At 61.9% G+C, this 57,671-nt stretch carries 48 protein-coding genes and 2 pseudogenes (2 of these 50 only partly in view); 33 read left to right on the top strand and 17 right to left on the bottom strand.

What is annotated here, in order from left to right:
• Both ACU680_RS12385 and msrA read left to right on the top strand, forming a co-directional pair.
• Positions 1 to 2,434, top strand: partial view of a putative bifunctional diguanylate cyclase/phosphodiesterase gene (locus ACU680_RS12385; RefSeq protein WP_448179568.1) — the 3' portion only. Its footprint begins 263 nt before the window's first position; 2,434 of the gene's 2,697 nt are visible here — the last part of the coding sequence; its start codon lies beyond the left edge, outside the window; it ends in the stop codon at positions 2,432 to 2,434.
• Between the two features lie 171 nt (positions 2,435 to 2,605).
• Entirely contained in the window at positions 2,606 to 3,271 is a 666-nt protein-coding gene (gene msrA, locus ACU680_RS12380; RefSeq protein ID WP_108592094.1) for a peptide-methionine (S)-S-oxide reductase MsrA, read from the top strand.
• Between the two features lie 151 nt (positions 3,272 to 3,422).
• On the opposite strand, the gene ACU680_RS12375 is transcribed toward msrA, so the two are convergent.
• The 5 genes from ACU680_RS12375 to putP form a co-directional block, all read right to left on the bottom strand.
• Positions 3,423 to 4,262: a 23S rRNA (adenine(2030)-N(6))-methyltransferase RlmJ gene (locus ACU680_RS12375; protein WP_204894362.1), complete on the bottom strand. Its 840-nt coding sequence runs from the start codon at positions 4,260 to 4,262 to the stop codon at positions 3,423 to 3,425.
• Between the two features lie 314 nt (positions 4,263 to 4,576).
• Entirely contained in the window at positions 4,577 to 4,897 is a 321-nt protein-coding gene (locus ACU680_RS12370; protein WP_097087106.1) for a hypothetical protein, read from the bottom strand.
• Positions 4,898 to 5,228: 331 nt separating this feature from the next.
• The gene (locus ACU680_RS12365; protein WP_448179567.1) at positions 5,229 to 5,933 is read right to left on the bottom strand and encodes a DUF4123 domain-containing protein; all 705 of its coding nucleotides are present in this window, start codon (positions 5,931 to 5,933) and stop codon (positions 5,229 to 5,231) included.
• A complete protein-coding gene (locus tag ACU680_RS12360) occupies positions 5,923 to 7,938 on the bottom strand; it encodes a type VI secretion system Vgr family protein (protein ID WP_448179566.1) in 2,016 nt (671 codons plus the stop codon). Before ACU680_RS12360 ends, ACU680_RS12365 begins: the two co-directional genes overlap by 11 nt.
• A gap of 349 nt (positions 7,939 to 8,287) precedes the next feature.
• Complete coding sequence (putP, locus tag ACU680_RS12355) at positions 8,288 to 9,772, bottom strand: sodium/proline symporter PutP (RefSeq protein ID WP_086794202.1); 1,485 nt, start codon at positions 9,770 to 9,772, stop codon at positions 8,288 to 8,290.
• A gap of 457 nt (positions 9,773 to 10,229) precedes the next feature.
• Here putP and putA point away from each other — a divergent pair, with 457 nt between their 5' ends.
• Positions 10,230 to 14,183, top strand: coding sequence for a trifunctional transcriptional regulator/proline dehydrogenase/L-glutamate gamma-semialdehyde dehydrogenase (putA, locus tag ACU680_RS12350; RefSeq protein WP_448179565.1), 3,954 nt, complete (start codon positions 10,230 to 10,232; stop codon positions 14,181 to 14,183).
• A 255-nt stretch (positions 14,184 to 14,438) separates the two neighbouring features.
• Positions 14,439 to 16,241, top strand: a complete 1,803-nt coding sequence (locus tag ACU680_RS12345; RefSeq protein ID WP_448179564.1) for an acyl-CoA dehydrogenase — start codon at positions 14,439 to 14,441, stop codon at positions 16,239 to 16,241.
• Between the two features lie 140 nt (positions 16,242 to 16,381).
• Here ACU680_RS12345 and ACU680_RS12340 read toward each other — a convergent pair whose 3' ends face one another.
• The 4 genes and pseudogenes from ACU680_RS12340 to ACU680_RS12325 all read right to left on the bottom strand — a co-directional run bounded on the left by ACU680_RS12340 (position 16,382) and on the right by ACU680_RS12325 (position 18,949).
• On the bottom strand, positions 16,382 to 17,113 hold the full coding sequence (locus ACU680_RS12340) for a methyl-accepting chemotaxis protein (protein ID WP_438826478.1): 732 nt from the start codon (positions 17,111 to 17,113) through the stop codon (positions 16,382 to 16,384).
• 135 nt (positions 17,114 to 17,248) lie between these two features.
• Positions 17,249 to 18,274: pseudogene (locus ACU680_RS12335) on the bottom strand (cache domain-containing protein); the annotation flags it as partial.
• Positions 18,275 to 18,419: 145 nt separating this feature from the next.
• A complete protein-coding gene (locus tag ACU680_RS12330; RefSeq protein WP_027611351.1) occupies positions 18,420 to 18,722 on the bottom strand; it encodes a cell division protein ZapA in 303 nt (100 codons plus the stop codon).
• A complete protein-coding gene (locus tag ACU680_RS12325; protein WP_007967306.1) occupies positions 18,719 to 18,949 on the bottom strand; it encodes a hypothetical protein in 231 nt (76 codons plus the stop codon). The genes ACU680_RS12330 and ACU680_RS12325 overlap by 4 nt, the downstream gene beginning before the upstream one ends.
• A 248-nt stretch (positions 18,950 to 19,197) precedes the next feature.
• Between ACU680_RS12325 and ACU680_RS12320 the strand changes: the two are divergent.
• The 5 genes and pseudogenes from ACU680_RS12320 to selO all read left to right on the top strand — a co-directional run.
• Positions 19,198 to 19,950 (top strand): annotated as a pseudogene (locus ACU680_RS12320) (MCP four helix bundle domain-containing protein); the annotation flags it as partial.
• 30 nt (positions 19,951 to 19,980) lie between these two features.
• Positions 19,981 to 20,853: a methyl-accepting chemotaxis protein gene (locus ACU680_RS12315; protein ID WP_371042268.1), complete on the top strand. Its 873-nt coding sequence runs from the start codon at positions 19,981 to 19,983 to the stop codon at positions 20,851 to 20,853.
• A 317-nt stretch (positions 20,854 to 21,170) separates the two neighbouring features.
• Positions 21,171 to 22,913, top strand: a complete 1,743-nt coding sequence (locus ACU680_RS12310) for a potassium/proton antiporter (RefSeq protein WP_367082727.1) — start codon at positions 21,171 to 21,173, stop codon at positions 22,911 to 22,913.
• A 34-nt stretch (positions 22,914 to 22,947) separates the two neighbouring features.
• Positions 22,948 to 26,301: a mechanosensitive channel MscK gene (mscK, locus tag ACU680_RS12305; protein WP_448179563.1), complete on the top strand. Its 3,354-nt coding sequence runs from the start codon at positions 22,948 to 22,950 to the stop codon at positions 26,299 to 26,301.
• 48 nt (positions 26,302 to 26,349) lie between these two features.
• Positions 26,350 to 27,813, top strand: coding sequence for a protein adenylyltransferase SelO (gene selO, locus ACU680_RS12300; protein WP_448179562.1), 1,464 nt, complete (start codon positions 26,350 to 26,352; stop codon positions 27,811 to 27,813).
• Between the two features lie 6 nt (positions 27,814 to 27,819).
• Here the strand turns inward: selO and ACU680_RS12295 are convergent, their stop codons facing one another.
• The gene (locus ACU680_RS12295; RefSeq protein ID WP_108592757.1) at positions 27,820 to 28,221 is read right to left on the bottom strand and encodes a helix-turn-helix domain-containing protein; all 402 of its coding nucleotides are present in this window, start codon (positions 28,219 to 28,221) and stop codon (positions 27,820 to 27,822) included.
• The gene (locus ACU680_RS12290; protein WP_367082721.1) at positions 28,218 to 28,514 is read right to left on the bottom strand and encodes a type II toxin-antitoxin system HigB family toxin; all 297 of its coding nucleotides are present in this window, start codon (positions 28,512 to 28,514) and stop codon (positions 28,218 to 28,220) included. Before ACU680_RS12290 ends, ACU680_RS12295 begins: the two co-directional genes overlap by 4 nt.
• Before the next feature lie 193 nt (positions 28,515 to 28,707).
• On the opposite strand from ACU680_RS12290, the gene trxC reads away from it, so the two are divergent.
• Complete coding sequence (gene trxC, locus ACU680_RS12285; RefSeq protein WP_400764119.1) at positions 28,708 to 29,142, top strand: thioredoxin TrxC; 435 nt, start codon at positions 28,708 to 28,710, stop codon at positions 29,140 to 29,142.
• Between the two features lie 129 nt (positions 29,143 to 29,271).
• On the opposite strand, the gene ACU680_RS12280 is transcribed toward trxC, so the two are convergent.
• A complete protein-coding gene (locus tag ACU680_RS12280; RefSeq protein ID WP_448179561.1) occupies positions 29,272 to 30,042 on the bottom strand; it encodes a ParA family protein in 771 nt (256 codons plus the stop codon).
• Between the two features lie 361 nt (positions 30,043 to 30,403).
• On the opposite strand from ACU680_RS12280, the gene ACU680_RS12275 reads away from it, so the two are divergent.
• From ACU680_RS12275 to ACU680_RS12175, 21 genes are all read left to right on the top strand, one after another.
• Complete coding sequence (locus tag ACU680_RS12275) at positions 30,404 to 31,123, top strand: beta-ketoacyl synthase chain length factor (RefSeq protein ID WP_367082717.1); 720 nt, start codon at positions 30,404 to 30,406, stop codon at positions 31,121 to 31,123.
• Entirely contained in the window at positions 31,099 to 31,908 is an 810-nt protein-coding gene (locus ACU680_RS12270) for a lysophospholipid acyltransferase family protein (protein WP_367082716.1), read from the top strand. Before ACU680_RS12275 ends, ACU680_RS12270 begins: the two co-directional genes overlap by 25 nt.
• Complete coding sequence (locus tag ACU680_RS12265) at positions 31,889 to 32,149, top strand: phosphopantetheine-binding protein (RefSeq protein WP_007967290.1); 261 nt, start codon at positions 31,889 to 31,891, stop codon at positions 32,147 to 32,149. The genes ACU680_RS12270 and ACU680_RS12265 overlap by 20 nt, the downstream gene beginning before the upstream one ends.
• Positions 32,150 to 32,158: 9 nt before the next feature.
• Positions 32,159 to 32,413 (top strand): acyl carrier protein, encoded by a 255-nt coding sequence (locus ACU680_RS12260; RefSeq protein ID WP_003220947.1) that lies wholly within the window; start codon positions 32,159 to 32,161, stop codon positions 32,411 to 32,413.
• Positions 32,410 to 32,955 (top strand): COG4648 family protein, encoded by a 546-nt coding sequence (locus tag ACU680_RS12255; protein ID WP_367082715.1) that lies wholly within the window; start codon positions 32,410 to 32,412, stop codon positions 32,953 to 32,955. The genes ACU680_RS12260 and ACU680_RS12255 overlap by 4 nt, the downstream gene beginning before the upstream one ends.
• Positions 32,952 to 34,631, top strand: a complete 1,680-nt coding sequence (locus tag ACU680_RS12250; RefSeq protein ID WP_448179560.1) for an ApeI family dehydratase — start codon at positions 32,952 to 32,954, stop codon at positions 34,629 to 34,631. The genes ACU680_RS12255 and ACU680_RS12250 overlap by 4 nt, the downstream gene beginning before the upstream one ends.
• A gap of 128 nt (positions 34,632 to 34,759) precedes the next feature.
• Complete coding sequence (locus ACU680_RS12245) at positions 34,760 to 35,494, top strand: glycosyltransferase family 2 protein (RefSeq protein WP_448179559.1); 735 nt, start codon at positions 34,760 to 34,762, stop codon at positions 35,492 to 35,494.
• On the top strand, positions 35,491 to 36,438 hold the full coding sequence (locus tag ACU680_RS12240) for a lysophospholipid acyltransferase family protein (RefSeq protein ID WP_400764109.1): 948 nt from the start codon (positions 35,491 to 35,493) through the stop codon (positions 36,436 to 36,438). The genes ACU680_RS12245 and ACU680_RS12240 overlap by 4 nt, the downstream gene beginning before the upstream one ends.
• Positions 36,419 to 37,963: an HAL/PAL/TAL family ammonia-lyase gene (locus ACU680_RS12235; RefSeq protein ID WP_448179558.1), complete on the top strand. Its 1,545-nt coding sequence runs from the start codon at positions 36,419 to 36,421 to the stop codon at positions 37,961 to 37,963. The genes ACU680_RS12240 and ACU680_RS12235 overlap by 20 nt, the downstream gene beginning before the upstream one ends.
• Positions 37,956 to 38,381, top strand: a complete 426-nt coding sequence (locus tag ACU680_RS12230; protein ID WP_047290910.1) for an acyl-CoA thioesterase — start codon at positions 37,956 to 37,958, stop codon at positions 38,379 to 38,381. Before ACU680_RS12235 ends, ACU680_RS12230 begins: the two co-directional genes overlap by 8 nt.
• Positions 38,378 to 38,980: an outer membrane lipoprotein carrier protein LolA gene (locus tag ACU680_RS12225; RefSeq protein ID WP_448179557.1), complete on the top strand. Its 603-nt coding sequence runs from the start codon at positions 38,378 to 38,380 to the stop codon at positions 38,978 to 38,980. The genes ACU680_RS12230 and ACU680_RS12225 overlap by 4 nt, the downstream gene beginning before the upstream one ends.
• The gene (locus tag ACU680_RS12220; protein WP_448179556.1) at positions 38,964 to 41,303 is read left to right on the top strand and encodes an MMPL family transporter; all 2,340 of its coding nucleotides are present in this window, start codon (positions 38,964 to 38,966) and stop codon (positions 41,301 to 41,303) included. Before ACU680_RS12225 ends, ACU680_RS12220 begins: the two co-directional genes overlap by 17 nt.
• Positions 41,300 to 42,463 (top strand): sodium:proton antiporter, encoded by a 1,164-nt coding sequence (locus tag ACU680_RS12215; protein ID WP_448179555.1) that lies wholly within the window; start codon positions 41,300 to 41,302, stop codon positions 42,461 to 42,463. The genes ACU680_RS12220 and ACU680_RS12215 overlap by 4 nt, the downstream gene beginning before the upstream one ends.
• Positions 42,450 to 43,697 carry an NAD(P)/FAD-dependent oxidoreductase gene (locus ACU680_RS12210; protein WP_448179554.1) on the top strand — a complete coding sequence of 416 codons (1,248 nt, stop codon included), beginning with the start codon at positions 42,450 to 42,452 and terminating at the stop codon, positions 43,695 to 43,697. The genes ACU680_RS12215 and ACU680_RS12210 overlap by 14 nt, the downstream gene beginning before the upstream one ends.
• Entirely contained in the window at positions 43,694 to 44,419 is a 726-nt protein-coding gene (locus ACU680_RS12205; protein ID WP_448179553.1) for a class I SAM-dependent methyltransferase, read from the top strand. The genes ACU680_RS12210 and ACU680_RS12205 overlap by 4 nt, the downstream gene beginning before the upstream one ends.
• A gap of 125 nt (positions 44,420 to 44,544) precedes the next feature.
• Positions 44,545 to 45,030: a hypothetical protein gene (locus ACU680_RS12200; protein ID WP_448179656.1), complete on the top strand. Its 486-nt coding sequence runs from the start codon at positions 44,545 to 44,547 to the stop codon at positions 45,028 to 45,030.
• Entirely contained in the window at positions 45,027 to 46,223 is a 1,197-nt protein-coding gene (locus tag ACU680_RS12195) for a beta-ketoacyl-[acyl-carrier-protein] synthase family protein (RefSeq protein ID WP_448179552.1), read from the top strand. The genes ACU680_RS12200 and ACU680_RS12195 overlap by 4 nt, the downstream gene beginning before the upstream one ends.
• Positions 46,220 to 46,684: a hotdog family protein gene (locus ACU680_RS12190; protein WP_007967263.1), complete on the top strand. Its 465-nt coding sequence runs from the start codon at positions 46,220 to 46,222 to the stop codon at positions 46,682 to 46,684. Before ACU680_RS12195 ends, ACU680_RS12190 begins: the two co-directional genes overlap by 4 nt.
• Positions 46,677 to 47,405, top strand: coding sequence for a 3-oxoacyl-ACP reductase FabG (gene fabG / locus ACU680_RS12185; protein ID WP_448179551.1), 729 nt, complete (start codon positions 46,677 to 46,679; stop codon positions 47,403 to 47,405). Before ACU680_RS12190 ends, fabG begins: the two co-directional genes overlap by 8 nt.
• A complete protein-coding gene (locus ACU680_RS12180; protein WP_448179550.1) occupies positions 47,405 to 48,631 on the top strand; it encodes a beta-ketoacyl-ACP synthase in 1,227 nt (408 codons plus the stop codon). The genes fabG and ACU680_RS12180 overlap by 1 nt, the downstream gene beginning before the upstream one ends.
• A 25-nt stretch (positions 48,632 to 48,656) precedes the next feature.
• On the top strand, positions 48,657 to 49,460 hold the full coding sequence (locus tag ACU680_RS12175) for a hypothetical protein (protein WP_448179549.1): 804 nt from the start codon (positions 48,657 to 48,659) through the stop codon (positions 49,458 to 49,460).
• 109 nt (positions 49,461 to 49,569) lie between these two features.
• Here the strand turns inward: ACU680_RS12175 and ACU680_RS12170 are convergent, their stop codons facing one another.
• A complete protein-coding gene (locus tag ACU680_RS12170) occupies positions 49,570 to 49,773 on the bottom strand; it encodes a helix-turn-helix domain-containing transcriptional regulator (protein ID WP_367082694.1) in 204 nt (67 codons plus the stop codon).
• Between the two features lie 297 nt (positions 49,774 to 50,070).
• Between ACU680_RS12170 and ACU680_RS12165 the strand changes: the two genes are divergently transcribed.
• Entirely contained in the window at positions 50,071 to 50,508 is a 438-nt protein-coding gene (locus ACU680_RS12165) for an excinuclease (RefSeq protein ID WP_367082692.1), read from the top strand.
• A 105-nt stretch (positions 50,509 to 50,613) separates the two neighbouring features.
• Here ACU680_RS12165 and ACU680_RS12160 read toward each other — a convergent pair whose 3' ends face one another.
• Positions 50,614 to 51,516: a LysR family transcriptional regulator gene (locus ACU680_RS12160; protein ID WP_448179548.1), complete on the bottom strand. Its 903-nt coding sequence runs from the start codon at positions 51,514 to 51,516 to the stop codon at positions 50,614 to 50,616.
• Positions 51,517 to 51,634: 118 nt separating this feature from the next.
• On the opposite strand from ACU680_RS12160, the gene ACU680_RS12155 reads away from it, so the two are divergent.
• Entirely contained in the window at positions 51,635 to 52,909 is a 1,275-nt protein-coding gene (locus ACU680_RS12155; RefSeq protein WP_367082689.1) for an MFS transporter, read from the top strand.
• Between the two features lie 176 nt (positions 52,910 to 53,085).
• On the opposite strand, the gene hemE is transcribed toward ACU680_RS12155, so the two are convergent.
• The 3 genes from hemE to gltB form a co-directional block, all read right to left on the bottom strand.
• Positions 53,086 to 54,153, bottom strand: coding sequence for a uroporphyrinogen decarboxylase (hemE, locus tag ACU680_RS12150; protein WP_007968321.1), 1,068 nt, complete (start codon positions 54,151 to 54,153; stop codon positions 53,086 to 53,088).
• Positions 54,154 to 54,400: 247 nt separating this feature from the next.
• Positions 54,401 to 55,819, bottom strand: coding sequence for an FAD-dependent oxidoreductase (locus ACU680_RS12145; protein WP_007909438.1), 1,419 nt, complete (start codon positions 55,817 to 55,819; stop codon positions 54,401 to 54,403).
• Positions 55,820 to 55,852: 33 nt separating this feature from the next.
• Positions 55,853 to 57,671, bottom strand: partial view of a glutamate synthase large subunit gene (gene gltB, locus ACU680_RS12140; protein WP_448179547.1) — the final stretch only. Its footprint extends 2,627 nt past the window's final position; 1,819 of the gene's 4,446 nt are visible here — the last part of the coding sequence; the start codon falls outside the window, past its right edge; its stop codon occupies positions 55,853 to 55,855.

Below are 57,671 nucleotides of genomic sequence, written 5' to 3'. Positions count from 1 at the left end.
CAGCCCGCATTATCTGGTGCGCTACACCCTGCACACCGCCGCCGGCGTGCTGAGCATCCTCGAACTCGGCGAAGCCTACAAACAGCACAATCGGCACCTGTTGCGCGGTTATCTGCTGGCGGTCGACAACGTGTTCGACGAAGCCCCCCCGCTGCCGTCCGTCGACCTCGAAACCCAGAATTCGCGCCTGCAGATCGCCCTCGAACTGAACCAGCGCGCCCAGCAGGAACAACTGCAGCACCTCGATCGGGTGCGCGCCCAGCAGGATCTGATTCTGCTGCTGGCCCGCCAGCGCTACAGCAGCCACAACTCGCTGCAGGAAGCCGCCGAACTGATCACCCGCTGCGCCTGCGATATCTATGAAATCGACTGCGCCAGCCTGTGGAACCTCGAAGGCAATCTGCTGGTGCCGATTTCCGCGTATCACCGCGCGACGCAGGAATACATCCTGCCCGAGGTGATCGACATCAGCGGCTTCCCCGACTACATGGAAGCGCTGCACGGCAGCCGCGCCATCGACGCGCACAATGCGATGCGCGACCCGCGCACCCGCGAGATGGCCGAAGCCCTGCGCCCGCGCGACGTCAACGCGATGCTCGACGCCAGTATCCGGGTCGACGGCCAGGTGGTCGGCGTGCTGTGCCTGGAGCAGACCGGCGTGACCCGCGCCTGGCAGTCCGACGAAATCGCCTTTGCCGGTGAGCTGGCCGACCAGTTCGCCCAGGTCATCAACAACCACAACCGGCGCACCGCCACCAGCGCCCTGCACCTGTTCCAGCGTGCGGTCGAGCAAAGTGCCAACGCCTTTCTGCTGGTCAATTGCGACGGCGTGGTCGAGTACGTCAACCCAAGCTTCACCGCGATTACCCAGTACTCCACCGAGGAAGTCCACGGCCAGCGTCTGTCGGAACTGCCGGCCCTGGAGAACCTCAGCGAGCTGTTGTTCGACGCGCCCTCGGCGCTGGCCAAGAGCAACAGCTGGCAGGGCGAATTCAAGAGCCGTCGGAAAAACCTCGAACCGTACTGGGGCCAGTTGTCGATCTCCAAGGTGTATGGCGACAACCGCGAGCTGACGCACTACATCGGCATCTACGAAGACATCACCCAGACCAAACTGGCGCAGCAGCGCATCGAACGTCTGGCGTACACCGACAACCTGACCAACCTCGGCAACCGCCCGGCGTTTATCCGCAATCTGGACGAACGCTTCGCCCGCGACAGCGATACGCCGATCAGCCTGCTGCTGGTGGACATCGACAACTTCAAGCGGATCAACGACAGCCTCGGTCACCAGACCGGCGACAAACTGTTGATCAGCCTGGCCCGGCGTCTGCGCAACAGTCTGAGCCCGAGCGGCAGCCTCGCGCGCTTCGCCAGTAATGAATTTGCGGTGCTGCTCGACGACACCGACCTCGCCACCGGCCAACAGATCGCCAACCAACTGCTGGCAACCCTCGACAAACCGATGTTCGTCGACAACCAACTGATCAGCGTCACCGGCTCCGTAGGCCTGGCTTGCGCGCCGCTGCACGGCCGCGATCCGCAGACTCTGATGCGCAACGCCGGGCTGGCCCTGCATAAGGCCAAGGCTAACGGCAAACATCAGGTCCAGGTGTTCACCGAAGCACTCAACGCCGAGGCCAGTTACAAGCTGTTCGTCGAGAACAACCTGCGCCGCGCCCTGACCCAGAACGAGCTGGACGTGTTCTACCAGCCCAAGCTGTGCCTGCGCAGCGGGCGCCTGCTGGGCATGGAAGCGCTGCTGCGCTGGAACCACCCGGAGCGCGGCATGATCCGCCCGGACCAGTTCATCAGCGTCGCCGAAGAAACCGGCCTGATCATCCCGATCGGCAAGTGGATTGCGCGCCAGGCCTGCCGCATGAGCAAGGCCCTGACCGCCGCTGGCCTGGGCAATCTGCAAGTGGCGATCAACCTCTCGCCGAAGCAGTTCTCCGACCCGGATCTGGTCGCGTCCATCGCCAACATCCTCAAGGAAGAAGCGCTGCCGGCCAATCTGCTCGAACTGGAGCTGACCGAAGGACTGCTGCTGGAAGCCACCGAAGACACCCACTTGCAGCTCGACCAGCTCAAGCGCCTGGGCCTGACCCTGGCCATGGACGATTTCGGTACCGGTTATTCGTCGCTCAGCTACCTGAAGAAATTCCCGATCGACATCATCAAGATCGATCGAAGCTTCATCCACGAAATCCCCGACAACCAGGACGACATGGAAATCACCTCCGCGGTGATCGCCATGGCCCACAACCTGAAACTCAAAGTCGTGGCCGAAGGCATCGAGACCGCCGAGCAACTGGCGTTCCTGCGTCGCCACCGCTGCGACGTCGGCCAGGGCTACCTGTTCGACCGGCCGATCCCCGGCGCCGAGCTGATCCAGGCGCTCAAGCGCTACCCGCGCGGCCCGCTTTGCCTCTAGCCCCTGTAGGAGCTGCCGCAGGCTGCGATCTTTTGATCCTGTTTTTTTAAAGACAAGATCAAAAGATCGCAGCCTGCGGCAGCTCCTACATTGAATGGTGCGAAATCCGGCATCATTGGGCACACTGGCGGTCTGACTTTTTACATCCCATCCTGACTGAGAGGAACGATCATGGTTCTGCGCTCGGAAATTCTGGTGAACAAAAACGTGCTACCGACCAAAGATCAAGCTCTGCCCGGCCGCGAAACCGCGATGACCCTGCCTGAAAAGCACTTCGTCTTCGAAGAAACCCCATTGCTCGGCCCGTTCTTCCAGGACGTCGACTTCGCCATTTTCGGTCTGGGTTGCTTCTGGGGCGCTGAACGCCGCTTCTGGCAGCGCGAAGGCGTGGTCAGCACGGTGGTCGGCTACGCCGGCGGCTACACGCCGAACCCGACCTACGAAGAAGTCTGCTCGGGCCTGACCGGCCACGCTGAAGTGGTGCTGGTGGTGTACGACAAGGCCAAGGTCAGCTATGAAGAGCTGCTGGCGATGTTCTGGGAACTGCACAACCCGACACAGGGCATGCGCCAGGGCAATGACATCGGCACCCAGTACCGTTCGGTGATCTACGCCACCTCGCCAGAGCAACTGGACGCGGCGCTCAAGAGCAAGGCGGTGTATCAGGCTGAACTGTCGAAGGCGGGTCTGGGCGACATCAGCACCGAGATCGAGCAGGCGCCGACCGTGTACTTCGCTGAGGCGTATCACCAGCAGTATCTGGCGAAGAACCCTGAGGGTTATTGCGGGATTGGCGGCACCGGTGTGTGCATGCCAGCGAGTCTGGCGGGTAACTGACTTAAAACTGTGGCGAGGGAGCTTGCTCCCGCTGGGGTGCGAAGCGCCCCCAAAACTGGTGAACGCGTTCTTCAGGAAGAACCGGCTCTCCGATTTTACGACTGCTGCGCAGCCGAGCGGGAGCAAGCTCCCTCGCCACAAGTTCTGCGACTCAGCTCTCGGCAATCAACCAATCCATCTGCCACCCACCCTGAGTCTGCCCAAGCTTCTTCGACAACCACGGCAGCAGTTCACGCAATTCTTCCTCCAGCCCCCACGGCGGATTGGCAATCGCCATCCCGGAGCCGTTCAAGCTGTTCGGCGTATCCAGCGGATGCACCAGCAGCTCCACGCGCAACAACTTCGGCGCGCCGGTACCGGCCAGATCCTGATAGAACCGGCGCAACGCACGCTGATCCTTCACCGGGTACCAGATCGCCGCCACGGTTTGACGCATGCGGCCAATCGCTTCTTTCAGCGACGCCGCACACTTTTGCATCTCATCAAGCTGCTCGAACGGCGGATCAATCAGCATCACCGCGCGTTTCTCCTGCACCGGCAACATCGCCCGCGCCACATGCCAGCCCTCGCCCAGATGCACCTTGACCCGACGGTCGCCGGCCATGTTGTCCTTGAGCAGCACGCCGTCTTGCGGGTGCTTCTCGTTGAGCATCACCCGGTCCTGCGGCCGGGTCAGACGCCGCGCCAACTCCGGCGAACCCGGGTAGTAGCGCAACTGGCCATCCGGGTTCATCTCGTGCAGCACCTTCATGTAGTCGGCAGTCAGCGCCGGCAGATCCGGCTGATCCCACAACCGCGCGATGCCCTCCAGGTACTCGCCGGTACGGTTGGCCTGATCGCCCTGCAGGTCATACAGACCGATACCGGCGTGCGTGTCGAGATAGGCAAACGGCTGCTCCTTGCGCGACATCAGGGCGATGAGGCGGGTCAAGGTCAGGTGTTTGAACACATCGGCGTGATTGCCGGCATGGAAGGCGTGACGATAATTCATGGCTGCTCCTGCGAAGGGCGCAAAGTTTACCTTTTACCGGGCGGCAAGTCAGGGGTTGGCGGCCGAGCGGGCCTCAGCAGCAAAGATCGCAGCCTTCGGCAGCTCCTGCACGGGATTGGCGTACACCCTGTAGGAGCTGCCGAAGGCTGCGATCTTTTGCCCTTGCCTTGTGGCGAGGGGATTCATCCCCGATGGGCTGCGCAGCGGCCCCAAGACCTCAATCCCCCATTTCGTCTGACACAGCGACAACCGGGTTGCGGCTGCTACGCAGCCGAGCGGGAGCAAGCTCCCTCGCCACAAAAACGCTCTCAGGCTTAAAGGGACAGGTTGCCGAGGCGTTTGCCAATCACATCCAGCACATCACAGCCGTCACGCAGCGGAATGGCGCAGAGCATGGCGAAGTCGCTGAGGATGATCGAGTCGCATTCGACCGAGCCGCGCATGCACATGTTTTCCAGCACCTGAATCACGGCGCGGATGCGGTGGTTGGCGGCGTCCATGAGGATGTCGAGGGGGACTTGGGTGTCGATGAACAGGGTGGGCATGTCGCTGCAATTGCCGGTCAGGGCCATGAAGCGGTTGTCGGGATGGGGGATGATTTTTTCGTAGGGTGGGTCGGGTTTAAGCATCGTCATATTTGAGCATTCTCGAAGTTCTAAATTGAGACTGCCATCGACCTTCCTACGGGTTTGGGTGGCAGCCATGCGCGGGAGTAGGAACTGAGGAACTTCAAATCAGCCACGTCGAAACGTGTCCCGCACACAGCCGCCATGAAAGGCGTTGTGGACACTAGTCAAGTGTCGCAACCAATCAACGGTACTGATGCACATTTGAAGTTCGGGTTCCTACACCCTGCCACCACTCTCGCAGTGACAACGAAAAGACTATCCCCGCAATCCACCGCCCACCAGTTCATGAAATCCGCCGCAACTCGCAGGAAACGTCCGAAGCCTTCGCCCGGAAATTTCACTCTGCTTCGTCCTGCAAATACGCCAATAACGCCGATTGCGACGATTCTTCCGACGCTGAAACCTGAAAAAATTGCCGAACCTTGCAGCGCAACACAGCCTCGGGAAACGCCTCGTGCAGCGCCGGATGCTCCTCGCTCAGCCACTGCAGCGCATTGCCGATCCGGACTGCATTCCCTGCTGAAGCCAGTACCGACTCAGGCACCTTCCACCAGGGAAACACCCGCCCCGAAACCTGTGCCCTGCCCCCGATCTCCACAGCCTGTCCGTTGATCAAACCGCGCGAAATCACCGGAATCAACTGCGCCGATTGCACTTCGTCGGACTGCAGGATCGGCAACACAAACCGCCCATCCCAAAATCGGAAAAACACCGCTGTGCCGTCCGGCATCAGCACTTGAGTCAGGCTGCGAAAGTGCTCGACCAGCACTTCAAGGCTCGCGGAAGACACCGCCAGCCAACCCCAGTCGCGAGACTCGGTAGAGGCCACCCAATCGAGAAGCTCACTGCCCGCCGCGACAATTCCCACGAAGGGCATCACCGCGTCCCACTCGGCGTAGATCGTGTCCGCCCAGATCGGGCTCGGTGCAACCAACGGAGGCCTGGCGTCGCTGGCATTACTGAAAATCGCGAACAGTTGCTCCGAAGGTTTCAGCGGCTCACGCGCCAGCCACTCTGAGGGCGTGAGGCAATCAGGCTGCACAGACACCGTCCTTGCAGCGCTCGCATTCTTCGCAGAATGGCGCATCACCTTTGAAGCTCATGATTTGTGCGGCGGTGAGCATGGCCGCCGGTGCCGCTGCAAGTTTCGCCGGCAATCCCGGCACACTCGGTGCCGCGCTCATCGCGGCCATCGGCGAACCACCGACCTGAATCGGTACGCTGCTGAAGATCCCGCCGGGGCCGATGTTGATCCACTGCCCGCCGGCCTGAATTGTCGCGCTCGCGCCGCCGTCGATCACCACTTGCTGGCCGGCACTGAGGTGAATTTGCGTGCTGGCGCTGGTCGCCTGATTGCTCACCCGAATATGCCGATCACCAATAACCGTGAGGTGATCGTCCTGTTTCACTTCGGTCTGGCGCTGGCCGTGGGTGATGCGCTGCTCGTCAGCCTTGAGTTCATGGCTGGCAAGGCCAGTGACGACAATGCTGCGCTGGTTGTCGACCTGCACCTGCTGGTCGTGCAGGACATGCTGCGTCCAGTTGCGCTGGGCGCGCAGGTAGATTTCTTCGGCGCCCTTTTTGTCCTCGATGCGCAGCTCGTTGTAACCGCCACCACCGGGGCTGCTCTGGCTGCGGAAGATGCTGCGGGTCTGGTCGGCGGGCAGGTCCAGCGGCAGCGGAGTTGCGGCGTTTGGCAGGCAACCTATCACCAACGGTTTGTCGGCATCGGCATCGATGAAACCGACCAGCACTTCCATGCCGACCCGCGGGATCAGCACGCTGCCGTAATGATCATGCGCCCAACCCGTGGCAACGCGCAGCCAGCAACTGGAATGCTCGTTGAGCTCGCCGTCACGATCCCAGGCCAGTTGCACCTTGACCCGGCCGTACTCGTCGCAATGGATTTCCGTGTCTTGCGGCCCGGTGACCACGGCAGGTTGATAACCGGGCATGCGCGGTTTTTCCGGCCCCAACGCCGGGCGAAAGAACACCTCCCACGGCGTGGCAAGAAAGGTATTACGGTAACCCTGGAATGTTTCCCCATCGCTGGTCACCGATTCCTCCAGCACTTGCGGCTGTCGGCCATGATGCTCGATGGCGGTGAGCAGCCACAGGTCATTCCAGTCCTGGCGCGGATGCTCGCTCAGTTGCAGGAAATGTCCGCAAACCAGTGCGGATACGTCGCTGATGCCCTCAGCCTGACGGTAGTCGGCGACATGCCTTTCCAGCGTACGTTGCGCCAGTTGCCTGCCGGTTTCTCGATCGTTGAATTGGCCGGGAAAGTGATAGTCCTCGAGCACCGGGCGCTGCTCACTGTCGCTGCGGCTTTGCAGTTGCAGTCGCGGCTTTTCGAAGTTGTAGTCGCGCCGGGTGACCACGCTGGTGCGAGTCTCCACCCGGACGTTGAAGCGTTTGATGGCCGGCGCCGTCGACGCCATGCCGCTGCCCGGCAGATACAGCGTCGGCTCGGCCAGGCGAGGAAACACCGTTTGATCGTCGCCGAACACCAACAGATGGCCTTCGGGACTGTGCTGAAAGTGGTAATGAATGCCGACCTCGGCACACAGGCGCTGGATGAACGCCAGATCGCTCTCGGCGTATTGCACGCAATATTCCCGCACCGGGTAATCGCTGCCGAGGCGGAACTCGAAGGCATCGCGCAGGATTGCGTGATCCTTGAGGATCTGCGCGACGATCTGTGGAACCGTCTGATGCTGAAAAATCCGCTGGTTGATGCGATGCCCGAGGTAAGTCAGACGCGGTACCAGGCTCAGGTGATAGCGCGTCAGACGTTTCCCGGAATCGCCCTGCCCAACCTGATAAATCTGACCGTGAATGCCGCTGCCATCTGCATCGAAGCTCAGAAACGCCTGACAATGCAACAGGCTTTCCAGATCCAGATCGGGCCGTTCACTGACCAGTTCCAGCTCGAAACGAAACGGTTGGCTGATGGCTTCCTTGCCCGTGAACTCAAGGACTTTGAGATCAATTTGGGCGCCTTCGAGGGTCAACGTGAAACGCGGTTGATTGGCAGGCGCGAACATCCGATGTCTCTCTGCAGAATGAGGGCGGGCGATTCTGCATGAGGGGCAAGGGATGTTGGGTGGGTGACAGAAAAATCAGATTTGCCCTACCTTTGCTGTCGAAAGCCCCTTCAGAAATCGACGTTTTCGACTACAGACACATCTCTGAAACTCATTGCTGAACCTGTGGGAGCTGGCTTGCCAGCGATGAGGCCGGCACATTCAACTTATTCGCTCACTGACACACCGCCATCGCTGGCGAGCCAGCTCCCACAGGGTTCTCCTTGTTCTTGAGAAATCACAGACATAAAAAACGGCCCGCCTCCTTGTAGGAAACGGGCCGTTTTTCTGTGAGCCGCAGCTCAGTGCATCACTTGTTCAGGTGGAAATCTTTTTCCGCCGCTTCGAAGCGCTGCACCATGCCTTTGGTTGGCTCGCCCATTTTGCTGACGATGTAGATCGCCAGGCTGGCGAAGATGAAGCCCGGGATGATTTCGTACAGACCCATCACCTCGAAGTGCTTCCACACCACCACGGTGATGGCGCCGACCAGGATGCCGGCCAGTGCGCCGTTGCGGGTCATGTCTTTCCAGATCACCGAGATCAGCACCACTGGACCGAACGCGGCACCGAAACCGGCCCAGGCGTAGGACACCAGGCCCAGCACGCGATTTTCCGGGTTGGCGGCCATGGCGATAGCGATCAGTGCCACCAGCAACACCATCGCGCGGCCGACCCAGACCAGTTCAACCTGGGAGGCGGATTTGCGCAGGAAGGTTTTGTAGAAGTCTTCGGTCAGGGCGCTCGAGCACACCAGCAACTGGCAGCTCAGGGTGCTCATCACAGCGGCGAGAATCGCCGACAGCAGGACACCGGCCACCCATGGGTTGAAGAGGATTTTCGCCAGCTCGATGAATACCCGCTCGTGGTTCTCGGTCACCGGACCGGCCACTTCCGGGTGCGCCGAGAAGTAGGCAATACCGAAGAAGCCCACGGCGACGGTGCCGCCCAGACACAGGATCATCCAGGTCATGGAGATGCGACGGGCGTTGGCAATCGACTTCACCGAGTCAGCAGCCATGAAACGCGCGAGGATGTGCGGCTGACCGAAGTAACCCAGACCCCAGCCCATCAGCGAGATGATGCCGATGAAAGTGGTGCCCTTGAGCATGTCGAAGTTGCTTGGATCCTGGGCTTCGATGGCGAGGAACGTGGTGTCGACGCCACCGGTGGCCAGCAGCACGATGATCGGCGTCAGCAGCAGGGCGAAGATCATCAGTGTGGCTTGTACGGTGTCAGTCCAGCTCACCGCGAGGAAACCGCCGACGAAGGTGTAGGCAATCGTCGCCGCAGCACCGGCCCACAGCGCCGTCTCGTAGGACATGCCGAAGGTGCTTTCGAACAGACGGGCGCCGGCCACGATGCCGGAAGCGCAGTAAATGGTGAAGAACACCAGAATCACCACCGCCGAAATGATGCGCAGCAGGCCGCTCTTGTCTTCGAAACGGCTGGAGAAGTAGTCCGGCAGGGTCAGCGCATCACCGTTGTGCTCGGTCTGCACACGCAGACGGCCGGCGACGAACAGCCAGTTCAGGTAGGCGCCGACGATCAGGCCGATGGCGATCCAGCTTTCGGACAGACCGGACATGTAGATGGCACCCGGCAGGCCCATCAGCAACCAGCCGCTCATGTCGGAAGCACCGGCAGACAACGCCGTTACCACGCTGCCGAGGCTGCGGCCGCCAAGAATGTAGTCAGAAAGGTTGTTGGTGGAGCGATAGGCCATGAAGCCGATCAGTACCATTGCTGCGATGTAGATCACGAACGTGATCAGTGTTGGATTGCTTACGCTCATTAAGTTACGCCCTGGCTTTGTTTTTATGTTGCAGCGGTGATTGCTCGCGCTCAAACGACGACGTTTGGCAGACGAATCGGGATCCCGCGCATTTAGGACTGATGTTTCCCCAGGAAAGCCACCAGCCGATGCACCGGGTATTCCCGGTTGCACCTTGGGCGCGAATGCTATGCAACAAAGTAAAAAAGGTGCAACCAGTTTCTGGCGATTAAGTTGCACCTAGTCGGATATACCGATAAATACGCCGTTTTTGCTCCTTTTTAGCGCAGTCACGGCGCTCCGCTAGAAGTAAAAGCACCAAGCAAGAGCGGCACTTTCGTACCAGAAAATATTTCCTGATGAACTGCTTATTTTTCCGACAAAAAAAGGGTTGCACCCGGTTGCACCTCTTTCGGCGCGCGGCTAATCTTGCCGCCAGCTGATGCCACGCAACTGTGGCAACCATGAGGATAAAAATATGGCTACCACCACCCTTGGGGTCAAACTCGATGACCCGACCCGCGAGCGCCTGAAGGCTGCCGCGACCTCGATTGATCGCACGCCGCACTGGTTGATCAAGCAGGCAATTTTCAATTACCTGGAAAAACTCGAGGGTGGTGCAACCCTGACCGAGCTGAATGGTTTGACCGCCAAGGACAGCGATGACGCTGGCGAAGTCCATACCGATCACGCCCACCAGTGCTTCCTCGAATTTGCTGAAAGCATCCTGCCGCAATCGGTACTGCGCGCATCGATCACCGCCGCTTACCGTCGCCCCGAGCCGGAAGTGGTGCCGATGCTGATCGAGCAGGCGCGCCTGCCGGCTCCGATGGCCGAGGCCACTAACAAACTCGCCGCGACCATCGCGGAAAAACTGCGTAACCAGAAAAGTGCCGGCGGCCGTGCTGGCATTGTTCAGGGCCTGCTGCAGGAATTTTCCCTGTCGTCCCAGGAAGGCGTGGCACTGATGTGCCTGGCCGAAGCGCTGCTGCGCATCCCGGACAAAGGCACTCGCGATGCACTGATTCGCGACAAGATCAGCACTGGCAACTGGCAGCCGCACCTGGGCAACAGCCCGTCGCTGTTCGTCAACGCCGCGACCTGGGGTCTGCTGCTGACCGGCAAGCTTGTTTCCACGCACAACGAAGCCGGCCTGACTTCGTCGCTGAGCCGCATCATCGGCAAGAGCGGCGAGCCGATGATCCGCAAGGGCGTCGACATGGCCATGCGTCTGATGGGCGAGCAGTTCGTCACCGGCGAAACCATCGCCGAAGCACTGGCCAACGCGAGCAAGTTCGAAGCCAAGGGCTTCCGCTATTCCTACGACATGCTCGGTGAAGCGGCGCTGACCGAACACGACGCGCAGAAGTACCTGGCGTCGTACGAACAAGCCATCCACTCGATCGGCAAAGCCTCCCACGGCCGTGGGATTTATGAAGGCCCGGGCATATCCATCAAGCTCTCGGCCCTGCACCCGCGTTACAGCCGTGCGCAGTACGAGCGGGTGATGGACGAGCTGTACCCGCGTCTGCTGTCGCTGACCCTGTTGGCCAAGCAATATGACATCGGCCTGAACATCGACGCCGAAGAAGCCGACCGCCTGGAACTGTCGCTGGATCTGCTCGAACGCCTGTGCTTCGAGCCGCAACTGACCGGTTGGAACGGCATCGGCTTCGTGATTCAGGCCTACCAGAAGCGTTGCCCATACGTGATCGACTACGTGATCGATCTGGCCCGCCGCAGCCGTCATCGCCTGATGATCCGTCTGGTGAAAGGCGCGTACTGGGACAGCGAAATCAAGCGCGCCCAGGTCGAAGGTCTGGAAGGCTATCCGGTCTACACCCGCAAGGTGTACACCGACGTTTCCTACATTGCCTGCGCGCGCAAACTGCTGTCGGTGCCGGAAGTCATCTATCCGCAGTTCGCGACGCACAACGCCCACACCTTGTCGGCCATTTATCACATTGCCGGTCAGAACTATTACCCAGGCCAGTACGAATTCCAGTGCCTGCACGGCATGGGCGAACCGCTCTACGAGCAGGTTGTCGGTAAAGTTTCCGAAGGCAAGCTGAACCGTCCGTGCCGCGTGTACGCACCGGTCGGCACCCACGAAACCCTGCTGGCGTACCTGGTACGTCGTCTGCTGGAAAACGGTGCCAACACTTCGTTCGTCAACCGCATCGCCGACCAGTCGATTTCGATTCAGGAACTGGTGGCCGATCCAGTAGCGCAGATCGAGCAGATGGCGACCGTGGAAGGTGGTTTCGGCCTGCCGCACCCGCGTATTCCGCTGCCGCGTGATCTGTACGGCGCCGAGCGCGCCAACTCCGCCGGTATCGACATGGCCAACGAACATCGTCTGGCCTCGCTGTCCTGCGCCCTGCTCGCCACTGCGCACAACAACTGGAAAGCCGCGCCAATGCTCGGTTGCGCTTCCAGCAATGAAGCGCCGGCACCAGTGCTGAACCCGGCGGATCACCGCGATGTGGTCGGCCACGTGCAGGAAGCTACCGTCGAAGACGTCGACAACGCGATCCAGTGCGCGCTGAATGCTGCACCGATCTGGCAGGCCACCCCGCCCGCCGAGCGCGCGGCAATTCTGGAACGCGCTGCTGACCTGATGGAAGGCGAGATCCAACCTTTGATGGGCCTGTTGGCCCGTGAAGCCGGCAAGACCTTCGCCAACGCCATCGCCGAAGTGCGTGAAGCGGTCGATTTCCTGCGTTACTACGCGGTGCAGGCGCGCAACGATTTCAGCAATGATGCCCACCGCCCACTGGGCCCGGTGGTGTGCATCAGCCCGTGGAACTTCCCGCTGGCCATCTTCAGCGGTCAGGTCGCTGCCGCACTGGCCGCCGGTAACCCGGTACTGGCCAAACCGGCCGAGCAGACGCCGCTGGTCGCCGCGCAAGCCGTACGTTTGCTGCTGGAAGCCGGGATTCCCGAAGGCGTGCTGCAACTGCTGCCGGGTCGCGGTGAAACCGTCGGTGCCGGTCTGGTCGGTGACGAGCGCGTCAAAGGCGTGATGTTCACCGGCTCCACCGAAGTCGCGCGTCTGCTGCAGCGCAACATCGCCGGTCGCCTCGACAGCCAGGGCCGTCCGATTCCGCTGATCGCCGAAACCGGCGGCCAGAACGCAATGATCGTCGACTCTTCGGCACTGACCGAACAAGTGGTAATCGACGTGGTGTCCTCGGCCTTCGACAGCGCCGGTCAGCGTTGCTCGGCACTGCGCGTGCTGTGCCTGCAGGAAGATTCCGCCGACCGTGTCATCGAAATGCTCAAAGGCGCGATGGCTGAAAGCCGTCTCGGCAACCCTGAACGTCTGTCCGTGGACATTGGCCCGGTGATCGACGCCGAAGCCAAGGCCGGCATCGACAAGCACATCCAGGCCATGCGCGATAAAGGTCGCAGCGTGTACCAGGTGGCTATCGCCGACAGCGAAGAAGTCAAACGCGGCACCTTCGTCATGCCGACCCTGATCGAGCTGGAAAGCTTCGACGAACTGCAGCGCGAGATCTTCGGCCCGGTGCTGCACGTGGTGCGCTACAAGCGCAAGGACATCGACCAGTTGATCGGCCAGATCAATGCCTCCGGTTATGGCCTGACCCTCGGCGTGCACACCCGCATCGACGAGACCATCGCCAAGGTGATCGACAACGTCAACGCCGGTAACGTCTACGTCAACCGCAACATCGTCGGTGCCGTGGTCGGCGTGCAGCCGTTCGGCGGCGAAGGCCTGTCGGGTACTGGTCCGAAGGCCGGTGGTCCGCTGTACCTGTACCGTTTGCTGTCGACGCGTCCTACTGACGCCATCGAACAATCCTTCGCTCGCGGTGATGCAGTCGTCGCCCCGGACGTGCGTCTGCGTGATGCCATGAGCAAACCGCTGAACGCCTTCAAGGCCTGGGCCGAGAGCAACCAGTACGCCGAACTGAGCGCCCTGTGCGCGCAGTACGCCGCCCAGTCGCAAAGCGGCATCACCCGTGTGCTGGCCGGCCCGACCGGCGAGAAGAACAGCTACGCGATCCTGCCGCGTGAACACGTGCTGTGCCTGGCCGACGTCGAAGGCGATCTGCTGACCCAACTGGCGGCGGTCTTGGCTGTCGGCGGTTCGGCGGTATGGCCGGAGTCCGACATCAGCAAGGCATTGTTCGCACGCCTGCCGAAGGACGTCCAGGCGCGGATCAAACGGGTCGCCGACTGGCACAAGGACGAAGTGGTGTTTGATGCGGTGCTGCATCACGGCCATTCCGACCAGTTGCGTGGCGTGTGCCAGCAGATTGCCAAGCGTGCCGGTGCGATTGTCGGGGTTCAGGGCCTGTCCCAGAGCGAGACCAACATTGCGCTGGAGCGTCTGGTGATCGAGCGGGCATTGAGCGTCAACACGGCGGCGGCGGGTGGTAATGCCAGCCTGATGACTATCGGTTAATACCGATACCCGGGCAGCCGCAATGGCTGCCCGGTACGCCAGACCCTGTGGGAGCTGGCTTGCCAGCGATAGCGATGTGTCAGCCAGCATTAATGCTAACTGATCTGCCGCCATCGCTGGCAAGCCAGCTCCCACAGTGGTTTTGGTGTTTGCAAAGTTCTTGATGGGCCCCAACATCACCGTCATCAATCATCGTATTCAGCCTTTATCAGCACGCCTAGACTCGGCCCAACCCCAAATCTCAGGTAAGCCGCCATGTCCGAGACGCTGCTCAGTTCCCGCAATCTGGCTTTCGAGCTGTACGAAGTCCTCGATGCCGAGGGCCTGACCCGGCGTGAGCGCTTTGCCGAACACAACCGCGAGACTTTCGACGCGGCCATCGGCACCGCCCGCAGCATCGCCGAGAAATACTTCGCACCGCACAACCGCAAGGGCGACGAGAACGAGCCGCGCTACGAGAACGGTCAGGCGATGCTGATTCCCGAGGTAAAACCGGCGGTGGACGCGTTCCTCGAGGCCGGCTTCCTCAATGCCGCGCGCAGCTTCGAAGCGGGCGGCATGCAACTGCCGACGCTGCTGTCGCAAGCGTGCTTTGCGCACTTTCAAGCGGCGAACGCGGCGACCACTTCCTACCCGTTCCTGACCATGGGCGCGGCCAACCTGATCGAAAGCTTTGGCAGCGACGAGCAGAAACAGCGCTTCCTGCAACCGATGATCGACGGGCGCTTCTTCGGCACCATGGCCCTGACCGAACCGCACGCCGGTTCATCGCTGTCGGATATTCGTACCCGGGCTGAACCTGCGTCCGACGGCACGTATCGCCTAAAGGGCAACAAGATCTTCATTTCCGGCGGCGATCACCCGCTGTCGGAAAACATCGTGCACATGGTCCTGGCCAAGCTGCCGGACGCTCCGCCGGGGGTGAAGGGCATTTCGCTGTTCATCGTGCCGAAGTTTCTGGTCAACGCTGACGGCAGCCTCGGCCAGCGCAACGATGTGCTGCTGGCCGGGCTGTTCCACAAGATGGGCTGGCGCGGCACCACCTCCACCGCGCTGAATTTCGGCGATAACGGCGAGTGTGTCGGCTATCTGGTGGGCAAGCCGCATCATGGCTTGAGCTACATGTTCCAGATGATGAACGAGGCGCGGATCGGCGTTGGCATGGGCGCGGTGATGCTCGGTTACGCCGGTTACCTGTACTCGCTGGAATACGCCCGCGAACGCCCGCAGGGTCGAGTGCCGGACAGTAAGGATCCGAGCACCGCGCCGGTGGCGATCATTCAGCACGCCGACGTAAGACGCATGCTGCTGACGCAAAAGTCCTACGTCGAAGGGGCGTTTGACCTCGGCTTGTACGCCGCGCGGCTGTTCGATGACACCACCACGCTGGAGACCGAAGCCGAGCGCAAACAGGCCCATGAGTTGCTGGACCTGCTGACGCCAATCGTCAAATCCTGGCCGTCGGAGTTCTGCCTGAAGGCCAACGAACTGGCGATCCAGATCCTCGGCGGTCACGGTTACACCCGCGAATACCCGGTGGAGCAGTATTACCGCGACAACCGCCTGAACCCGATCCACGAAGGCACCCACGGTATCCAGTCGCTGGACTTGCTTGGGCGCAAACTGGCGCAGAACGGCGGCGCGGGTCTCAAGCAATTGATCCGTCTGATCGCCAACACCGCCGAGCGCGCGACCGCGTACGAATCGTTAACGGCATTGCGTGAGCCACTGGAGCAACTGGTGGCGCGCCTGCAAACGGTGACCATTGGTTTGCTGACCGATCTGGCGCAGGGCAAGATCAACAGCAGCCTGGCGAATTCGGCGCTGTACCTGAAGGTGTTCGGGCACACGGTGATTGGCTGGCGCTGGCTGGAGCAGGCGATTCGCGCCGAGGAAGGTTTGGCCAAGGGCAATGCGGCGGATGCTGACTTCTATAAGGGCAAGTTGCAGGCAGCGCGGTACTTCCTGACGTGGGAAGTGCCGGGTTGCCAGCATGAGCTGGCGTTGCTGGAGGCGCGGGATGATGCGTGTCTGGCGATGCGGGATGCGTGGTTCTGATCCAGTTTTTTTGTCGCTGCTGATGCCGTCTTCGCGGGCAAGCCCGCTCCCACAGGTTTTTCTGGTGTACATGAGTTTTGGTACGACACGGACACTGTGGGAGCGGGCTTGCCCGCGAAGAGGCCCGAACTGCCAACTCATCAGCTCAATTTGAACCCACCCATCTGCCTTGCCAGATCATCCGCCAACCGCTGCAACATCTGACAATCCTCACGACAGGCGCGAACCTCCCCCGCCGTGGCCCGGGCCAGATCGGAAATTCCCTGCACGTTGCGGTTGATCTCTTCAGTCACCGCCGACTGTTCTTCCGTCGCGGTCGCCACCTGATGGTTCATGTCACTGATGCGTTCGACCTGCCCGGTGATCGCGGTCAACGACGCGCCGGTACGCTGGCTCGATTCAACCCCGGTGCCGGTCGCCGCCTGCCCGGTGCGCATCGATGACACGGCATTCTCTGCGCCTTGCTTGAGGCTGCCGATCATCTGCTGGATCTCGTCGGTAGACGCCTGAGTCCTGCGCGCCAAGGTGCGCACTTCATCCGCCACCACGGCAAACCCGCGCCCCATATCTCCGGCGCGCGCCGCTTCAATCGCCGCGTTGAGCGCCAGCAAGTTGGTCTGCTCGGATACCCCGCGAATCACCGCCAGCACCGAATCGATCGACGCCACCTGATGCGCCAGCTCACCCACCGCGCCCGCCGCCACGCCGATCTCATCGGACATGCTTTCTATATGACGGATCGAACCGCCGACCACCTCCCGCGCCTGCAGCGCTTCATCGCGAGCAGTTTGTGAAGCCAGCGCGGCGTTGCCGGCGTTCTGCGCGATTTCCTGCACGGTCAGTCCCATCTCGTGCACCGCCGTGGCGACCATGTCGGTCATCTCCTGCTGGCGCCCGGAGCGTTCAGCGGTGTTTTCCACCACTTTCGCCACTTGGCCGACTGCCGTGCGCAAGCGCTCGCTGGTGGTCAGCACTTCGCCGATCAGCCCGCGCTGGCTGTCGAGAAAACGGTTGAAGCCGCGCGCGAGATCGCCCAGCTCATCGGCGCGGCTGGAATCTAACCGATGGGTCAAATCTCCACCGCCGCTACCGATCGCTACCAGCGCGGCTGTTACCTGACGAATCGGTCGCACCAGCCCTTGGGCCAGCCACACCACCAGCGCCAGGCACACCAGTGCCACCGCCAGACCGATGCCGCCACTCATCCACATCGCCTTGCGGGCTTCGGCGTAGATCTGCGATTGCGGCACTTCGGCCACCAGCGTCCAGCCCAGATCGCGCAGCGGCAGGCTGAAGGCGAGGAAGTCTTCGCCATCGCGCTGGAAGGAACTGCTGGTGGCAACTTTTTGACCCATGACCGCTTGCGCCGCTGACGCACCGATCTGCTCCGTGAGGGTGCGCTTGCCACTGAACTGCGCCTCGGGATGAACCTGGATCAAACCGTCGGAACGCACGAGATAGACCTTGCCGCGCTCGCCAAAGCTGAAATTGTGGATCAGTTCCGACAGCTCCTTCATGCTCAGGCCCAACCCGGCCACGCCGACCACTTTGCCGGCCTGCTCGACCTTCAAGTCGATGAACAGCGCCAATTCTCCGGTGGCGCCATCGTTGTCGATATTCAGGGTGCGCGGCTGATTGCTGTCGAGGAAGGAATAGAACCAGGCGTCCGCCGGTTTGTTCCGACTGAGGGTGCGGTCGAGGCCTTTTTCGGTGATGTAGTGATTGGATACGGTGCCGATGATCAGCGCGGTGAACGCTTTGTGTTCGGCGCGGATGCCTTCCAGATACTGCGCGAAAGCCGCTGTTTTGCTGCTGTCTTCACCCGCTGCCAGCCAGTCTCGCACCATGGAATTGCTGGCGATGTCCTTGGCGGCGGTCAGCGGTTGCACGAGGATGCGTTCGATGTCGTTGCGCGTCGCTTCGATGCTCGACGGCAGCGCTTGTTCGACCAGATAGCTCTGGGCGAGGCGGTTGACCACCAGGGTATAAATGCCAACCACGATCAGGATGCTGACCAGCAGGGCGGTGCCCATGCTGAGAATCAGCTGCCATTGAATACTGCGTCGCCACAACTGCATGGAGCACCCCCAAAGAATAAGTGGCCGAAACAATGCAACAGCCGTGCCGATTGTATACAACCTGTATCGACAATCTATTCTTTGGTTGTGCGCAACCCCATCAGCCCTGATTGATGGTCTTGGCGATGGTGTCGACCGTGGCGCTGACTTGCTCTTGGTAACGGTCGAGTTCTGCCTGATGCTGCTTCTTCATTTCGATCTGCTGCGAGCACAGGTTCATCGCAGCCAGCACCAGCAAGCGGTCACCGATCAGCGTCGGGTATTTGCGTTTGGTGTCGGCCAGGGCGGCCTTGAGCATCAGTGCGGCGTCCAGCAGGGTCTGTTCTTCCCCGGCCGGTGCCTTGATCGAATAGTCCTCCCCGAGAATGGAGATGACTTTTACCCCTGCGGTGCCATGGTTCATGCGCTGACAGGACCTGCGTTGACGCGATCAACCAGAGCCTGGATGCGCGCTGCGGTGGCGCCGTGCTTCTCTTCCTGTTCCATCAGGCTCAGTTGCAGGCTTTCGTTTTCATCCTTGGCCTGGGCCAGTTCCGTGGACAGGGTCTGGTTCGTTTGCGCAAGGGTCTGGTTCTGTTGCACCAGATCGCTGACGAGCTGTTCCAATTGGCTGAGGGATGCTTCCAACATTTTGATCTTCCAGGCGTTTTTCAAAGGGCGCGTACGATAAAGAAAAGTCACTGCGGATGCCAGGGTTATACCGGCGCAAGGCCTTGATTTTCCTGGCGGCCGACCGTTCTCGCGAGTTTTAAAGACTGTGATCTGCCGATCTGGTTCCTGCACTTCGTCGCCCCGGGCCATATGCGACAAATACGCACAGCGCCTCAAGACTTTAGTCGTATGACCGATAAGTCATCCATTCAGCCGTCTCAGCCCGCATGGATGCGGCCCTTTCTGGTATCCGCGCCATGTCCCTTCGCAATATGAATATCGCCCCCCGGGCGTTCACCGGTTTCGCCCTGATCGGCGGCCTGATGCTGATTCTCGGCGTGTTCGCCTTGAACCAGATGAGCAAAATCCGTGCAGCTGGCGAAGACATCGCCACTGCCAGCGTGCCATCGGTCAAGGCCGTTGATGAATTCACTCAACTGACGCTGCGCCTACGGGTGCTGTCGTATCGGTTGCTGATCAACCGCGAACCGGACGTGCAGCAGAAAACCATCGAGCTGTTCGAGTTGCGCAACCGGCAGATCGCCGACGCTCAGCGTGCCTATGAGCCATTGATCGATGGCCCGCAGGAGCGCGCGGCCTACGACCAGTACGTGCAGCTCCTGGCTCAGTACCGTCAACTCGAAGACCGAATGAAAACCCTGTCGCGCAACAATCAGATCGATGAGCTGCGGCAGATGCTCAACTCGGACCTGCTGAGTAACTCGGAAGCGGTGAACACCGCCCTGGCGCGCCTGCTGGAAATCAACACCCAGCAAATCGCCGAGACGAATCAAGGTGCAGCCAACCAGTACTCGATGTCCTTCAATCTGGTCGTGACTCTTCTGCTGATCGCCACCGGCCTGACCTTGCTGTTCGCCTGGCTGCTGACCATCAGCATCACCAAGCCGATCTCCAAAGCACTGGACGCGGCGGAAACCATTGCCGAAGGCAACCTGACCCAGCCGATCCACGTCGACGGCAGCGACGAAGCCGGGCGTCTGCTGGCGGCCATGGCCAAGATGCAATCGAAGCTGCGCGACACCTTGCAGCGCATCTCCGGCTCGGCCACCCAGCTTGCGTCTGCGGCGGAAGAACTGAACAGCGTCACCGACGAAAGCGCCCGTGGCCTGACCCAGCAGAACAACGAAATCGAACAGGCCGCCACCGCCGTCAATGAAATGACCAGCGCCGTGGAAGAAGTCGCCCGCAACGCGGTCAGCACTTCGGAAGCCTCGAAGAACGCCACCACCTCGGCGGGCGATGGCCGCGATCTGGTGCAGGAAACCGTCAGCGCCATCGAACGCATGAGCGCCGATGTGCAGAGCACGGCGAGCCTGATCGGTGATCTGGCCAACGAATCCCGCGACATCGGCAAGGTGCTGGACGTGATTCGTGGCCTGGCCGATCAGACCAACCTGCTGGCCCTGAACGCAGCGATTGAAGCGGCGCGTGCCGGTGAAGCCGGGCGTGGTTTTGCCGTAGTGGCGGACGAAGTCCGTGCCCTGGCGCATCGTACCCAGCAGTCGACCAGCGAAATCGAACGGATGATCGGCAGCATCCAGAGCGGCACCGAACACGCCGTGGATTCGATGCGCAACAGCACCGAGCGCGCCGAATCGACCCTGAACATCGCCCGTGGCGCCGGGATGTCGCTGGACACCATCAACACCGCGATTGTCGAAATCAACGAGCGCAACCTGGTAATCGCCAGCGCCGCCGAAGAGCAGGCGCAAGTGGCCCGCGAAGTGGATCGCAACCTGGTGAACATCCGCGACCTGTCGGTGCAATCGGCCACCGGCGCGAATCAGACCAGTGCGGCGAGCAACGAGCTGTCGCGCCTGGCGCTGGATCTGAACAATATGGTCGGACGGTTCAGCCTGTAACGACATATACCTTGAAGTAAATGAACTTTCTGTGGCGAGGGAGCTTGTCGAGTCGTCGCACCGTCCCGCTCGGCTGCGCAGCAGTCGCAATCCAGCCACTGCGTCTGCTCTGAAAAAACCGTAGCGCCTGATTTTTGGGGCGCTGCGCACCCCAGCGGGAGCAAGCTCCCTCGCCACAGTCATCACATGCCGCACCTTCTGTGTGATCACGCGGTAAAAAGCTTTTTGACAGCATCACATTTCAACAGGTTAGAATCGCTGGCACGCAGACTGCATGGTCAGTTTGTGCCCGTCTTTACGCTTCTGGAGTACTGCCTTTGAATGCGACGACCATCAACAGCCTATTCTTGATCGGCGCGTTGCTGGTAGGTGCGAGCATTCTTGTCAGCTCACTTTCCTCCCGTCTCGGCATCCCCATTCTGGTGATCATCCTCGCGGTCGGCATGACCGCCGGGGTCGATGGCGGCGGGATCATTTTTGATAACTACCCCACGGCCTATCTGGTCGGCAATCTCGCACTGGCGGTGATCCTCCTCGATGGCGGCTTGCGCACTCGCGTTTCGAGTTTCCGCGTGGCCTTGTGGCCGGCGCTGTCGCTGGCGACGGTCGGGGTGCTGATCACCACCGGGCTGACCGGCATGGCGGCGGCGTGGCTGTTCGACCTGAACCTGATCCAGGGCCTGCTGATCGGCGCGATTGTCGGTTCCACGGACGCCGCCGCGGTGTTCTCGCTGCTCGGCGGCAAGGGCCTCAACGAACGGGTGACCGCCAGCCTGGAAATCGAATCCGGCAGCAACGACCCGATGGCGGTGTTTCTCACCGTGACCCTGATCGACATGCTCGCCAGCGGCCAGACCGGCCTGCACTGGAGCCTGCTGACTCACCTGATCCGCGAGTTCGGCATCGGCGGCGTGATCGGTCTGGGTGGCGGCTGGCTGATGCTGCAACTGGTCAACCGGATCAACCTCGCCACCGGCCTGTACCCGATTCTGGTGATCGCCGGCGGCCTGGTGGTGTTCGCTTTGACCAACGCCCTGCACGGCAGCGGCTTCCTCGCGGTGTACCTGTGCGGTCTGGTGATCGGCAACCGCCCGGTGCGCAGCCGTCACGGCATTCTGCACATGCTCGACGGCATGGCGTGGCTGGCGCAGATCGGCATGTTCCTCGTGCTGGGACTGCTGGTCACCCCGCATGATTTGCTGCCGATTGCCCTGCCCGCTCTCGGTCTGGCGCTATGGATGATTCTGTTCGCCCGGCCGCTGTCGGTGCTGGTCGGCCTGCTGCCGTTCAAGGCGTTCCATGGCCGCGAGAAAGCCTTTATTTCCTGGGTTGGCCTGCGCGGCGCGGTGCCGATCATTCTCGCGGTGTTCCCGTTGATGGCCGGGCTGCCGAATGCGCAGCTGTACTTCAACCTCGCGTTCTTCATCGTGCTGGTGTCGCTGCTGGTGCAGGGCACAAGCCTGCCGTGGGTCGCCAAACTGCTCAAGGTGACGGTGCCGCCGGAGCCTGCGCCAATCTCCCGTTCGGCGCTGGAAGTGCACATCACCAGCGAGTGGGAGCTGTTCGTCTACAAGCTTGGCGCGGAGAAATGGTGCATCGGTTCGCCCCTGCGCGAGCTGAAAATGCCCGAAGGCACCCGTATCGCCGCGCTGTTTCGTGGCCAGCAACTGCTCCATCCGTCGGGTAGTACGGTGCTGGAAGTCGATGATTTGCTGTGTGTTATCGGCCATGAACACAACTTGCCGGCGCTCGGAAAACTGTTCAGCCAGGCGCCGCAACGCGGTCTGGATCTGCGCTTCTTCGGCGACTTCGTGCTCGAAGGAAACGCCCAGCTTAAAGCGGTTGCAGCGCTTTACGGGTTGCCGGCCGAGGGCATCGATCCGGACATGACCCTGGGCGAGTTCATTGCGCACAAAGTCGGTGGCGCACCGATCGTGGGTGACCAGGTGGAATGGAACAACACCCACTGGACGGTTGCGGTCATGGACGGGAACAAGATCGGCAAAGTGGGCGTCAGATTCCCCGAAGGAAGTCGCCCGGGCCCCGGGCTCTTCCTCTAAACTGCGTCCACTCTCACTTGCTTGACCGGTCTCTATGCCTACCCTGCGCTCCTTCTTTTTTGCGGCCCTGCTGGGCCTGAGTCTTTCCGTCGGCCCGCTGTACGCCGCCGAACCGCCATCCAGCGAAGCCGTGCAGGCCAGCCTGGACAAATTGGCCGACAGCAAACTGCCGGATGCCGATAAAAAGAGCCTGCAAACGGTCCTGCAAAACACGCTCAATCAGCTCAACAGCCGGCGTGATTACGACCAGAAACTGATCGACCTCAAGCAGCAACTGGCCTCTGCCCCTCGGCAGACCATCGAGAACACCCGCGAATTGGCGCGCCTCAAGGCCACGGCGGTAGTGCCGGTGGCGCAGCGCTTCAGCAAAGAGTCGATCCAGCAGCTGGAGCAGATCCTCACGGATCGCTCGACCCAGCAAAGCGATCTGCAAAAAGCCCTGGCCGATGCCAACAGCCTGATCATCACCGCGCAGACCCGTCCCGAGCGGGCACAAGCGGAAATCTCCGCCAGCCAGACGCGCATCCAGCAGATCAATAACATCCTCAAGTCCGGCAAGGACAGCGGCAAGACTGTCAGTGCCGAACAGCGCGACCAGCTGAATGCGGAACTCGCCGCGCTGAACGCGCTGATCCCGCTGCGCCGTCAGGAACTGGCCGGCAACAGCCAGCTGCAGGACCTGGGCAACAGCCAGCATGACCTGCTCTCGGAGAAAGCCGACCGCCTCGACCGCGAGATCCAGGAACTGCAGACCCTGATCAACCAGAAGCGTCTGGCGCAGTCGCAGGAAACCGTCACCCAGCAGTCGATCGAAGCGCAAAAGGCCGGCGGCAGCAGCCTGCTCGCCACTGAAAGCGCCGCCAACCTCAAGCTTTCCGACTACCTGCTCAAGAGCACCGACCGCCTCAACGAAGTCACCCAGCAGAACCTGCAGACCAAACAGCAACTCGACAGCCTGACCCAGAGCGACTCCGCCCTCGACGAGCAGATCAACGTGCTCAAGGGCAGCCTGCTGCTGTCGAAGATTCTTTATAAGCAGAAACAGGCGCTGCCACGACTCAAGGTCGACCGCGATCTGGCGGACCAGATTGCCGACATTCGTCTGTATCAGTTCGAAGTCAGCCAGCAACGCGAACTGCTGAGCAACCCGGCGACCTACGTCGACAACCTGCTTTCCACTCAACCGCCGGAGCAGGTCACCCCGCAACTGCGCAAAAGCTTGCTGGATCTGGCCAACACCCGCGCCGACCTGCTGGAGCGTCTGAATCGCGAACTGAGTGCGGTGCTCAACGAATCGATCACCCTGCAGCTCAACCAGAAGCAACTGCTGAGCACTGCACAAAGCCTGCGCGCGACCCTCGATGAGCAGATGTTCTGGATTCCCAGCAACAAACCACTGGACGCTGAATGGATACGCAGCGTGCCGGAGCGCCTCAAGCGCCAGATCGACACCCTGCCGCTGGCCTCGAGCCTGAGCGAGCTGACCGATGGCCTGACCCAGCGTCCGCTGCTGTTCCTGCCGCTGGCCCTGCTGATCGGCGCTCTGCTGTGGCGGCGCAAGGCGCTGTATGCGCGGTTGAACAAGGTTCACCAGGACATCGGTCACTTCAAGCGTGACAGCCAGTGGCACACGCCGCAGGCGATCCTGATCAATATTCTGCTGGCGATGCCGGTGGCACTGGGTCTGGGCCTGTGCGGCCTGGCCCTGCAGATCGATGCCCGCGGGCAGAACGCCAACATGGGTGCGGCGTTGCTGCAAATGGGTCAGGCGTGGCTGGTGTTCTACACCGCCTACCGGATTCTCTCGCCGGGCGGCGTGGCCGAGCTGCATTTCCGCTGGGACAAGCCGCAGGTCGAGTTCCTGCAGGGCTGGATCCGTCGCCTCGGGCTGGTGGTGATGGCGCTGGTGACCGTGGTGGCCGTCGCCGAGCTGCAACCGGCGGCGCTGGCTGACGACGTGCTCGGCATGCCGGTGGTATTGACCTGCTACGCCCTGATGGCGTGGCTGCTCAGCCGTCTGCTGATCAGCAGCCCGGCGCACGAAAACACCTCGCTGTTCCGCAAGGCCGTCGGCGTGATGTTCACCCTGCTGCCGATCGCCCTGTTCGTCGCGGTGTGCTTCGGCTACTACTACACCGCGCTGAAACTCAGCGACCGGTTGATCAACACCCTGTACCTGCTGATGTTCTGGCTGGTGATCGAAGCCACGTTCGTCCGTGGTCTGGCGGTCGCCGCACGACGTCTGGCCTACCAGCGCGCCCTGGCCAAGCGTCAGGCGGCGAAAGAGGCCGGCGACGGCGAAGCGGTGATCGAAGAGCCGACGCTGGATATCGAAAAGGTCAACGAACAGTCCCTGCGCCTGATCCGTCTGGCCCTGCTGGGCGGCTTCATCGCCGCGCTGTATTGGGTCTGGGCCGACCTGATTTCGGTGTTCTCGTACCTCGACAACATCACCCTCTACGAATACACCAGCGGCACCGGCGCCAACATGAGCATGGTGCCGATCAGCATCGGCGACATGCTCGGCGCGCTGATCATCATCGGCATCACGTTCGCCCTGGCGCGCAACTTGCCGGGTCTGCTCGAAGTGTTCGTGCTGTCGAAGCTCAACCTGGCCCAGGGCAGCGCCTACGCGACCACCACGCTGCTGTCCTACGTGATCGCCGGCGTCGGTTTCGTCTCGGCACTGTCGACCCTCGGAGTGAGCTGGGACAAGCTGCAGTGGCTGGTGGCGGCGCTGTCGGTGGGCCTCGGTTTCGGCATGCAGGAGATCTTCGCCAACTTCATCTCCGGCATCATGATCCTGTTCGAACGCCCGGTGCGGATCGGCGACACCATCACCATCGGCAACCTGTCGGGCACGGTGAGCAAGATCCGCATCCGCGCCACGACCATCACCGACTTCGACCGCAAGGACATCATTGTCCCGAACAAGACGTTCATCACCGGGCAACTGATCAACTGGTCGCTGACCGACACCATCACCCGCGTCACCTTGAAGCTGGGCGTGGATTACGGCTCGGATCTGGATCTGGTCAAGGAACTGCTGCTCAAGGCTGCCCGGGAAAACCCGCGCGTGCTCAAAGAGCCCGAGCCGCACGTGTACTTCCTCAACTTCGGCGAAAGCACCCTCGACCACGAACTGCGCATGCACGTGCGTGACCTTGGCGACCGTAACCCGGTGATCGACGAAGTGAACCGCTTCATCAACCGCGAGTTCAAGAAGCAGCACATCAACATCTCGTTCCGGCAGATGGAGGTGTACCTGAAAAACCTTCATGGCCAGGAATACAAATTGGTGCCGATCGAGGACGAGAGCAAAACCATCGTGCCGATCAGTGGCGAGCAAAAGCCGCTGCAAGAGCCGCCGCCAGCCAAACTCGACTAACCGGTCTGATCCCAGCAGAATGCTCGGACATTCTGCTGGAGCCGGCCCGTGAAAGCCCTCGACGAACTGACCTTCGACAACCGCTTCGCCCGTCTGGGTGATGCGTTTTCCGCCCATGTGCTGCCCGAGCCGATCGACAACCCGCGTCTGGTCGTCGCCAGCCCCGCGGCGCTGGCCCTGCTCGATCTCGACCCGACAACGGCTGACACTCAAGAATTTGCCGAGCTGTTCGGCGGCCACAAGTTGTGGGCCGATGCCGAGCCACGGGCGATGGTCTATTCCGGGCACCAGTTCGGCGGCTACACGCCGCAACTGGGTGATGGTCGCGGGTTGCTGCTCGGCGAGGTCTACAACAACGCCGGCAAACACTGGGACCTGCATCTGAAGGGCGCCGGGCAGACGCCGTTTTCGCGCATGGGTGACGGCCGCGCGGTGTTGCGTTCGTCGATCCGCGAATTCCTCGCCTCCGAGGCGCTGCACGCGCTGAACATCCCGTCTTCCCGGGCCGCCTGCGTGATCGGCTCCGACACTCCGGTGTGGCGCGAGAAGCAGGAGCGTGCAGCGATGGTGCTGCGTCTGGCACCGAGCCACATCCGCTTCGGCCACTTCGAATACTTCTACTACACCAAGCGTCCCGAGCAGCAGAAGCAGCTCGGCGAACATGTATTGGCGATGCACTTCCCCGAATGCCTGGAGCAGCCGGAACCGTATCTGGCGATGTTCCGCGAGATCGTCGAGCGCAATGCCGAACTGATCGCCAAGTGGCAGGCCTACGGCTTCTGCCACGGGGTGATGAACACCGACAACATGTCGATCCTCGGCATCACCTTCGACTTCGGCCCGTTCGCCTTCCTCGACGATTTCGATGCCAACTTCATCTGCAACCACTCGGATGATCAGGGCCGCTACTCGTTCAGCAATCAAGTACCGATCGGCCAGTGGAACCTCAGCGCACTGGCCCAGGCCCTGACACCGTTCATCAGCGTCGAGGCCCTGCGCGAAGCCCTCGGCTTGTACCTGCCACTGTTCCAGGCGCACTACCTGGACCTGATGCGCCGCCGCCTCGGTTTCACCACCGCCGAAGATGACGACCAGAAACTGCTCGAAGACCTGCTGCAACTGATGCAGAACAGCGGCGTCGACTACACGCTGTTCTTCCGCCATCTCGGCGAAGAGTCAGCAGAACAGGCTGTCGCCCGCTTGCGCGATGACTTCGTCGACATCAAAGGCTTCGATGCCTGGGGCGAGCGCTACGTGGCGCGGGTTGCCCGCGATGGTGACAGCGATCAGGCACAACGCCGCACACGGATGCACGCGGTCAATCCGCTGTACATCCTGCGCAACTACCTGGCGCAAAAAGCCATCGACGCCGCCGAACAAGGCGACTACTCCGAGGTGCGCCGGCTGCATGCGGTGCTAAGCAAACCGTTCGACGAGCAGCCGGGGATGGAGGGTTATGCCGAGCGGCCGCCGGAGTGGGGCAAGCATCTGGAGATCAGTTGTTCGTCTTGAAGCAGACTAGATGAACACCTCTACAGGCACCTTGAAGTAGTCGGCCAACCAGCGAACCTGCCGCAGGTTCAATTTGCGCTTGCCGTTCAGAATTTCTGAAACAACGGATTGAGTACCCACACCCGGCAGATCGCTTTGAGTCAGACCATGTTCGCGCATCATGTAGCCGAGGACCTCTTCGCCGCTCGCATCGGCCATCGGATGGTGTGTGCGATCCCACTCGGCAATCCAGTCACTGATGATGTCCAGCAGACTCGCGAGTGGATGCGAGCCATCATCACCGGTTATCTCAAGGATCTCGTCGACGGCCTGAACCAAGGCGTCGTAATCCTCTTCATTTTTCGGTTTGCGCAACAACGGAGAGACAAACTCCCAGTGCTCGGCAACTGTCTTGATCAAACTACTCATACCTTTCTCTCCTTCCATTTGCCCCGATCGTATTCGCGGTGGTCGAGCACATGCTTGATGTAGAGCCTTTGTGACCGATAACTGACAAAAGCGATTAGCCTCAGTTTGTTGCCACCAATGTCGAAAACGTGGAGATCACCCACTTTGTCGATGGCAGGAAATATCGACTTCATTGCCGCAAAGTCCTTTGGATAACTCCTGCTTGCCAGACGAAACCATTGCGCTAGCGCGCTTGCTGCCTGTGGCCACTGCTCCTTGGCCTCTCGAATGGGTTTTTCACTGAACACATGCATGCAACATCCTTATCGCATTCTGCTATGGGGAGTTAATCACAAAATAAAATTATCGCAACTTGCGATAGACCCATGCAGACCAACGGTCTGCATCGGTACGACTCAGCCTAGATCCAACATTGAAATCCGCATGATTGAAAATATGAGCAAACGTCTCCAACTAGGGTTTATCGCCCTTCCCTGGACCTCTCTCATGACCACTCCACTGCTGATCCCCTGCCCCGCCTGCAACGGCCTCAACCGCATCCCCGCCGAACGCCTCGCCGACCAGCCAAAATGCGGGCGCTGCAAATCCGCGGTGCTGTTGAGCAAGCCGTTCGAACTCAAGCAAGGCGATTACGCCAGCCAGATCAAGGGCGATCTGCCGCTATTGGTGGATGTGTGGGCGGACTGGTGCGGGCCGTGCAAATCGTTCGCGCCAGTGTTCGAGCAGGCGGCAGCGCAGTTGGCGGGCAAGTGCCGGTTGGCCAAGCTCGACAGCGAGGCTAATCAGCAGTTGTCGGCGCAGTTGGGGATTCGCTCGATTCCGAGCCTGATTCTGTTCAAGAACGGTCGGGAAGTGGCGCGCCAGAGCGGGGCGTTTCCGTTGCCGCAGTTGCTGGCGTGGCTGCGTAGCCAGGGCATCTGACACAACACAAATTCAATTGTAGGCCTTCGCCTGCTCGCGATGGCGTCTTTTCAGGCAACTCAGGTGCTCGCAGACAGGATGCCATCGCGAGCAGGCGAAGGCCTACAGGGGATCTGAATAGCTCAGGGGTCAGTGGTCTTCGAGCAGGTTGTGCAGCTCAACGAACTGCTGCGTCAGTTTGTGCCGTGGGTCGAGGTGGATCAGCGGGGTGCTGGCCTGGTGCGACTCGCGCATACGCACCGAGCTGGTCAGATACACCGGCAGCACCGGCAAGCCCTCGGCAATCAGCTCATCGAGAATCTGCTGCGGCAGGCTGGCCCGGGCCTGGAACTGGTTGACCACAATGCCTTCGACCTCCAGGCCTTCGTTGTGGTCTTCCTTCAACTCTTCGATTTCCGCCAGCAGGCCGTACAGCGCCTGGCGCGAGAAGCTGTCGCAATCGAAGGGAATAAGCACACGATCGGCGGCAATCAGCGCCGATACCGCATAAAAGTTCAGCGCTGGCGGCGTATCCAGATAAATTCGGTCGTATTCGCCGTCCAGTTCATCCAGCAATTTGCGCAGCTTGTTGATCTTGTGTTTGGCCTCAAGCTTGGGCTGCAGATCGGCCAGTTCCGCGGTGGCGGTGATGATGTGCAGGTTGTCGAACGGGGTTTCGTAGATGTCGGCCTGGTTTTTCTTCGAGAACGGCCCGGAAGACAGGGTCTGCTTGAAGAAGTCGGCAATGCCCATCGGTATGTCATCGCCGGTGAGCCCCGTCAGGTACTGAGTGGAGTTGGCCTGGGCATCGAGATCCACCAACAGCGTGCGATAGCCTTCGCTGGCGCTGACCGCCGCCAGATTGCAGGCAATGCTGGATTTGCCCACGCCACCTTTCTGATTGAACACCACGCGCCGCATGACAAAACCTCCGTGTATCAAAGAATGACCGAGTGTAGTTGCCTGCGCGTGCGCTTCGCTACCTTCAACGACGCGGACTACAGAGTCAGACGCAAAAATCGGCGGGAACAGCGGGCAAAAACCTTCCGAGTGCGCTGATATGCCCGACAGACAAATCCCGCACGATCTGGATAATGGCCAATTGACAGTTTTTCCGCGAACCACTCAGTACATTTCGTTGCGCAAAACGTAACCAACATTTGCTACACACTCGTCGCACCGGGATAATGCGCGCCACCCGGCGCCCAGCGCCACGTCAAGTCAGCCGCGGCTTTGGCGACTCAAAGCGTCATAAAAGCCCGCAGGGGCGGGATGAACATCCGTGATCAACTTCAACATCGCCCAATGGCGCGCGTGGGCCCCGGGGCTCGACAGCGTGGACGCGTGGCAGGCCTGGAGCCGACAACCGGTCGTGCTCCCGGACAGCGATGCCGCGCCCGATGTGTCGTTTCTGCCAGCCATGCAGCGCCGACGACTCAGCCGTCTGGCGCGGATGGCGTTCAGTGTCGGCTGGCCGCTGGCCGACGGACGGGAGAACCTGCCGCTGGTGTTTGTTTCACGACACGGCGAAACCCCGCGCACCTTCGAGATCCTCAGTGATCTGGCCAAGGACGAGCCGTTGTCGCCGACCCAGTTCAGCCTGTCGGTGCACAACGCGATCATCGGTCTGTGGTCGATCATGCGCGGCGAAACCAGCGAAATGACGGCCCTGGCGGCCGCAGGCGATGGCCTGGAACACGGCATCCTCGAAGCCGCCGCCCTGCTCGACGAAGGCGCGCCGGCGGTGTTGCTGATCATCACCGAAGAACAGCCGCCCGAGGCCTATTCGCAGTGGGTCGATGACGTGCCGTTCCCTTATGCGCTAGGTCTGCTGCTCACCCCCGGTACCGACTGGCGGCTGACCCTGAACAGCGGCCAGAAAGCTGTGTCCAAAGCGCACTGGCCGCACGCGCTGAATCTGTTGCGCACCCTGCTCGGTCAGCAAACCCATTGCCAACATGCCTGGAAAAATCGTGTATGGACCTGGCAACGCAACCCGTGACCGAGAAGAACCGCGACGCCTATTACTGGCGCTTGCTGGCCACCGCCGCCAGTTTCACCCTGTTCGGGTTCGGCGGGCTGTGCCTGCGCTTGCTGGTATTTCCGCTGCTCGGCTGTCTGCCGGGTGACGCGCTCAGGCATCGTCAGCGCGCGCGGCAGACCGTCAGTCGGCTGTTCTGGTTTTTCGTGCGATTCATGGCCCGCACCGGCGTGCTGACTTACGACATTCAAGGGGCCGAACGCCTCGGCCGACCGGGGCAGATGATCATCGCCAACCACCCGTCGCTGATCGACGTGGTGTTCCTGATCGGCCTGGTGCGCCAGGCCAATTGCGTGGTGAAGAAAGCCCTCTGGGAAAACCCCTTCACCCGTGGCCCGCTGCGCCGTACCGAATACATCAGCAACGACGGCAGCATGGACATGCTCGATGCCGCCGCCGAGTGCCTGCAAAACGGCCAGACCCTGATCATCTTTCCCGAGGGCACGCGCACTCAACCCGGTCAGGCGCCAGCCTTTCATCGGGGGGCTGCGGCGATTGCCCTGCGTGGTGCGAAAATCCTTACACCAGTGGTTATCAAGGTCAGTCCGACTACCCTGACCAAGGCCGAACCCTGGTATCGCATCCCCCGCCGTCGCGTGCACTTCAGTTTCCGTGTCGGGGCCGATATAGATCCACAGACTTTCGCCACGCAAGGCCCGGCCCCGCAGGCCTCGCGCAAGCTCAACGATTATTTGCACTCTTACTACATCAAGGAGCTCGCCGAAGATGAGCGATCTGCACCGTGAAATAAAACTGCTGATCATCGACGCCCTGGGCCTCGAAGACATCAGCGTCGACGACATCGGCGACGAGCAGACGCTGTTTGGCGAAGGCCTTGGCCTGGACTCCGTCGACGCATTGGAGCTGGGTCTGGCGATCCAGAAAAAGTACGGCATCAAGATCGACGCCGACGCCAAAGACACCCGTAACCACTTCACCAATGTGGCGAGCCTTGCGGCGTTCGTCACGGCAAAACAGGCAGCTTGAGACCGGACCATGCAAACTCGTGACGACATTTTCAACACCCTGCGCGATGCCTTGGTCGAGCTGTTCGAACTGGATCCGGCGCGGATCAGCCTGGAGTCCAACCTGTATCAGGATCTGGAGATCGACAGCATCGACGCGGTCGACCTGATCGATCACATCAAACGCCAGACCGGCAAGAAAATCGCCGCCGAAGAATTCAAATCGGTGCGCACCGTCGGTGACGTGGTCGAGGCGGTCTACCGCCTGGTTCAACCGGCCGCATGAGCCGATTGATCGGCCTCGGCCTGCTGCTGGCGGGCCTGCTGTACCCCTTTGCGGTGTATTTCGGCATGGAGCACTTCGCCCCGTGGCAGTTCGGACTGCTGCTGGGCGGGTTATGGCTGGCGCGCGCGCTGACCGGCGAGCGCAAGCCCGGCAGCCTGTGGATGGCCTGCGTGGCGATCGGGTTCTGCCTGCTGCTGGCGCTGTTCGACAGTCCGCTGTTGCTGCGCTGGTATCCGGTGCTGATCAGCGGCTTCATGCTGGTGCTGTTCAGCCTGAGCCTGAAATACGGACCGCCGATGGTCGAGCGCCTGGCGCGGCTGCGCGAGCCGCAACTGCCGCCCGAAGCCATCCGCTACACCCGCCAGGTAACCGTGGCTTGGAGCGTGTTTTTCTTCTGCAACGGTTTGTGCGCCGCGCTCCTGACCCTGTGGGCGCCGCTGCATTGGTGGATGTTGTACACCGGCCTGATTTCCTATGGATTGATCGGCCTGATGTTTGCCATTGAATGGCTGATACGACAACGGGTAAGAGGCCGTAAATGAACTGGATAAAACTTGAGCAACTGTTGCTCAAGGCCCTGCCGGAGCGCGCGATCAGCGCCGCCCCGGCGCTCGACCACACGCAATTGCGTGAGCAGGCGCTGAGTGTTGCCGCCGGCCTGCAGGCTCGCGGCGTGCGGCGCATGGCGGTGCATCTGGAAGATGCCGCCGACCTCGCCATCGCCCTGCTCGGGGCCTGGCGTGCCGGTGTCAGTGTGCTGTTGCCCTCGGACCTGCAAGCGCAGACCCGCCAGCGCTGGTCGAATGAAGTCGATCTATGGCTGACCGATCACAGCGCGGATGTTCACTTGAACGATCTGCTGCAGCCGGCCCTACCCGACGCTGAACTGGATCTCGACCAGTGCCGCCTGAGCCTGTGCACCTCCGGCTCCAGCGGCGAGCCCAAGCGTATCGACAAGACCCTGCGCCAACTGGCCAACGAGGTCGAAGCCCTGGAGCAACTGTGGGGGGCGGATCTTGGTGAGGCCTGGATCATCGGCAGCGTCGCCACCCAGCACATCTACGGTTTGCTGTTCCGCGTGCTGTGGCCGCTGTGCGCCGGGCGTCCGTTCGTGCGCAGGCAACTGGCGTTTCCGGAAGACCTGCAGCGTGCCAGCCGCGAACACCCGGCCTTCGCCTGGGTTGGCAGCCCGGCATTGCTCAAGCGCATGGGCGACAACCTCGACTGGCCGGCCCTGAGCGCCGTGCGCCGGGTGTTTTCTTCCGGCGGCGCATTGCCGACAGAGGCGGCGCAGAGCCTGCAGCAACGCCTGCAGCAGTGGCCGACGGAAATCCTCGGCAGCTCGGAAACCGGCGGCATCGCTTGGCGTCAGGGCGCCAGCCTGTGGCAGCCCTTCGCTGGGGTTGAACTGAGTCAGGACCGCGACGGCGCCCTGCTGATCGCATCCCCCTATCTGCCGGCCGGGCATGTCGAACACACCGCCGACGCCGCACGCATCGCCGCCGACGGCCGCTTTGAATTGCTCGGGCGGCTGGACCGCATCGTCAAACTCGAAGAGAAGCGCATCTCACTGCCGATGCTGGAGCAGGCGCTGGTCGCCCACGCCTGGGTCGGCGAGGCACGGTTGGGCGTGGTCCAGGAAAACCGCGCAATGCTCGGGGCGCTGCTGGTGCTCAGTGAGCAAGGTCTGTTCGCCTTGCGCGAACACGGCCGCCGCAGCCTGACCGAAGCGCTGCGCAAACATCTGAGCGAGCATTGCGAAGCCCTGGCCTTGCCTCGGCGCTGGCGTCTGGTGCGGCAACTGCCGCTGAACAGCCAGGGCAAGCTGCCGCAGGCCGACATCGAAGCCCTGCTGCTGGCACCACGACCGAAGGCACCCGAGGTGCTGGAACAGGTCGAAACCGACGGCGAATGGAGCCTGCAACTGAGTGTTCCGCCGGATCTGGCCTATTTCAGCGGCCACTTCCCCAAAGCCCCGGTGCTGCCCGGCGTGGTGCAGGTCGAATGGGCACTGAACCTCGGCCGACAACTGCTGAACCTGCCCGGCAAATTTGCCGGCATGGAAGTGCTGAAATTCCAGCAACTGGTGCGCCCCGGCGATGAAATCCAGCTGCACCTGCGTTTCGATCCCGAGCGCAGCAAGCTGTATTTCGCTTACCGCAACGACACCGCGACCTGCTCCAGCGGGCGAATCCTCCTGGAGCCTGCCGATGCATAACCTGTGGCGAGGGAGCTTGCTCCCGTTCGAGTGCGAAGCGCTCGCCAGCAATTTTATGTCGACTGGATTTGGGGCCGCTTCGCAGCCCAGCGGGAGCAAGCTCCCTCGCCACAATGGGTGCGTGAATCATGCATAACCCTTGCGCGGTAATTCCGGTCTACAACCATGAAACCGCGATCGGCAGCGTGGTCGACGCGCTGCTCGCCCAAGGCCTGCCGTGCATTCTGGTGGACGACGCCAGCACCCCGTCCTGCGCGCGCGTGCTGGATGCGCTGGCCGAACGCGAAAGCGTGCATCTGGTGCGCCTGACCCTTAATCAGGGCAAGGGCGGCGCGGTGATGACCGGGCTGCGCGAAGCGGCGCGCCTGGGTTTCACCCATGCCCTGCAGGTTGACGCCGACGGCCAGCACGACCTGCACGACGTCGCCCGTTTCGTCGAGGAATCCCGCGCCCACCCGGACGCGATGATCTGCGGTTATCCGCTGTTCGACGAGAGCGTGCCCAAGGGCCGCTTGTACGCACGTTATCTGACCCACGTGATGGTCTGGATCAATACGCTGTCGCTGCAGATCCGCGATTCGATGTGCGGTTTTCGCGTGTATCCGCTGGCCCCGACGCTGGCGGTGATCGACTCGGCGCGGGTCGGCAAGCGCATGGATTTCGACTCGGACATCCTCGTGCGTCTGGCGTGGCGCAACCAGCCGATGCGCTGGCTGCAGACCAGCGTGCATTACCCGCTGGACGGCGTCTCGCACTTCCGCCTGTTCCACGACAACGCGCTGATTTCCAGCATGCATACCCGGTTGTTCTTCGGCATGCTGCTGCGCCTGCCGGTCATCCTCTGGCGCCGGTGGCGCACATGAGCGTCGAGACCGACAAGAAGCACTGGGCCGATCGCGAAGAGCGCGGCAGCTTCCTGCTGATGAAATTCACCGCGTTCGCCGCCAAGGTGCTTGGCCGACGCCTGCTCAGTCCGCTGCTGTACGGCATCGTCCTGTACTTCTTCCTGTTCGGCCGCACCGCGCGCAACAGTGCCTGGCAATACCAGCAACGGCTGGCCGACTGGAGCAACCGCGGCGAATTGCGCCCGAGTTACTGGCGGGTGTTCCGCCAGTTCATGGCGTTCGCCGATTCGCTGCTCGACAAGCTCGACGTGTGGAACGGCAAGATCCGCATCGAGCAGATCGAAATCATCGACCCGGCATTGCTGCGCAATCAGTTACGCGGCAGTCGCGGGCAACTGCTGGTTGGCGCGCACCTGGGCAACCTGGAAGTCTGCCGCGCACTGGCGGAGATCGGCGAAAAGGTCACCATGAACGTGCTGGTGCACACCAAGCACGCCGAGCAGTTCAACCGTTTGCTGGGCGAGGCCGGGGCGACCAATCTGCGCCTGATCCAGGTCAGCGAGCTGGACCCGGTAATCATGCTGCAACTGCACGAGCGCCTGGAGCGCGGCGAGTGGTTGGCGATTGCCGGCGACCGCGTGCCGTTGCACGGCGGGCGTAGCGTCACTGTGGACTTTCTCGGCCACCCGGCAGCGTTCCCGCAGGGGCCGTGGCTGCTGGCCGGTTTGCTCAAATGCCCGGTCAATCTGCTGATGTGCCTGAAACAACCGGACGGCCACTATCGCCTGACCCTCGAACCGTTCGCCGACAGCGTGACGTGGACACGCCGCGAGCGCGAGCAGGTCATTCATCAGTGGGCCACCCGCTATGCGCAGCGCCTGAGTCACTATTGCCTCGAAGCCCCGCACCAATGGTTCAACTTTTACCCTTTCTGGAAGACCGATGACGACGCCAACCCATGAGCCGGTAACCTTCGGCGAACGCCCTTTGCGCATCGAAGACGTGCTGACCCTGGCCAACCGTCAGGCGCCCGTGCAGTTGCAGAGCGACGCCGCTTACCGCGAACGCATCGCCAAAGGCGCACGGTTTCTCGATTCGTTGCTCGACAAGGAAGGCGTGATCTATGGCGTGACCACCGGTTACGGCGACTCCTGCGTGGTCGCGGTGCCGCTGCATCACGTCGAGGCACTGCCGCGTCATCTCTACACCTTCCACGGTTGCGGCCTCGGCAAACTGCTCGACCCGCAAGCCACCCGCGCCGTGCTGGCGGCGCGTTTGCAGTCGCTGTGCCACGGCGTGTCCGGCGTGCGCATCGAACTGCTGGAGCGCCTGCACGCCTTCCTCGAACACGACATCCTGCCGCTGATCCCCGAAGAGGGTTCGGTCGGCGCCAGCGGTGATCTGACGCCGCTGTCCTACGTCGCCGCGACCCTGTCCGGCGAGCGCGAAGTGCTGTTCCGTGGCGAGCGTCGCCAGGCTGCCGACGTGCATCGCGAACTCGGCTGGACGCCGCTGGTGCTGCGCCCGAAAGAAGCGCTGGCCCTGATGAACGGCACCGCAGTGATGACCGGCCTCGCCTGCCTGGCCTTCGCCCGCGCCGACTATCTGCTGCAACTGGCCACGCGCATCACCGCGCTCAACGTGGTCGCGCTGCAAGGCAATCCGGAACACTTCGACGAGCGTCTTTTCGCTGCCAAGCCGCATCCGGGGCAGATGCAGGTTGCCGCGTGGTTGCGCAAGGATCTAGCGATTGACGCGCCGACCGCGCCGCTGCATCGTCTGCAGGATCGCTACTCGCTGCGCTGCGCCCCGCACGTGCTCGGGGTGCTGGCCGACAGCCTGAACTGGCTACGCTCGTTTATCGAGACCGAACTCAACAGCGCCAACGACAACCCGATCATCGACGCCGAAGCCGAGCGCGTGTTGCACGGCGGGCACTTCTACGGCGGGCACATCGCGTTCGCCATGGACAGCCTGAAAAATCTGGTGGCCAACGTCGCCGACCTGCTCGACCGGCAACTCGCGCTGCTGGTGGACGAGCGCTACAACCATGGTTTGCCGAGCAATCTTTCCGGCGCCCCGGCGGATCGCGCAATGATCAATCACGGCTTCAAGGCCGTGCAGATCGGCACCAGTGCCTGGACCGCCGAAGCGCTGAAAAATACCATGCCGGCCAGCGTGTTCTCGCGCTCCACCGAGTGCCACAACCAGGACAAGGTGAGCATGGGCACCATCGCCGCCCGTGACGCGATCCGCGTGCTGGAACTGACCGAGCAAGTCGCCGCCGCCACGTTGCTCGCGGCCAATCAGGGCGTCTGGTTGCGCGGTCGCGATGAAGACGCGCGTGCGCTGCCACCTTCGCTGGCCGCCATGCACGAAGAGCTGGCCAGGGACTTCCCGCCGGTCATTGAAGACCGTGCACTGGAAGGCGAACTGCGCCTGTGCCTGCAACGCATCGCCGAGCAACACTGGAGGCTGCATGCGTAGCGCCGGAGTGCTGCACGCCGACACGGAAATCCTCGTGCCGTTTTTTGATGTCGACACCATGCATGTGGTCTGGCACGGGCATTACGTCAAATACCTGGAAGTGGCGCGCTGCGCGCTGCTCGACCAGATCGGCCACAACTACACGCAGATGTCCGAGTCGGGTTACGCGTGGCCGATCATCGATCTGCAATTGCGTTACGTGCGGGGCGCGGTGTTCGGCCAGCGCTTGAACGTACGCGCCAGTCTGGTGGAGTGGGAGAACCGCTTGAAGATCAATTATCTGATCACCGACCTGCAGACCGGCGAACGCCTGACCCGTGCCAGCTCGGTGCAGGTGGCGGTCGAGATCAGCAGCCGCGAGATGCAACTGGCCTCACCCAAAGTGTTCACCGATGCGGTGCAAAGGATGCTGCGATGAACCTGTTCTGCAAATGCCTTGGCGCGATGGCGCTGCTCGCCGTGTCGACGCTGGCCAACGCCTTCGACCTGCAACAGCTGAGCGAACAACTGGCGAAACCGGACGTTATCCACGGCCAGTTCATTCAGGAAAAACACCTGCGCGCTCTGCCCCAGCCGCTGATCAGCAAGGGCAGCTTCGTCCTGGCGAAAAACCACGGCCTGCTCTGGTTGCTCAAGACCCCGCTGCAACAGGACTACCGCATCACCGCCAACGGCATCGCCCGTCGCGACGGCAACACGTGGCAGTTGCTGCCGAACAAGAGCGCCGGTGCCGAACAGAACCGCCTGTTCCTCGCCGTGCTGCAGGGTGACAGCAGCGGTCTGCAACGGGATTTCGAACTGGCCCTGAGCGGCGACGCACAGCAGTGGAAACTCACCCTGACCCCGCGCTCGGTACTGCTCAAGCAAGTGTTCAACCGGATCAATATCGACGGCGGTGAGCTGGTACAGACCATCGAACTGCTGGAAACCCAAGGCGACAGCACCGTGCTGCGGATGAAAGACAGCAGCGCCGGTCAACCATTGAGCGAAGCGGAGCAACATGACTTTGCCCAGTGAGCGCAGGCTGCCGTGGCTGTTCCTGATCCTGCTGCTGGCGGTCGTCGCGCTGGCCGGGTGGCAGTGGCGCGACGGTGCACCGCTGTCGGCCAACCTCATGGAGCTGGTGCCCGGGACCAATCCTGACGCCCTCGAACTGCGCGCCGAACAACGCATGCAGGAACCGCTCAACCGGGAAATGCTGGTGCTGGTCGGCCATGCCGATCGCCAGCAAGCGGTGGCCATGGCGCAGACCCTCGGCGAGCAATGGCAGGCCAGCGGGCTGTTCGAAAAGGTCCAGTGGAACCTGCAGGCGGATCTGCCGGCGTTGCGCTCGCAATTGCTGCAAGGGCGACTGGCGATGCTCTCGGCGGACGATCGGCAACTGTTGACCGAGCATCCCGATGCGTTCATTCAGCAACGGGTGCAGGCACTGTTCGACCCGTTCAACGGTTTCACCCTGGTGCCGAGCCAGGACGACTGGCTGGGCCTGACCGGACGCATCCAGAACAGCCAGCCGAAACACGGCGCGGTGCAACTGGACATCGGCAGCGGCGCACTGGTCGCCGATGCCGACGGCAAGCGCTGGGTGCTGCTGCGCGCGCGCACCACCGGCAATGCCTTCGACATGAATCTGCCGCTGAAAGTCGCCGATCTGCTGCAGCACAGTCGCGAGCAGGCGGCGAAAGCCGACGTACAACTGTTGGCTGCCAGCGGTCTGCTGTACGCCGCCAACGGTCAGCAGCAAGCCACCCGCGAAATGACCTGGGTCGGCGGTGGCGCCACTCTCGGCATTCTGCTGTTGCTGCTGTTGGCGTTTCGTCGCTGGCGGGTGCTGCTGGCGTTCGTGCCGGTGTTGGTGGGCATGCTGTTCGGCGCGGTGGCCTGCGTGGCGCTGTTCGGCCACATGCATGTGATGACCCTGGTGCTCGGCTCCAGCCTGATCGGCGTGGCGGTGGATTACCCGCTGCACTATCTGTCGAAAAGCTGGAGCCTCAAGCCGTGGCGCAGCTGGCCGGCGCTGCGCCTGACCCTCTCCGGACTGACGCTGAGCCTGATCACCAGCGCCATCGGTTATCTGGCGCTGGCCTGGACGCCCTTCCCGGCGCTGACGCAAATCGCGGTGTTCTCTGCCGCCGGCTTGCTCGGTGCGTATCTGTCGGCGGTGTGCTTGTTGCCGGCCCTGCTGAAAAACGTGGAACTGCAGCCGGCGCAATGGCCGCTGCGCCTGGCCGAGCGTCTGGTAAAGCTGCGCGAAAACCTGCTCGAACATGTGCGTACGCCGGTGCTATTGGCGCTGGTGATCGCCTTCTGCGCCGGCGGTCTGGTGCAGCTGCAAAGCAGGAACGACATCCGCCAATGGGTCGGGGCGCCACAACGCCTGACCGATGAAGCGCAGACCATCGCACGCATCACTGGCTATCAGCCGACCAGCCAGTTCTTCCTCGTGCGCGCTGCCAATCAGCAACAACTGCTGGAGCGTCAGGCCGCACTGAGCGAGCGCCTGCAGCAACTGGTCAACCTCGACAAACTGCAAGGCTATCTGGCCCTCGACCAACTGCTCAGCCCGCCGAGCCAGCAACAGCAGGTACGCGAAGCACTGAGCAAACTGCCGCAATACTGGCAGCCATTGCTCGACCTCGGCGTACCGCTCGCGGCGCTGCAGACCGAGTTGCAGCAATTGCAGAGCCTGCCCGCCGAGGACATCGACGCGGCACTCGCCGGGCCGCTGGGCGAGCCTTACCGCACACTGTGGCTTGGCCCGACCGATGATGGCGTGGCGGCGATGACCAGCCTGCAAGGGCTGAACAATCCGTCACTGCTGCGGGTGCAAGCGCTGGACTTGCCGGGGGTGATGCTGGTGGATCGTCTCGGCGAATTGAACAACGTATTCGCCGCGACCCAGATCAGCGCCGCCGAACTGAAACTCGCCTCCTGCGTGTTGATCGTGCTGGTGCTGATCGTGCCGTTCGGTTTCGGTGGCGCCTTGCGCATCGTCGCCCTGCCGCTGCTGGCAGCGCTGTGCAGCCTTGCCAGCCTCGGTTGGCTCGGTCAGCCGCTGACCCTGTTCAGCCTGTTCGGCCTGCTGCTGGTAACGGCGATCAGCGTCGATTACGCGATCCTCATGCGTGAGCAGGTCGGCGGTGCGGCTGTCAGCTTGCTGGGCACCTTGCTGGCGGCGCTGACGACCTGGTTGTCGTTCGGTCTGCTGGCGGTGTCGAGCACGCCGGCGGTGAGCAACTTCGGCCTGGCGGTAAGCCTGGGGCTGGCGTTCAGTTTCATTCTGGCGCCGTGGGCCGGACGTCACGTCCACCGCGCCGCCGTCGTGGAGCCGGCAGCGTGATGGTCGTCGGTTTCTGGCTGATGGCCTTGGCGCTGTTTGCTGTGGCGACCCGTATCGGCCGGCATTTCGGCCTGATCCCGATCGTCAGCCAGTTGCTGCTGGCCAGCTTCGGTTTGCCGCTGTTGATGTATTTCTGGATCGAACCGGGCTGGCAGCTCAGCGGAGCCCAACTGATTGCGCCGGTGTGGCTGAAAGACCTCTACAGCCTGAGTTTCGCGCTGCTGCTCGGGCACATCCTCAGCGATGTGATCGATCTGCGTCTGGATCGTCAGAGCGTGAAAATCGCCGTGCCGAGTTTTGCCGTGCCGTTCGCCTGCGGTCTGGCCGCCGCCTGCTGGCTGCTGCCGGCGCAACCGTGGCTGAACTCGCTGGCGATCGGTCTGGTGTTCGCGATCACGGCGATTCCGGTGCTGTATCTGTATCTGCGTCACATCGACTACCCGCCCGCCGCCACCCGGCGTCTGGTGCAGACTGCAATCCTCATCGACCTGACCTGCTGGACGCTGTTCGGTCTCGCTCAGGGCAGTCTGCATCTGAGCAGTCTGTTGCTGCCGCTGGGACTGGCCTGCGTGCCGCTGCTGTTGAGTCTGCTGCGCGTGCGTCGACCGCTGACCTACAGCCTCGGTTTCTTTGCGCTGCTGGTGCTGGCCGAGCACTACAAACTCAACGCGCTGATTTTCGGCATCGGTTATCTGCTGTGCATGGCCTTGCTGAAAGTGCCGCTGGTGCTGCCATTGCCGGCGCTGTGGATGAGCCGTTTGCAGACGTGGATCGCGATCCCGCTGATCCTCACCTTCGGCATCGTGCAGATCGACGTGCACAGCGCCCTTGCCAGCCTCGGCGCGGCGCAATGGGCGGCGCTGCTGCTGTTGCCGATCGCCAGTAAACTGCTCGGCAACTGGCTGGGGCTGGGCTGGGCCGGCGCCTCGTTCGAAGGCGCCAGCCGCTGGCGTGAAAGCGTCCTGCTGAACATTCGCGGTCTGAGTGAAATCGTCTTTCTCAACCTGCTGCTGCAACAACAGCTGATCAGCCCGGCGCTGTACTTCGCGCTGATGCTGATGGGCCTGATCGCGACGCTGTTGCCGGCCGGGATCGGCCTGCACCGCGCGCCCCTGAAAACCACCGCCACTGCGCCCGGGAGTTCACGTGCCAACCGTTGAAATGCAACGTCGTCAGGTAGTGATCATTGGTGCCGGCCCGTCCGGCGCCATCGCCGCCGCGCTGCTCATGCGCAAGGGCCACGATGTGCTGGTGCTCGAGCGCCAGCACTTCCCGAGGTTTTCCATTGGTGAAAGCCTGCTCAGCCATTGCCTGGACTTCGTCGAAGAAGCCGGCATGCTCGACGCCGTCAACGCCGCCGGCTTCCAGCGCAAGACCGGTGCTGCATTCGCCTGGGGCGAGCGCTACAGCGCCTTCGATTTCGGCGACACCTTCACCGCAGGTAAACCCACCACGTTCCAGGTGCAGCGCGCCGATTTCGACAAGCTGCTGGCCGATCAGGCTGAATTGCAGGGTGCCGAAATCCGCTACGGCGACGCCATCGTCCGCGTCGATTTCGAGCGGGCCAAACCAGTGCTCGACGTACTGCGCGAGGATGGCAGCGAATACTGCGTCGAAGCGGATTTCGTACTGGATGCCAGCGGTTACGGACGCGTGCTGTCGCGCCTGCTCGATCTGGAAGCGCCATCGAATTTTCCGGTGCGCCAGGCGGTGTTCACCCACGTTGAAGATCACATCGACAACCCGGCCTTCGACCGCGAGAAGATCCTCGTCACCACCCATCCCGAACACCGCGACGTCTGGTTCTGGACGATCCCGTTCAGCAACGGTCGCTGCTCGGTGGGCGTGGTGGCTGCCGCCGAACACTTCAAGGGTCGCGACAGCGATCTGGACGCCTGCCTGCGCGGCTTCATCGGCGAAACCCCGAGCCTCGCCGGCGTGCTGAACAACGCGGTGTGGGACACCCCGGCGCGCACCCTCGGCGGTTATGCGGCCAATGTGAAAACCCTGCACGGACCGGGCTTCGCCCTGCTTGGCAACGCCGCGGAGTTTCTCGACCCGGTGTTCTCTTCCGGCGTGACCATCGCCATGCGCTCGGCGAGCATGGCCGCGGCGGTCCTGCACCGACAGTTGCAGGGCGAAACCGTCGACTGGCAGCGCGAGTTCGCCGAACCGCTCAAGCGCGGGGTCGACACCTTCCGCTGCTACGTCGAGGGCTGGTACGCCGGCACCTTTCAGGACGTGATTTTTTATCAAGACAGTCAGGCGGAGATCCGCCGAATGATCTGCTCGATCCTCGCCGGTTACGCCTGGGATGAACGCAATCCGTTCGTCAGCGAAGCACGCCGCCGGCTGAAGATGATTTCCGAACTCTGTGCAAAGGACGCCCCATGAATTACTTGAGCGACAGCTACGTCGAGGAAACCCGCTTCGGTTTCTGGTTCCTGCGCAGCCACACTTGGCAGCACCATGTGTTGCGCGTGGCGATCAACGATTTGCGCGGGTTGTTCAGCGAGTCGCTGCCGGCCCATCCGGTGCTGCTGGATGCCGGCTGCGGTCAGGGCAAATCGTTCCGGCACCTGCGCCAGACCTTCGCCCCACAGCGTCTGATCGGCGTCGATGCCGATCCGCACAGCCTGCAACTGAGCGCCGAAGAAGCGGCGCGGCAGGGCTTCGATGTGGAGCTGATCGGCAGCGATTGCGCGACGCTCAACGTGGCGGACGCCAGTGTCGACCTGCTGTTCTGCCACCAGACCTTTCATCATCTGGTCGAACAGGAAAAAGCCCTCGCCGAGTTCTACCGCGTACTGAAGCCGGGCGGTTATCTGCTGTTCGCCGAGTCCACCGAGGCTTACATTGATACCTGGGTGATCCGTTGGCTGTTCCGTCATCCGATGCATGTGCAGAAGAGCGCCGCGCAGTACCTGGAGATGATTCGCCAGCAGGGTTTCGAGTTCGACGAACGCAATGTCTCGTACCCGTATCTGTGGTGGAGCCGATCGCAGGATTTTGGACTGCTGGAGCGGTTTGGGGTGCGCAAGCCGAAGCCGTTTGGCGAGCGTGAGGAAACGTTGGTGAATGTCGTCGCGCGCAAGCCATTGCAAGGTGATATCTGATGCACCGCTATCGACCTGCACACCTGTCCCCCTGTGGGAGCTGGCTTGCCAGCGATAGCGGTGGGTCAGTCGGACTCAATTTTGGATGTGCCAAAGCCATCGCTGGCAAGCCAGCTCCCACAGGGATTCTGGGGTGGCTGATATTGGCGCTCTGCTCTCTGCTGCTGAGTGGTTGCGCCAGCCAGGCGCCGTTGCCCGCGAGCAGCCCGACGCTGCCATTGCCGCTGCAACTGCACATCGAACGCCAACAGGCCGATCAACGTCAGGACTGGCTGTTGGTGATCCAGCGCGAAGGCCCTGGCATCCGCTGGTCGATGATGGATCCGCTGGGCATTCCCCAGGCCCGTCAGCAACTGATCGATGGGCACTGGCAGGCCGACGGGCTGCTGCCGCCCAACCCGGAAGCCCGGGAGCTGTTTGCCGCGTTGCTGTTCGCCCTGACCCCGTCCGGCGAGCTGGTGCGCAATTACCCCACCGCGCAGCAGCAGGGCGAGCAACGTACGCTCGCGCCGCGCTGGACGATCCGTTATGCACAACCGTTGAGTTTCCAATTGAATCTGCCCCAAGGCCCGCACTATCGGGTTTCTCCCCTCGGTGAACCGACGCCATGACTGCCTACCTCAATGCCCTCGGCGTGATCTGCGCGCTGGGCCGCGACAAGCACCAGGTCGCGCACAACCTGTTTGCCGGTGACTGCTCGGGCATGCGCCGCGAGCCCGGCTGGGTGGCCGGGCGTGAGTTGCCGGTAGCGGCGGTGCACGGTGAGCTGGCGGCGATTCCGGCCGAACTGGCCGAGCAGAGCAGCCGCAACAATCAACTGCTGCTGGAAGCCGCGCTGCAGATTCGCGAGGACATCGACCGGGCGATCCAGACTTACGGTCGCGAGCGTATCGGCGTGGTACTCGGCACCAGCACTTCGGGGATCGACGAAGCCAGTCGCGGGTTGGCGCATTACCTTCGCGAGCAGCAGTTCCCCACCGAGTACGACTATCGGCAACAGGAACTCGGCGCCCCGGCGAATTTTCTCGCCGACTGGCTGCAACTCAGCGGCCCGGCCTATGTGATTTCCACCGCCTGCACGTCCAGCGCTCGGGCGTTGATGAGCGCCCAGCGCCTGCTCGATCTGGGCCTGTGCGATGCGGTGCTGTGCGGCGGCGTCGACAGCCTGTGCAAACTGACGCTCAACGGTTTCAGCGCACTGGAAGCGGTGTCCGACGAGCGCTGCAATCCGTTCTCGGCCAACCGCAATGGCATCAATATCGGCGAAGCGGCGGTGCTGTTTCTGATGAGCAAGCAACGCGGCGACGGCGCGGGCATCGCCCTGCTCGGCAGCGGCGCCAGCTCCGACGCGCACCACATTTCCGCGCCGGAACCGAGCGGCCGCGGCGCCCTGCAAGCGATGCAGAAAGCCTTGAGCCGCGCACAGTTGCAAGCGGCGCAAATCAGCTACCTGAACCTGCACGGCACCGCGACCCAGCACAACGATGCGATGGAAAGTCTGGCGGTCGCCACGCTGTTTCCTGAAGGCGTGGCCTGCTCGTCGACCAAGCCGATGACCGGCCACACCCTCGGCGCGGCCGGCGCCCTCGAAGCGGCGTTCTGCTGGCTGAGCCTGAGCACCGACAACCCGCAACACGCCTTGCCGCCACACGTCTGGGATGCCCAGCCCGACCCCGATTTGCCGGCGTTGAAGTGGGTGACCGCGAGCGAACGCCTGTCGTCCATTGCACCCCGCTACCTGATGAGCAACTCGTTTGCCTTCGGCGGCAACAACGTCAGCCTGATTATCGGAGACGCCCCATGAACGACTGGCCGCTCGCCGAACTGCTGCCCCACGCTGGCGACATGATTCTGATCGACCGCATCCTCAGTTTCGACGAGGAACAGATCCACACCCGCCTCACGGTCAAGCCCGACGGCTTGTTCAACCTGCCCGACGGCAGCCTGCCGGCGTGGGTCGGTGTCGAGCTGATGGCGCAAAGCGTTGCCGCGTTCGCCGGTTGCCATGCGCGGCAGAAGGGCAATCCGGTGGAGCTGGGTTTCCTCCTCGGCACGCGCAAATTCGAGTGCAACGTCGAGGCGTTTGCGGCCGGCAGCGAACTGACCATCCACGGCATCCGCTCGCTGGAAGACGACAACGGCATGGGCGTGTTCGAATGCCACATCCACGGGCCCGGCATCGAGGCCAGCGCACGCTTGAACGTGTTCCGCCCGCCGCAGCCCAGCCAATACCTTGAACAAAACCGGGAGTCGAATGATGACTGAATCCGTACTGGTCACCGGCTCCAGCCGTGGCATCGGCCGCGCCATTGCCTTGCGTCTGGCGCAGGCCGGGCATGACATCGTCCTGCATTGCCGCAGCGGCATGGCTGAAGCCCAAGCGGTGAAAGCTGAAATCGAAGCGCTGGGCCGCAACGCGCGCATCCTGCAGTTCGACGTTGCCGACCGCGAAACCTGCAAAACCATCCTTGAAGCCGACGTCGAAACCCACGGCGCCTATTACGGCGTGGTACTCAACGCCGGGCTGACCCGCGACGGCGCCTTCCCCGCGCTGAGCGATGATGATTGGGACGTGGTGCTGCGCACCAATCTCGACGGTTTCTACAACGTCCTGCACCCGGTGATGATGCCGATGATCCGCCGTCGTGCCGCCGGTCGGATCGTTTGCATCACTTCGGTGTCGGGTTTGATCGGCAACCGTGGCCAGGTCAACTACAGCGCCTCCAAGGCCGGGGTAATCGGCGCGGCGAAGGCGTTGGCGATCGAACTGGGCAAGCGCAAAATCACGGTTAACTGCGTCGCGCCGGGCCTGATCGATACGGCGATGCTGGACGAAAACGTGCCGGTGGAAGAACTGATGAAAATGATCCCCGCACAACGCATGGGCACCCCGGAAGAGGTCGCTGCTGCAGTGAATTTCCTGATGTCGGCGGAAGCCTCGTACATCACCCGCCAGGTTCTGGCGGTCAACGGAGGCTTGTGCTGATGAAGCGCGTCGTCGTCACCGGCATGGCCGGCATCACTTCGCTGGGCAGCGACTGGCAGGCCATCGCCGGCAACTTTGCGGCCAACCGCAGCGGCATCCGCCGGATGGACGAGTGGGACCGCTTCAGCGAACTCAACACCCGCCTGGCCGGGCCGATCGATGATTTTGTCGTGCCGCCGCACTGGACCCGCAAGCAACTGCGCAGCATGGGCCGGGTGTCACGGCTGGCGGTGGGTGCGGCGGAACAGGCGCTGGCCGACGCCGGCCTGCTCGGTGACGAAACCATCAAGGACGGGCGCATGGGCGTGGCCTGCGGCTCGTCCACCGGCAGCACCGACGAGATCAAGGCGTTCGGCAACATGCTGCTCAACTCGGTGGCCGAGGGGCTCAATGCCAACTCCTATGTGCGGATGATGCCGCACACTACCGCGGCCAACATCAGCATTTTTTTCGGCCTCACCGGACGCCTGATCCCGACGTCCAGCGCCTGCACCAGTGGTAGTCAGGGCATCGGCTACGCGTATGAAGCGATCAAGTTCGGACGGCTGCCGCTGATGCTCGCCGGCGGTGCCGAAGAGCTGTGCCCGACCGAAGCCATGGTCTTCGACGCGCTCTACGCCACCAGCCTGAAAAACGACGCGCCACAGACCAGCCCACGTCCGTACGACAAGGGCCGCGACGGTCTGGTGATCGGCGAAGGTGGCGGCATGCTGGTGCTCGAAGAGCTGGAGCATGCGCTGGCGCGCGGGGCGCGGATCCACGCCGAGATTGTCGGTTTCGGCAGCAACGCCGACGGCCAGCACACCACCCGCCCCGAGCAGGTGACCATGCGTCGCGCGATGGAACTGGCACTGGAAGATGCCGGGCTTGCGCCGGATGCCATCGGTTATGTCAATGGTCACGGCACCGCTACAGAACAGGGCGACATTGCCGAAACACTGGCGACCAGCAGTCTGTTCGGCGAACACATGCCGATCAGCTCGCAAAAGAGTTTCCTCGGCCACACGCTGGGGGCCTGCGGCGCGCTGGAGTCGTGGTTCAGCATCGAAATGCTCAATCGCGACCTGTACGTGCACACGCTCAACCTCGACGAAGTCGATCCGCACTGCGGCAAGCTCGATTACCTGCGCGGCGAATTTCGCCAGATGCATCACGAATACGTGATGAACAACAATTTCGCTTTTGGTGGCGTCAACACCTCGTTGATTTTCCGCCGCTGGCACTGACCGCAACACGTTTGGAGTGAAGGGAATGACTCAGTTTCACCGCATCGCCGCCCTGCTGGCCCTGGCCTTTGTGCTCGGCGGTTGCACCAGCAAACCGGTTTACAACGCCAAGGAAGAGTTCTCGCCCAACCTCGGCTTCACCCAGCAACAGATGAGCCGCGCCATCGTCACCGCACTCAACGACCGCCAGTGGGTGGTGCAGTCGGTGCGCCCGGGCATGATCAAAGCGGCGATTACCGTACGCGGCCGTCACCACGCCGAAGTCGACATCCCGTTCAGCCCGACCTCGTTTGAAATCGACTACCGCAGCAGCTACGGCCTCGACGCCAAGGACGGCAAGATCCACGGCAACTACAACCGTTGGGTCAACCGCCTGCGCGACAACGTGCTCAAGGAACTGTCGATCAACCCGGACATCGAGTTCGTCAACGACCTGGGCATCGTCAAGCAAGGCGCCGACGAACCGACCTACCTGAGTTTTCGCGAGGGCGTCAAACGCGCCACCGACGCCGGCCTGCTGGACGGCAGCGTGAAGTTCTACCTGGCCGGCGAAAGCCTGCCAAAGCAGGTACGCAAACTCGACACCGTGAGCAGCAGCCGCAAGACCAACGGCTCGAACAAATCCGACACCGACGCCTGCTTCTGGGCCCTGCAATCGGCCCTCGCGACCCTGCAGAATGCCGCGAAAAAAGCCGACGCCAACGCCGTGATCAACATCGCCAGCGTCGACCAGCGCGACCTGTACAAAGACACCGAGAAATTCCAGTGCCGTGCGGGCCTCGTAGTGTCGAGCGTGGCGTTGCGTGGGGATTTGGCACACGTTGATTGATTGACTGTAGAAACGACAAAGGACGCCTTACGGCGCCCTTTCACAAACAGGTTGGCTTGTCATCGCCGTTCACCTGTCTGGCTCTGTGATGGCTGGTTGCCCAGGATCCTCAGAGTCTCACAAGCCCCTTGGGGGAACATTTTTGGGCATCGCCCAACATCTTGAGGCGGGCACGGGCAATCGTCTCTTGCACTTTGGCGATGAACCGAAGATCTCCCCCGGCTTCATCCAAGCAAACCTCAAGATAGCTCACCAAGTCCTCTTCATTTTTCAAATAATCGATAGAGTCCCAGTTCGTGAATTTTTCGATCATGTTTTTTCTTGATGATTTCTGGCGTTATGAAAATTAGCGTCCTTAGGTTATTCACACAAGGCACATCACTTCTGATGTTTTTGTAGGGAATGCACTGACCTTGTGTAGTCCAGATCGCAATCACCTTAAAATCCGCGATAACGCGAGGATAAATTTTCTCGCCATAAGGGCACTATTCGGCGCCCTGCTCATTTCAGCTCTACACTCGTCCTGACAGGCCGTCGCACCGCGCCTGCTTGAACGGCGAGCCTATCAGCCCTGCACTCGCGGTTCTCTTTCACCGTCAAGGAGATGACCATGCAAGTGAAAGCCCTGATCGCCGCCACGCTCCTCGGGCTATTGCCCGGCGCCAGCCACGCCACCAACCTGATGTACATGCCGTTCGAGACGGTGCTCTCGGACGCGATTCGCGCCGGGCGGCTGGATGGCAGTGTGAAGTTCTATCTGATCGGCAACGGGCCGCAGGGCACGCAGCAGTTGTTGCGTCGGGATGTGGTCAGTGATCTGAAGACCAACGGCTTCAACAAGAGCGATCACGACTCCTGCGAATGGGTGCTGCAGTCGAACCTGATCAAGTTGCAGGCCGACGCCAAGCGGGTCGGGGCGAATGCGGTGGTCAATATCGTCAGTTATTACGACCAGCATGTGCGCAAGGATTTGAATACCTATGAGTGCCGGGCCGGGGTATTTGTGACGCGGGTGGCGTTGAAGGGGGATCTGGTGCGGTTGCCCTGAGGGGCGTTGGTGTTTGAGTTGACGCCTTCGCGAGCAGGCTCGCTCCAACCTTGGAATGCGTTCCCCTGTGGGAGCGAGCCTGCTCGCGATTTGATTGCGCAGCAATCAAGCTTTTGAAGGCTCAACCTTGCGTGTCAGCAGTTCGACAAACGCCTTGGCCATCGGCGATTTCTGATCCTTGCGCTGCACCAGCCACACCGCCGACACCGCCTCCGGATCGAGCAGTGGTCGATAGACCACACCATCAATACGCATCCGCTGATACGACGCCGGCAACACCGAAACTCCCAGCCCCGCTGCGACCAGTCCGATGATGGTCATCGCCTCCCCCGCCTCCTGGGCGAAGTGCGGACTGAATCCGGCATCGCGGGCCAGACTGAGCAGTTGCGCATACAAACCGCTGCCATAGCTGCGTGGAAAGAACACGAACGGCTCCAGCGCCAGCGCCGAGAGGAACAAGCCTTCCTCGCTGCCCTGCGCCAACGGATGTTTGGAGCCGAGCACCGCCACCAGCGGCTCACGCATCAGCTCCACCACACTCAGCGAATCCGGCAGGCCCAGCGGGCGCATGATGCCGACTTCGATCGACTCATCCACCAGCGCGTCCGCGACCATGGTGCTGCTCATCTCCCGCAGGTTCAGGTGGACTGCCGGGAAACGCTGACGAAAAGCAAAAATCGCCTGGGGAATGGTCGAGTTGAACGGCGCCGATGAGGTGAAGCCTATCTTCAATTCACCCAATTCGCCGAGTTGCGCACGCCGGGCGACATCCGCGGCTTTGTCGACCTGCGCCAGCACCAGCCGCGCCTCCTGCAGAAACAATCGGCCGGCCTCACTCAGTTCGACCCGACGATTGGTGCGCTCGAACAACCGCGCGCCGACCTCTTGCTCCAACGCCTGAATCTGCTGACTCAGCGGTGGCTGAGAGATCCCCAGCACCTGTGCGGCGCGGCCGAAATGCAGTTCTTCGGCGACGGCGATGAAGTAGCGCAGATGACGCAATTCCATGGAAACCCCATTAGGTCGTTAAAGCTATCAAACAGGTCGAACAATATATTGGATAGAAACATTAGCCAGCTATATGATTTTTTCATTGCCTGCCTGGCCGTGCCCTCCGAGGTCTGATGTGAAAACCGCCGCCGCCCCTCTTGCCCATGAAGTTCCGCCTGCCGCGACGGACGATGTCATCGCCGAGCTGCATGAGATCTACATCGAAAAAGGCACGCCGATGTTCATGCGCACGGTGCTCGCGCTGTTCAGCGGTGGCTTCGCGACCTTCGCTTTGCTGTATTGCGTGCAGCCGATGATGCCGCTGCTGTCTCACGAGTATTCGATCAACGCCGCGCAGAGCAGCCTGATTCTGTCGGTGGCGACCGGCATGCTGGCCTTCGGTCTGCTGATCACCGGACCGATCTCCGACCGCGTCGGGCGCAAACCGGTGATGGTCGCCGCGCTGTTCGCTGCCGCGCTGTGCACCATCGCCAGTTCGATGATGCCGAGCTGGCACGGTGTGCTGATCATGCGTGCGCTGATCGGGCTGTCGTTGAGTGGTCTGGCGGCGGTGGCGATGACGTATCTGAGCGAGGAAATCCATCCACAGCACATCGGTCTGGCGATGGGCCTGTACATCGGCGGCAACGCGATTGGCGGGATGAGCGGGCGGTTGATCACCGGGGTGTTGATCGATTTTGTCAGCTGGCACACGGCGATGCTGGTGATTGGCGGTCTGGCGCTGGTCGCAGCGACGGTGTTCTGGAAGATCCTGCCGGAGTCGCGCAACTTCCGCTCACGCTCGCTGCACCCACGCAGCCTGCTTGATGGCTTCACCATGCACTTTCGCGACGCCGGCCTGCCGCTGCTGTTTCTTGAAGCGTTCGTGCTGATGGGCGCCTTCGTCACCCTGTTCAACTACATCGGCTATCGTCTGCTCGCCGCGCCGTACAACCTCGATCAGGTGTTCGTCGGTTTGCTATCGGTGGTGTACCTGTCGGGCATCTACAGCTCGGCGAAGATCGGTTCGCTGGCGGACAAACTGGGGCGGCGCAAAGTGCTGTGGGCAACCATCGCGCTGATGTTCGCCGGCCTTGCGCTCACCATGTTTACGCCGCTGTTGCTGGTGATCGTCGGCATGCTGATCTTCACCTTCGGCTTCTTCGGCGCGCACTCGGTGGCGAGCAGCTGGATCGGCCGGCGGGCGCTGAAGGCCAAGGGCCAGGCGTCGTCGTTGTACCTGTTCAGCTATTACGCCGGGTCGAGTATTGCCGGCACGGCAGGCGGGGTGTTCTGGCATATGGGCGGCTGGAACGGGATTGGGTTGTTCATTGGTGCGCTGTTGCTGGTGGCGCTGCTGGTGGCGTTGAAACTGGCGAAGTTGCCGCCGTTGCAGGGTGTCAAAGCCTGATACAAAACCCTGTAGGAGTGAGCCTGCTCGCGATAGCGGTGTGTCAGCCAACACATCGGGCGACTGACTTACCGCTATCGCGAGCAGGCTCACTCCTACAATTGATCCGCGTCCGACGTTAAATTGTGGAAACAAAAACGCCCGGCATTGGCCGGGCGTTTTCTATTGCGCGTCGATCACTCGTGGTACTGCGCCGACAACTCATGCACCGCGCGCAGGAACGCGCCGGCATGCTCCGGATCGACCTCAGGGGTGATGCCGTGGCCGAGGTTGAACACGTGGCCGCTGCCCTTGCCGTAGCTGGCCAGAATGCGCCCGACTTCGGTGCGGATCGCTTCCGGTTTGGCGTAGAGCACGGTCGGGTCCATGTTGCCTTGCAGCGCGACCTTGTCACCGACACGGGCGCGGGCGTTGCCGATGTCGCAGGTCCAGTCCAGGCCCAGTGCGTCGGCGCCGGCCTCGGCGATGCTTTCCAGCCACAGGCCACCGTTCTTGGTGAACAGGATCACCGGCACCTTGCGCCCGTCGTGCTCGCGGATCAGACCACTGACGATTTTCTTCATGTACGCCAGGGAGAATTCCTGATACGCCGCCGCCGACAGGTTGCCGCCCCAGGTATCGAAGATCTGCACCGCTTGCGCACCGGCCTGGATCTGGCCGTTGAGGTACGAGGTCACCGACTGCGCCAGTTTATCCAGCAGCAGGTGCATGGCCTGCGGGTTGTCGTAGAGCATCGCCTTGGTCTTGCGGAAGTCTTTCGACGAGCCGCCTTCAACCATGTAAGTGGCGAGGGTCCACGGGCTGCCGGAGAAGCCGATCAGCGGCACACGGCCATTCAGCTCGCGGCGGATGGTGCTGACCGCGTCCATCACGTAGCCGAGGTCTTTGTGTGGATCAGGAATCGGCAACGCTTCGATGTCGGCCAGGGTGCTGACGACTTTCTTGAAGCGCGGACCTTCACCGGTCTCGAAGTACAGGCCCTGGCCCATGGCATCGGGGATGGTGAGAATGTCGGAGAACAGGATCGCCGCGTCCAGTTGCGGGTAGCGGTCGAGCGGTTGCAACGTGACTTCGCAAGCGAATTCCGGATTCATGCACAGGCTCATGAAATCACCGGCCTGGGCACGGCTGGCGCGGTATTCAGGCAGGTAGCGGCCGGCCTGGCGCATCATCCACACCGGGGTGACGTCTACAGGTTGCTTGAGCAGGGCGCGGAGGAAACGGTCGTTCTTCAGGGCAGTCATGTCGGCATCCGGAAAAAAAGTGCGGGCATTTTCTCAGAGCGCGACGCAAAAGGCACGGATGCAGGTCAGCCTTTTGTCTATCGGGTCAATTTATTGCGTTGGAATGCTGATTTTGCAACACCGCTAAACACTGTGGGAGCTGGCTTGCCAGCGATGCGAACACCTCGGTGTGCCAGATTAACCGAGGTGATGCTATCGCTGGCAAGCCAGCTCCCACAGGTATTGCATTGCAGTCAGCTAGACGGGTTTAAACACCCAGGTAATCAAGGATCCCTTCGGCGGCATTGCGCCCTTCGAAGATCGCCGTCACCACCAGGTCGGACCCGCGCACCATGTCGCCACCGGCGAAGATTTTCGGGTTGCTGGTCTGGTGCTTGTACTGACCTTGCTCAGGCGCGACGACGCGGCCCTGGCTGTCGGTCTGGATTTCGAACTGTTCGAACCACGGCGCCGGGCTTGGACGGAAACCGAACGCGATGACCACGGCGTCGGCCGGGATGATCTCTTCGGAGCCCGGGATCGGCTCGGGGCTGCGGCGGCCACGGGCGTCCGGTTCGCCGAGACGGGTCTCGACCACCTTCACGCCTTCGACCTTGTCTTCACCAACGATCGCGATCGGCTGGCGGTTGTAGAGGAATTTCACGCCTTCTTCCTTGGCGTTCTTCACCTCTTTGCGCGAGCCAGGCATGTTCGCTTCGTCACGACGATAGGCGCAGGTCACCGACTTGGCGCCCTGACGAATCGAGGTGCGGTTGCAGTCCATCGCCGTGTCTCCGCCGCCGAGTACCACGACCTTCTTGCCTTTCATGTCGACGAAATCTTCCGGCGACTTTTCAAAGCCCAGGTTGCGGTTGACGTTGGCGATCAGGAAGTCCAGCGCGTCATAGACGCCCGGCAGATCCTCACCGGCAAAACCGCCCTTCATGTAGGTGTAGGTGCCCATGCCCATGAATACCGCATCGTATTCGGCGAGCAGTTGCTCCATGGTCACGTCCTTGCCGACCTCGGTGTTGAGGCGGAACTCGATGCCCATGCCGGTGAAGACTTCGCGACGATTGCTCAGCACGGTCTTCTCAAGCTTGAACTCGGGAATGCCGAAGGTCAGCAGACCGCCGATTTCCGGGTTCTTGTCGAACACCACCGGGGTCACGCCGCCACGCACCAGCACGTCGGCACAACCCAGCCCCGCCGGGCCGGCACCGATGATCGCGACGCGCTTGCCGGTCGGTTTGACCTTGGACATGTCCGGGCGCCAGCCCATGGCGAACGCGGTGTCGGTGATGTACTTCTCGACCGAACCGATGGTCACCGCGCCGAAGCCGTCGTTGAGGGTGCAGGCACCCTCGCACAGACGATCCTGCGGGCACACCCGGCCGCAGACTTCCGGCAGGGTGTTGGTCTGGTGCGACAGCTCGGCGGCCTGGAGGATGTTGCCCTCGGCCACCAGCTTCAGCCAGTTGGGAATGAAGTTGTGCACCGGACACTTCCATTCGCAATACGGGTTGCCGCAACCCAGGCAGCGGTGGGCCTGATCGGCCGACTGCTGGGGTTTGAACGGTTCGTAAATCTCGACGAACTCTTTCTTGCGTTGACGCAACAGTTTCTTCTTCGGATCCTTGCGCCCGACATCGATGAACTGGAAGTCGTTATTCAGACGTTCAGCCATTGTTAAAACCTCATCAAACTCTTCAGGCGCATATCACTGCGGGTTGGCACGAGTGCTGGAAAGCAACGATTTCAGGTTGGCAGCCTTAGGCTTGACCAGCCAGAAACGACGCAGGTAGTCATCAAGGTTTTCGGCGAGTTCACGACCCCACTCGCTTTCGGTTTCCTTGACGTACTCGTTCAGCACGTTCTGCAGGTGGCTGCGGTAGGCTTCCATCGCCTCGCCGCTGATCCGCTGGATTTCCACCAGTTCGTGGTTGACCCGGTCAACGAAGGTGTTGTCCTGATCGAGCACGTAGGCGAAACCGCCGGTCATGCCAGAGCCGAAGTTGTAACCGGTCTTGCCCAGGACGCAGACGAAACCACCGGTCATGTACTCGCAGCAGTGATCGCCAGTGCCTTCCACAACGGTGTGGGCACCGGAGTTGCGCACAGCGAAACGCTCGCCCGCGGTGCCAGCGGCGAACAGCTTGCCGCCGGTGGCGCCGTACAGGCAGGTGTTGCCGATGATGGCGCTGTTTTGAGTCTGATAGACGCTGCCCTTCGGCGGCACGATGACCAGTTTGCCGCCGGTCATGCCCTTGCCGACGTAGTCGTTGGCGTCGCCTTCCAGGTACATGTTCAGACCGCCGGCGTTCCACACGCCGAAGCTCTGACCGGCCGTGCCTTTGAAGCGGAAGGTGATCGGCGCATTCGCCATGCCCTGATTGCCGTGCTTGCGTGCGATTTCGCCGGAGATCCGCGCGCCGATCGAACGGTCGCAGTTGCAGATGTCCAGTTCGAACTCGGCACCGCTGAGGTCGTTGATCGCCGAGGTCGCCATGTCGACCATTTTTTCGGCCAGCAGGCCCTGGTCGAACGGCGGGTTGCGCTCAACGCCGCAGAATTGCGGTTTGTCCGCCGGGATGTGATCGCTGCCCAGCAGCGGGGTCAGATCCAGGTGGTGTTGCTTGGCGGTCTGGCCTTCGAGGACTTCCAGCAGATCGGTGCGGCCGATCAGCTCTTCGAGGGAGCGCACGCCGAGCTTGGCCAGCCACTCACGGGTTTCTTCGGCGACGTAGGTGAAGAAGTTCACCACCATGTCGACAGTGCCGATGTAGTGATCCTTGCGCAGCTTCTCGTTCTGCGTCGCAACGCCGGTGGCGCAGTTGTTCAGGTGGCAGATGCGCAGGTATTTGCAGCCCAGGGCAATCATTGGCGCTGTACCGAAGCCGAAGCTTTCGGCGCCGAGGATCGCCGCCTTGATCACGTCGAGGCCGGTTTTCAGGCCGCCGTCGGTCTGCACCCGGACTTTGCCGCGCAGGTCGTTGCCGCGCAGGGTCTGGTGGGTTTCAGCGAGGCCAAGTTCCCATGGCGCGCCCGCGTATTTGATCGAGGTCAGCGGCGAAGCGCCGGTGCCGCCGTCGTAACCGGAGATGGTGATCAAGTCCGCATAGGCCTTGGCCACACCGGCGGCGATGGTGCCGACGCCCGCTTCCGCGACCAGTTTCACCGAAACCAGCGCCTTCGGGTTGACCTGTTTCAGGTCGAAGATCAGTTGCGACAAGTCTTCGATCGAGTAGATGTCGTGGTGCGGCGGTGGCGAAATCAGGGTCACGCCCGGCACTGCGTAACGCAGCTTGGCGATCAGCCCGTTGACCTTACCGCCCGGCAGTTGCCCGCCCTCGCCCGGCTTGGCGCCCTGAGCGACTTTGATCTGCAGCACTTCGGCGTTGACCAGGTATTCCGGGGTGACGCCGAAACGACCGGTCGCGACCTGCTTGATTTTCGAGCTCTTGATGGTGCCGTAACGTGCTGGATCCTCACCACCTTCGCCGGAGTTGGAACGCGCACCGAGGCGGTTCATGGCTTCG

The sequence above is a fragment of the Pseudomonas sp. LF020 genome, assembly GCF_053456425.1.
The sequence above is the reverse complement of the archived record's forward strand: the minus strand, read 5'-3'. Positions and strand labels throughout refer to the sequence as shown.

Coding starts and splice junctions, on each gene's coding strand:
- msrA (WP_108592094.1), top strand. CDS start 2,606: ATGGTTCTGCGCTCGGAAATTCTGGTGAACAAAAACGTGCTACCGACC.
- ACU680_RS12375 (WP_204894362.1), bottom strand. CDS start 4,262: ATGAATTATCGTCACGCCTTCCATGCCGGCAATCACGCCGATGTGTTC.
- ACU680_RS12370 (WP_097087106.1), bottom strand. CDS start 4,897: ATGACGATGCTTAAACCCGACCCACCCTACGAAAAAATCATCCCCCAT.
- ACU680_RS12360 (WP_448179566.1), bottom strand. CDS start 7,938: ATGTTCGCGCCTGCCAATCAACCGCGTTTCACGTTGACCCTCGAAGGC.
- putP (WP_086794202.1), bottom strand. CDS start 9,772: ATGAGCGTAAGCAATCCAACACTGATCACGTTCGTGATCTACATCGCA.
- putA (WP_448179565.1), top strand. CDS start 10,230: ATGGCTACCACCACCCTTGGGGTCAAACTCGATGACCCGACCCGCGAG.
- ACU680_RS12345 (WP_448179564.1), top strand. CDS start 14,439: ATGTCCGAGACGCTGCTCAGTTCCCGCAATCTGGCTTTCGAGCTGTAC.
- ACU680_RS12340 (WP_438826478.1), bottom strand. CDS start 17,113: ATGGTCGCCACGGCGGTGCACGAGATGGGACTGACCGTGCAGGAAATC.
- ACU680_RS12330 (WP_027611351.1), bottom strand. CDS start 18,722: ATGAACCATGGCACCGCAGGGGTAAAAGTCATCTCCATTCTCGGGGAG.
- ACU680_RS12325 (WP_007967306.1), bottom strand. CDS start 18,949: ATGTTGGAAGCATCCCTCAGCCAATTGGAACAGCTCGTCAGCGATCTG.
- ACU680_RS12315 (WP_371042268.1), top strand. CDS start 19,981: ATGGCCAAGATGCAATCGAAGCTGCGCGACACCTTGCAGCGCATCTCC.
- mscK (WP_448179563.1), top strand. CDS start 22,948: ATGCCTACCCTGCGCTCCTTCTTTTTTGCGGCCCTGCTGGGCCTGAGT.
- ACU680_RS12295 (WP_108592757.1), bottom strand. CDS start 28,221: ATGAGTAGTTTGATCAAGACAGTTGCCGAGCACTGGGAGTTTGTCTCT.
- ACU680_RS12290 (WP_367082721.1), bottom strand. CDS start 28,514: ATGCATGTGTTCAGTGAAAAACCCATTCGAGAGGCCAAGGAGCAGTGG.
- trxC (WP_400764119.1), top strand. CDS start 28,708: ATGACCACTCCACTGCTGATCCCCTGCCCCGCCTGCAACGGCCTCAAC.
- ACU680_RS12280 (WP_448179561.1), bottom strand. CDS start 30,042: ATGCGGCGCGTGGTGTTCAATCAGAAAGGTGGCGTGGGCAAATCCAGC.
- ACU680_RS12270 (WP_367082716.1), top strand. CDS start 31,099: ATGGACCTGGCAACGCAACCCGTGACCGAGAAGAACCGCGACGCCTAT.
- ACU680_RS12265 (WP_007967290.1), top strand. CDS start 31,889: ATGAGCGATCTGCACCGTGAAATAAAACTGCTGATCATCGACGCCCTG.
- ACU680_RS12260 (WP_003220947.1), top strand. CDS start 32,159: ATGCAAACTCGTGACGACATTTTCAACACCCTGCGCGATGCCTTGGTC.
- ACU680_RS12255 (WP_367082715.1), top strand. CDS start 32,410: ATGAGCCGATTGATCGGCCTCGGCCTGCTGCTGGCGGGCCTGCTGTAC.
- ACU680_RS12250 (WP_448179560.1), top strand. CDS start 32,952: ATGAACTGGATAAAACTTGAGCAACTGTTGCTCAAGGCCCTGCCGGAG.
- ACU680_RS12245 (WP_448179559.1), top strand. CDS start 34,760: ATGCATAACCCTTGCGCGGTAATTCCGGTCTACAACCATGAAACCGCG.
- ACU680_RS12240 (WP_400764109.1), top strand. CDS start 35,491: ATGAGCGTCGAGACCGACAAGAAGCACTGGGCCGATCGCGAAGAGCGC.
- ACU680_RS12235 (WP_448179558.1), top strand. CDS start 36,419: ATGACGACGCCAACCCATGAGCCGGTAACCTTCGGCGAACGCCCTTTG.
- ACU680_RS12230 (WP_047290910.1), top strand. CDS start 37,956: ATGCGTAGCGCCGGAGTGCTGCACGCCGACACGGAAATCCTCGTGCCG.
- ACU680_RS12225 (WP_448179557.1), top strand. CDS start 38,378: ATGAACCTGTTCTGCAAATGCCTTGGCGCGATGGCGCTGCTCGCCGTG.
- ACU680_RS12220 (WP_448179556.1), top strand. CDS start 38,964: ATGACTTTGCCCAGTGAGCGCAGGCTGCCGTGGCTGTTCCTGATCCTG.
- ACU680_RS12205 (WP_448179553.1), top strand. CDS start 43,694: ATGAATTACTTGAGCGACAGCTACGTCGAGGAAACCCGCTTCGGTTTC.
- ACU680_RS12195 (WP_448179552.1), top strand. CDS start 45,027: ATGACTGCCTACCTCAATGCCCTCGGCGTGATCTGCGCGCTGGGCCGC.
- ACU680_RS12190 (WP_007967263.1), top strand. CDS start 46,220: ATGAACGACTGGCCGCTCGCCGAACTGCTGCCCCACGCTGGCGACATG.
- fabG (WP_448179551.1), top strand. CDS start 46,677: ATGACTGAATCCGTACTGGTCACCGGCTCCAGCCGTGGCATCGGCCGC.
- ACU680_RS12180 (WP_448179550.1), top strand. CDS start 47,405: ATGAAGCGCGTCGTCGTCACCGGCATGGCCGGCATCACTTCGCTGGGC.
- ACU680_RS12175 (WP_448179549.1), top strand. CDS start 48,657: ATGACTCAGTTTCACCGCATCGCCGCCCTGCTGGCCCTGGCCTTTGTG.
- ACU680_RS12170 (WP_367082694.1), bottom strand. CDS start 49,773: ATGATCGAAAAATTCACGAACTGGGACTCTATCGATTATTTGAAAAAT.
- ACU680_RS12165 (WP_367082692.1), top strand. CDS start 50,071: ATGCAAGTGAAAGCCCTGATCGCCGCCACGCTCCTCGGGCTATTGCCC.
- ACU680_RS12160 (WP_448179548.1), bottom strand. CDS start 51,516: ATGGAATTGCGTCATCTGCGCTACTTCATCGCCGTCGCCGAAGAACTG.
- hemE (WP_007968321.1), bottom strand. CDS start 54,153: ATGACTGCCCTGAAGAACGACCGTTTCCTCCGCGCCCTGCTCAAGCAA.
- ACU680_RS12145 (WP_007909438.1), bottom strand. CDS start 55,819: ATGGCTGAACGTCTGAATAACGACTTCCAGTTCATCGATGTCGGGCGC.